Source organism: Sneathiella sp., assembly GCF_041689005.1.
In the GTDB taxonomy this organism is placed as follows: domain Bacteria; phylum Pseudomonadota; class Alphaproteobacteria; order Sneathiellales; family Sneathiellaceae; genus Sneathiella.
This window is the reverse complement of the sequence record NZ_JBDNHC010000039.1, coordinates 1-57,671: the sequence shown is the minus strand read 5'-3', so window position 1 is coordinate 57,671 and position 57,671 is coordinate 1. Positions and strand designations below refer to the sequence as shown.

At 51.4% G+C, this 57,671-nt stretch carries 55 protein-coding genes and 2 pseudogenes (1 of these 57 running past the window's edge); 11 read left to right on the top strand and 46 right to left on the bottom strand.

Features of this window, described 5'->3' with window-relative positions; translation table 11 throughout:
- The 8 genes and pseudogenes from ACESNI_RS05185 to ACESNI_RS05150 all read right to left on the bottom strand — a co-directional run.
- Positions 1-775, bottom strand: the 5' portion of a protein-coding gene (locus tag ACESNI_RS05185) for an NAD(P)(+) transhydrogenase (Re/Si-specific) subunit beta (protein ID WP_373085425.1). Its footprint begins 614 nt before the window's first position; the window shows 775 of its 1,389 coding nt (coding positions 1-775); the start codon lies at positions 773-775; its stop codon lies off the left edge, out of view.
- Positions 776-786: 11 nt separating this feature from the next.
- Positions 787-1,071 (bottom strand): annotated as a pseudogene (locus ACESNI_RS05180) (NAD(P) transhydrogenase subunit alpha); the annotation flags it as partial.
- 11 nt (positions 1,072-1,082) lie between these two features.
- A complete protein-coding gene (locus tag ACESNI_RS05175; RefSeq protein WP_373085424.1) occupies positions 1,083-2,237 on the bottom strand; it encodes a Re/Si-specific NAD(P)(+) transhydrogenase subunit alpha in 1,155 nt (384 codons plus the stop codon).
- Between the two features lie 90 nt (positions 2,238-2,327).
- Positions 2,328-2,459 (bottom strand): aa3-type cytochrome c oxidase subunit IV, encoded by a 132-nt coding sequence (locus tag ACESNI_RS05170; RefSeq protein WP_373085423.1) that lies wholly within the window; start codon positions 2,457-2,459, stop codon positions 2,328-2,330.
- A 129-nt stretch (positions 2,460-2,588) separates the two neighbouring features.
- Positions 2,589-4,361, bottom strand: a complete 1,773-nt coding sequence (locus ACESNI_RS05165; protein ID WP_373085422.1) for a M3 family oligoendopeptidase — start codon at positions 4,359-4,361, stop codon at positions 2,589-2,591.
- Positions 4,362-4,414: 53 nt separating this feature from the next.
- A complete protein-coding gene (locus ACESNI_RS05160) occupies positions 4,415-4,867 on the bottom strand; it encodes a PaaI family thioesterase (RefSeq protein WP_373085421.1) in 453 nt (150 codons plus the stop codon).
- Complete coding sequence (locus ACESNI_RS05155; protein ID WP_373085420.1) at positions 4,864-5,340, bottom strand: PaaI family thioesterase; 477 nt, start codon at positions 5,338-5,340, stop codon at positions 4,864-4,866. The genes ACESNI_RS05160 and ACESNI_RS05155 overlap by 4 nt, the downstream gene beginning before the upstream one ends.
- 7 nt (positions 5,341-5,347) lie before the next feature.
- Positions 5,348-6,346: an NAD-dependent epimerase/dehydratase family protein gene (locus ACESNI_RS05150; RefSeq protein ID WP_373085419.1), complete on the bottom strand. Its 999-nt coding sequence runs from the start codon at positions 6,344-6,346 to the stop codon at positions 5,348-5,350.
- Positions 6,347-6,479: 133 nt separating this feature from the next.
- Here ACESNI_RS05150 and ACESNI_RS05145 point away from each other — a divergent pair, with 133 nt between their 5' ends.
- The 3 genes from ACESNI_RS05145 (at position 6,480) to ACESNI_RS05135 (ending at position 10,992) form a co-directional block, all read left to right on the top strand.
- Positions 6,480-9,950, top strand: coding sequence for an indolepyruvate ferredoxin oxidoreductase family protein (locus ACESNI_RS05145; RefSeq protein ID WP_373085418.1), 3,471 nt, complete (start codon positions 6,480-6,482; stop codon positions 9,948-9,950).
- Positions 9,951-10,041: 91 nt separating this feature from the next.
- Positions 10,042-10,608: a T4SS efffector SepA family protein gene (locus tag ACESNI_RS05140; RefSeq protein WP_373085417.1), complete on the top strand. Its 567-nt coding sequence runs from the start codon at positions 10,042-10,044 to the stop codon at positions 10,606-10,608.
- Positions 10,609-10,761: 153 nt separating this feature from the next.
- Positions 10,762-10,992, top strand: a complete 231-nt coding sequence (locus ACESNI_RS05135; protein ID WP_373085416.1) for a DUF1272 domain-containing protein — start codon at positions 10,762-10,764, stop codon at positions 10,990-10,992.
- Between the two features lie 14 nt (positions 10,993-11,006).
- Here the strand turns inward: ACESNI_RS05135 and ACESNI_RS05130 are convergent, their stop codons facing one another.
- From ACESNI_RS05130 to ACESNI_RS05110, 5 genes are all read right to left on the bottom strand, one after another.
- Entirely contained in the window at positions 11,007-11,327 is a 321-nt protein-coding gene (locus ACESNI_RS05130; protein ID WP_373085415.1) for a hypothetical protein, read from the bottom strand.
- A gap of 214 nt (positions 11,328-11,541) precedes the next feature.
- The gene (locus ACESNI_RS05125; RefSeq protein WP_373085414.1) at positions 11,542-11,832 is read right to left on the bottom strand and encodes a DUF2312 domain-containing protein; all 291 of its coding nucleotides are present in this window, start codon (positions 11,830-11,832) and stop codon (positions 11,542-11,544) included.
- A gap of 136 nt (positions 11,833-11,968) precedes the next feature.
- Complete coding sequence (locus ACESNI_RS05120) at positions 11,969-12,265, bottom strand: DUF1244 domain-containing protein (protein WP_373085413.1); 297 nt, start codon at positions 12,263-12,265, stop codon at positions 11,969-11,971.
- Between the two features lie 30 nt (positions 12,266-12,295).
- Positions 12,296-13,438, bottom strand: a complete 1,143-nt coding sequence (locus ACESNI_RS05115; protein WP_373085412.1) for a carboxylate-amine ligase — start codon at positions 13,436-13,438, stop codon at positions 12,296-12,298.
- Positions 13,439-13,474: 36 nt separating this feature from the next.
- A complete protein-coding gene (locus ACESNI_RS05110; RefSeq protein ID WP_373085411.1) occupies positions 13,475-14,248 on the bottom strand; it encodes an N-formylglutamate amidohydrolase in 774 nt (257 codons plus the stop codon).
- A gap of 215 nt (positions 14,249-14,463) precedes the next feature.
- Between ACESNI_RS05110 and pyk the strand changes: the two genes are divergently transcribed.
- Positions 14,464-15,885, top strand: coding sequence for a pyruvate kinase (gene pyk, locus ACESNI_RS05105; protein ID WP_373085410.1), 1,422 nt, complete (start codon positions 14,464-14,466; stop codon positions 15,883-15,885).
- Positions 15,886-15,907: 22 nt separating this feature from the next.
- On the opposite strand, the gene ACESNI_RS05100 is transcribed toward pyk, so the two are convergent.
- The 8 genes from ACESNI_RS05100 to ACESNI_RS05065 all read right to left on the bottom strand — a co-directional run bounded on the left by ACESNI_RS05100 (position 15,908) and on the right by ACESNI_RS05065 (position 25,294).
- Entirely contained in the window at positions 15,908-16,453 is a 546-nt protein-coding gene (locus ACESNI_RS05100) for a tetratricopeptide repeat protein (protein WP_373085409.1), read from the bottom strand.
- 82 nt (positions 16,454-16,535) lie between these two features.
- The gene (gene glcF / locus ACESNI_RS05095; RefSeq protein WP_373085408.1) at positions 16,536-17,828 is read right to left on the bottom strand and encodes a glycolate oxidase subunit GlcF; all 1,293 of its coding nucleotides are present in this window, start codon (positions 17,826-17,828) and stop codon (positions 16,536-16,538) included.
- A gap of 1 nt (position 17,829) precedes the next feature.
- Complete coding sequence (locus ACESNI_RS05090; RefSeq protein ID WP_373085407.1) at positions 17,830-19,068, bottom strand: FAD-binding protein; 1,239 nt, start codon at positions 19,066-19,068, stop codon at positions 17,830-17,832.
- Positions 19,069-19,073: 5 nt separating this feature from the next.
- Positions 19,074-20,564, bottom strand: coding sequence for an FAD-linked oxidase C-terminal domain-containing protein (locus ACESNI_RS05085; protein WP_373085406.1), 1,491 nt, complete (start codon positions 20,562-20,564; stop codon positions 19,074-19,076).
- 136 nt (positions 20,565-20,700) lie between these two features.
- A complete protein-coding gene (ykgO, locus tag ACESNI_RS05080) occupies positions 20,701-20,826 on the bottom strand; it encodes a type B 50S ribosomal protein L36 (RefSeq protein WP_251937045.1) in 126 nt (41 codons plus the stop codon).
- A gap of 121 nt (positions 20,827-20,947) precedes the next feature.
- Entirely contained in the window at positions 20,948-21,883 is a 936-nt protein-coding gene (locus tag ACESNI_RS05075) for a cyclopropane-fatty-acyl-phospholipid synthase family protein (RefSeq protein ID WP_373085405.1), read from the bottom strand.
- Between the two features lie 166 nt (positions 21,884-22,049).
- On the bottom strand, positions 22,050-23,630 hold the full coding sequence (locus ACESNI_RS05070) for a class I adenylate-forming enzyme family protein (RefSeq protein WP_373085404.1): 1,581 nt from the start codon (positions 23,628-23,630) through the stop codon (positions 22,050-22,052).
- 146 nt (positions 23,631-23,776) lie between these two features.
- Positions 23,777-25,294 carry a bifunctional UDP-sugar hydrolase/5'-nucleotidase gene (locus tag ACESNI_RS05065; RefSeq protein WP_373085403.1) on the bottom strand — a complete coding sequence of 506 codons (1,518 nt, stop codon included), beginning with the start codon at positions 25,292-25,294 and terminating at the stop codon, positions 23,777-23,779.
- A 62-nt stretch (positions 25,295-25,356) separates the two neighbouring features.
- Between ACESNI_RS05065 and ACESNI_RS05060 the strand changes: the two genes are divergently transcribed.
- Positions 25,357-25,764: an HIT domain-containing protein gene (locus tag ACESNI_RS05060; protein ID WP_373085402.1), complete on the top strand. Its 408-nt coding sequence runs from the start codon at positions 25,357-25,359 to the stop codon at positions 25,762-25,764.
- On the opposite strand, the gene ACESNI_RS05055 is transcribed toward ACESNI_RS05060, so the two are convergent.
- The 4 genes from ACESNI_RS05055 to ACESNI_RS05040 are packed head-to-tail and all read right to left on the bottom strand — an operon-like array spanning position 25,759 to position 30,869.
- Positions 25,759-26,343, bottom strand: coding sequence for a sarcosine oxidase subunit gamma (locus tag ACESNI_RS05055; RefSeq protein WP_373085401.1), 585 nt, complete (start codon positions 26,341-26,343; stop codon positions 25,759-25,761). The genes ACESNI_RS05060 and ACESNI_RS05055 overlap by 6 nt on opposite strands.
- Positions 26,336-29,314, bottom strand: a complete 2,979-nt coding sequence (locus ACESNI_RS05050; RefSeq protein ID WP_373085400.1) for a sarcosine oxidase subunit alpha family protein — start codon at positions 29,312-29,314, stop codon at positions 26,336-26,338. Before ACESNI_RS05050 ends, ACESNI_RS05055 begins: the two co-directional genes overlap by 8 nt.
- Entirely contained in the window at positions 29,311-29,580 is a 270-nt protein-coding gene (locus ACESNI_RS05045) for a sarcosine oxidase subunit delta (protein ID WP_373085399.1), read from the bottom strand. The genes ACESNI_RS05050 and ACESNI_RS05045 overlap by 4 nt, the downstream gene beginning before the upstream one ends.
- Positions 29,581-29,615: 35 nt before the next feature.
- Positions 29,616-30,869, bottom strand: a complete 1,254-nt coding sequence (locus ACESNI_RS05040) for a sarcosine oxidase subunit beta family protein (protein WP_373085432.1) — start codon at positions 30,867-30,869, stop codon at positions 29,616-29,618.
- Between the two features lie 187 nt (positions 30,870-31,056).
- On the opposite strand from ACESNI_RS05040, the gene ACESNI_RS05035 reads away from it, so the two are divergent.
- Positions 31,057-31,797, top strand: coding sequence for an SDR family oxidoreductase (locus ACESNI_RS05035; RefSeq protein ID WP_373085398.1), 741 nt, complete (start codon positions 31,057-31,059; stop codon positions 31,795-31,797).
- Here ACESNI_RS05035 and ACESNI_RS05030 read toward each other — a convergent pair.
- The 13 genes from ACESNI_RS05030 to ACESNI_RS04970 form a co-directional block, all read right to left on the bottom strand.
- Entirely contained in the window at positions 31,794-32,852 is a 1,059-nt protein-coding gene (locus ACESNI_RS05030) for a DUF2332 domain-containing protein (protein ID WP_373085397.1), read from the bottom strand. The genes ACESNI_RS05035 and ACESNI_RS05030 overlap by 4 nt on opposite strands.
- A 17-nt stretch (positions 32,853-32,869) precedes the next feature.
- Positions 32,870-34,048, bottom strand: coding sequence for an MFS transporter (locus tag ACESNI_RS05025; protein ID WP_373085396.1), 1,179 nt, complete (start codon positions 34,046-34,048; stop codon positions 32,870-32,872).
- Positions 34,049-34,144: 96 nt separating this feature from the next.
- Positions 34,145-35,053 (bottom strand): 2-dehydropantoate 2-reductase, encoded by a 909-nt coding sequence (locus ACESNI_RS05020; protein WP_373085395.1) that lies wholly within the window; start codon positions 35,051-35,053, stop codon positions 34,145-34,147.
- Positions 35,054-35,145: 92 nt separating this feature from the next.
- Complete coding sequence (locus ACESNI_RS05015; RefSeq protein ID WP_373085394.1) at positions 35,146-35,508, bottom strand: diacylglycerol kinase; 363 nt, start codon at positions 35,506-35,508, stop codon at positions 35,146-35,148.
- Between the two features lie 38 nt (positions 35,509-35,546).
- Positions 35,547-37,433: an LTA synthase family protein gene (locus ACESNI_RS05010; protein WP_373085393.1), complete on the bottom strand. Its 1,887-nt coding sequence runs from the start codon at positions 37,431-37,433 to the stop codon at positions 35,547-35,549.
- Between the two features lie 409 nt (positions 37,434-37,842).
- Positions 37,843-38,409, bottom strand: coding sequence for a DUF1003 domain-containing protein (locus tag ACESNI_RS05005; RefSeq protein WP_373085392.1), 567 nt, complete (start codon positions 38,407-38,409; stop codon positions 37,843-37,845).
- A 39-nt stretch (positions 38,410-38,448) separates the two neighbouring features.
- Positions 38,449-41,094, bottom strand: a complete 2,646-nt coding sequence (gene mprF / locus ACESNI_RS05000; RefSeq protein WP_373085391.1) for a bifunctional lysylphosphatidylglycerol flippase/synthetase MprF — start codon at positions 41,092-41,094, stop codon at positions 38,449-38,451.
- A gap of 239 nt (positions 41,095-41,333) precedes the next feature.
- Positions 41,334-41,699, bottom strand: coding sequence for a PepSY domain-containing protein (locus tag ACESNI_RS04995; RefSeq protein WP_373085390.1), 366 nt, complete (start codon positions 41,697-41,699; stop codon positions 41,334-41,336).
- Between the two features lie 183 nt (positions 41,700-41,882).
- On the bottom strand, positions 41,883-42,494 hold the full coding sequence (locus tag ACESNI_RS04990; RefSeq protein ID WP_373085389.1) for a phosphatase PAP2 family protein: 612 nt from the start codon (positions 42,492-42,494) through the stop codon (positions 41,883-41,885).
- A 75-nt stretch (positions 42,495-42,569) separates the two neighbouring features.
- Positions 42,570-43,928, bottom strand: a complete 1,359-nt coding sequence (locus ACESNI_RS04985; protein WP_373085388.1) for an ATP-binding protein — start codon at positions 43,926-43,928, stop codon at positions 42,570-42,572.
- Positions 43,915-44,592: a response regulator transcription factor gene (locus ACESNI_RS04980; RefSeq protein WP_373085387.1), complete on the bottom strand. Its 678-nt coding sequence runs from the start codon at positions 44,590-44,592 to the stop codon at positions 43,915-43,917. The genes ACESNI_RS04985 and ACESNI_RS04980 overlap by 14 nt, the downstream gene beginning before the upstream one ends.
- A 117-nt stretch (positions 44,593-44,709) precedes the next feature.
- A complete protein-coding gene (locus ACESNI_RS04975) occupies positions 44,710-45,495 on the bottom strand; it encodes a hypothetical protein (protein ID WP_373085386.1) in 786 nt (261 codons plus the stop codon).
- Positions 45,496-45,772: 277 nt separating this feature from the next.
- Entirely contained in the window at positions 45,773-45,859 is an 87-nt protein-coding gene (locus tag ACESNI_RS04970; RefSeq protein WP_373085430.1) for a diacylglycerol kinase, read from the bottom strand.
- Between the two features lie 38 nt (positions 45,860-45,897).
- Between ACESNI_RS04970 and ACESNI_RS04965 the strand changes: the two genes are divergently transcribed.
- The 4 genes from ACESNI_RS04965 to ACESNI_RS04950 all read left to right on the top strand — a co-directional run bounded on the left by ACESNI_RS04965 (position 45,898) and on the right by ACESNI_RS04950 (position 50,627).
- A complete protein-coding gene (locus tag ACESNI_RS04965) occupies positions 45,898-46,191 on the top strand; it encodes an Arm DNA-binding domain-containing protein (RefSeq protein ID WP_373085385.1) in 294 nt (97 codons plus the stop codon).
- A gap of 661 nt (positions 46,192-46,852) precedes the next feature.
- Positions 46,853-47,668, top strand: coding sequence for a phytanoyl-CoA dioxygenase family protein (locus ACESNI_RS04960; protein WP_373085384.1), 816 nt, complete (start codon positions 46,853-46,855; stop codon positions 47,666-47,668).
- A 79-nt stretch (positions 47,669-47,747) separates the two neighbouring features.
- Complete coding sequence (locus ACESNI_RS04955; protein ID WP_373085382.1) at positions 47,748-48,536, top strand: class I SAM-dependent methyltransferase; 789 nt, start codon at positions 47,748-47,750, stop codon at positions 48,534-48,536.
- 630 nt (positions 48,537-49,166) lie between these two features.
- A complete protein-coding gene (locus ACESNI_RS04950) occupies positions 49,167-50,627 on the top strand; it encodes a hypothetical protein (protein WP_373085380.1) in 1,461 nt (486 codons plus the stop codon).
- A 98-nt stretch (positions 50,628-50,725) separates the two neighbouring features.
- Here ACESNI_RS04950 and rffA read toward each other — a convergent pair whose 3' ends face one another.
- The 8 genes from rffA to ACESNI_RS04910 all read right to left on the bottom strand — a co-directional run bounded on the left by rffA (position 50,726) and on the right by ACESNI_RS04910 (position 57,103).
- Positions 50,726-51,871, bottom strand: coding sequence for a dTDP-4-amino-4,6-dideoxygalactose transaminase (gene rffA / locus ACESNI_RS04945; protein ID WP_373085429.1), 1,146 nt, complete (start codon positions 51,869-51,871; stop codon positions 50,726-50,728).
- Between the two features lie 167 nt (positions 51,872-52,038).
- Complete coding sequence (locus ACESNI_RS04940; protein WP_373085379.1) at positions 52,039-52,848, bottom strand: class I SAM-dependent methyltransferase; 810 nt, start codon at positions 52,846-52,848, stop codon at positions 52,039-52,041.
- Positions 52,849-52,859: 11 nt separating this feature from the next.
- Positions 52,860-53,264, bottom strand: a complete 405-nt coding sequence (locus ACESNI_RS04935; RefSeq protein ID WP_373085378.1) for a GtrA family protein — start codon at positions 53,262-53,264, stop codon at positions 52,860-52,862.
- Positions 53,261-54,181, bottom strand: a complete 921-nt coding sequence (locus ACESNI_RS04930) for a hypothetical protein (RefSeq protein WP_373085377.1) — start codon at positions 54,179-54,181, stop codon at positions 53,261-53,263. Before ACESNI_RS04930 ends, ACESNI_RS04935 begins: the two co-directional genes overlap by 4 nt.
- Positions 54,178-54,843, bottom strand: coding sequence for an acetyltransferase (locus tag ACESNI_RS04925; RefSeq protein ID WP_373085376.1), 666 nt, complete (start codon positions 54,841-54,843; stop codon positions 54,178-54,180). Before ACESNI_RS04925 ends, ACESNI_RS04930 begins: the two co-directional genes overlap by 4 nt.
- Positions 54,840-55,493, bottom strand: a complete 654-nt coding sequence (locus tag ACESNI_RS04920; protein ID WP_373085375.1) for a trans-aconitate 2-methyltransferase — start codon at positions 55,491-55,493, stop codon at positions 54,840-54,842. The genes ACESNI_RS04925 and ACESNI_RS04920 overlap by 4 nt, the downstream gene beginning before the upstream one ends.
- Positions 55,486-56,412 carry a glycosyltransferase family 2 protein gene (locus tag ACESNI_RS04915; protein ID WP_373085374.1) on the bottom strand — a complete coding sequence of 309 codons (927 nt, stop codon included), beginning with the start codon at positions 56,410-56,412 and terminating at the stop codon, positions 55,486-55,488. Before ACESNI_RS04915 ends, ACESNI_RS04920 begins: the two co-directional genes overlap by 8 nt.
- Positions 56,413-56,416: 4 nt before the next feature.
- Positions 56,417-57,103: a WbqC family protein gene (locus tag ACESNI_RS04910; RefSeq protein ID WP_373085373.1), complete on the bottom strand. Its 687-nt coding sequence runs from the start codon at positions 57,101-57,103 to the stop codon at positions 56,417-56,419.
- 140 nt (positions 57,104-57,243) lie between these two features.
- Between ACESNI_RS04910 and ACESNI_RS04905 the strand changes: the two are divergent.
- Positions 57,244-57,429: pseudogene (locus ACESNI_RS04905) on the top strand (IS6 family transposase); the annotation flags it as partial.
- Positions 57,430-57,671 lie beyond the last annotated feature (242 nt).

The window sequence follows — 57,671 nt, the reverse complement described above, 5'->3', positions numbered from 1 at the left end:
TTATATAGGACAGAATGGCACCGGAGGAACCGACCAGGGCCCCAACGATGATCAGTGCCGTATTCTCAAGCGTGAAGCCGATACCGGCCGCCGCCCAGCCAGAATAGGAATTAAGCATCGACACCACGACCGGCATATCGGCGCCGCCGATGGGAATAATGATCAGGAATCCGATAAGGAAGGCGAGCACCGTCATGGCCCAGAAGATACGCGGATCCTGATCCACACAGAACCAGATAATCAGCCCGACAATACCAAGCCCGATCACCAGGTTAACCAGATGCTGTCCGGCGAAGGTAACAGGATTACCCGAGACCAGCCCCTGCAATTTAGTAAACGCAATAATGGAGCCAGAGAAGGTAATTGCGCCGATAACGATCCCAATCGCCATTTCAATGCGGCTTGCAACTTTGATCTCATCGCCGATACCCAGAATGCCGTAAGCATCCGGGTTATAGAAGGCCGCGGCAGCGACCAGGACGGCGGCAAGACCGACGAGACTGTGAAAGGCCGCCACAAGCTGTGGCATGGCCGTCATGGCAATCCGCCGCGCGATCAGGGCACCGATACCGCCGCCAATCACGATCCCGCCGATAATCCAGCCATAGGAAACGACGTCGGGACTGAGGATCGTGACGATGATGGCAATGGCCATCCCCGCCATGCCCATGAAATTTCCACGCCGTGAGCTTGCCGGTGATGACAGGCCGCGAAGTGCAAGGATAAACAGAATGGCGGAGACCAGATAGGCGAGCGCCGTAAAATTTGCTGACACGGACGGTCCCCCTATTTAAGTTTTTTCTTGTACATGGACAACATGCGATGCGTAACAAGGAACCCGCCGAAGATGTTGACCGAGGCGAGAATAATCGCCACAAATCCGAATACCTTGGCAAGTGTCATGTCGATCGGGCCCGCCGCGATCAGGGCCCCGACAATAATGACGGAGGAGATAGCATTGGTCACCGCCATCAGCGGCGTATGCAGGGCGGGCGTCACGCTCCAGACCACATAGTAGCCGACAAAGATAGCGAGCACAAAAACAGCCAGTCGAAAAACGGTTGGATCAACCATATCCATTATCAGTTCCCTCCCTCAATCAATTGCGGATGAACGATCTTGCCATCCCGGGTGAGCGCACTCCCCTGTATAATCTCGTCATCCCAATTCACGGCCAGCGCACCGGTCTCCTTGTCGATTTGCGGTGTCAGGAAATTGAACAAGTTTTTAGCAAACAGGGACGAGGCATCGCTGGCAAGACGGCTTGGCACATTGCGATGGCCAATGATGGTAACACCGTTCGCTGTTTTCACGACCTCACCAGGTTTCGACTGGGTTACATTGCCCCCTGCCTCTACCGCGAGATCGACAATGACCGCGCCCGGCTTCATCACCGCCAGCATCTCGTCGGTGACGAGTATCGGGGCTTCCCGGCCGGGAATAAGCGCGGTCGTAATAACGATATCCTGCTTCTTGATATGCTCGAAGACAAGTGCTGCCTGACGCTTTTTGTAGTCGTCACTCATTTCCTTGGCATAGCCGCCGGCATCTTCACCGGCTTCATCGGTTTCAACCATGATAAATTTAGCGCCGAGACTTTCAACCTGTTCTTTGGTCGCGGCGCGGACATCTGTCGCCGTCACGATCGCGCCAAGACGGCGGGTCGTCGCGATGGCCTGAAGTCCGGCAACGCCAACGCCCATGATAAAGGCCTTGGCCGGTGCAAGGGTGCCGGCGGCGGTCATCATCATCGGCATGGCGCGGCCATATTCCGACGCGGCATCAAGAGCGGCCTTGTAGCCTGATAGATTAGACTGCGACGACAGGACGTCCATGGACTGGGCCCGGCTGATCCGCGGCACCAGTTCCATGGCAACTGCATTGACCCCGGCGGCGGCATAGGCCGCAACCTGCTCCCGGTTTTGCAGTGGCGCCAGCTGAGCGATCAACGTTGCGCCGGATTTCATCAGGGCAAGTTCATCCGGCCCGCCTTCGGCATCCGTCAGCGGCCGCTGAATTTTGAGAATGACATCTGCGTCTTTCAGGGCGGCTGCTTCATCGGCGGCGATGCTCGCGCCCGCATCCTGATAATCCTGATCCTGAAAGGAACTCAGAGTACCTGCGCCGGTCTCGATAATGACCTCGGCACCCAATCCCACAAATTTCTTTACCGTGTCTGGGGACGCGGCCACGCGTTTTTCGTTTTCGCGGCGTTCCCTGGGGATAGCGATTTTCATAATCGGCCCTCTATGATGTGTTGTTGTGGGTAAAGCTGGCGCCCTGCAACGCGCTTTCGACAAAACCGGAACGATATCCGGTTCTATCCTTTAATAGGCCACAAGTATCGCCAAAAAAATCAATATGGCAGCAGCCGCCAACGTTCCAAACGTAAACAGCCTGGTAAAAACTGCAAAGGATTGCTTATGCGCTTCGATATCCATGTTGCCGTGTTCGCTCATGACTAGGTCCCCTACTTCTTGTATATCATCAAAGGTGCGGTTGCACCGCAATATACCGAAATCTGTTTTCGGGGCAACAGAATGTCGCCTGACACCCCAAAAAACTGCTTATTCTACGTAATCTGACCCTTAGATGGCCTCAAGTTCATCAATGAACCCCTCGATCACGCTGAGCCCCTTTGACCAGAACGCTGGATCAGAGGCATCAAGATTGAACGGGGCCAGCAATTCCTTGTGACGCAGGGTTCCACCTGCTTTCAGCATATTGAAATATTTCTCCTGAAACCCCGTTGCGGCGTCCTGATAGACCGCATAGAGCGCATTGACAAGGCAATCGCCGAAGGCATAGGCATAGACGTAAAAGGGTGAATGGATGAAATGCGGGATGTAGCACCAGAAATACTGGTACTCATCATGCAGACGAATTGCCGGACCGAGGCTTTCGGTCTGCACATCCATCCAGATCTTGCCAATCTGGTCCGGCGAAAGTTCCTCGATTTTTCGGGCCTCATGTACGCGTTTTTCAAATTCATAAAAAGCGATCTGGCGAACGACAGTATTGAGCATATCCTCAACCTTGCCCGCGAGCATGATCCGCCGCTTCGACGGATCGGTTTCCTTTTCAAGCAAGGCGCGGAACGTCAGCTGTTCGCCGAAAACACTCGCCGTTTCCGCGAGGGTCAGGGGCGTATCGGCAAGCAGCCCGCCCTGCGGCGCCGCCAGAACCTGATGCACACCGTGACCAAGTTCATGGGCGAGCGTCATGACATCGCGGACATTCCCCTGATAATTCAGCAGCAGATAGGGATGAGCGCTTGGCACTGTTGGATGGGCGAATGCCCCCGGTGACTTGCCGGGCCGCATGGCCGCATCGATCCAGGGCTTGTCAAAGAATGTCTTGCCAAGTGCGGAAAGCTCCGGCGAGAACCGTCCATAGGCGTCGAGCACCGTGTCGCGGGCCTCGTTCCACGGAATAATCCGGTCATCCTGATCGGGGAGCGGCGCGTTGCGATCCCAGTAATCAAGCTTGTCCAGCCCCATCCATTTCGCCTTGAACTTATAATAGCGATGGGACAGCCGCGGATAGGCCGCCTGCACGGCATCGGACAAAGCATCAACCACTTCCGGCTCCACCTGATTGGATAGATGCCGCATATCCGCAGGGTTTTTGGCGCCACGCCAGTCATCCTCGATCGCCTTGTCCTTTGCCAGGGTATTGGTGATCAGGGAAAACAGGCGAACATTCTGCCCGAAAACCTTACCGAGGCTTTTCGCGGCTTTCTTGCGAAGCTCACCGTTAGAATTAGAGAGCAAATGTAAGACCTGTTGCGACGCCATTTCCTCGCCATCAACCTCGAACCGCAATCCGGCAACGGTTTCATCAAACAAACGGACCCAGGCGCTGCGCCCGGAAATATCCATTTCATGCAGGAGTTTTTCAATATCATCAGAAAGCTGGTACGGCTGCAAGGCCCGCACATTGCGGATCCAGGGTTCGTATTTCTTGAGGCTGGAAGCCTGATACATTTCCGCAAGGCGCGGCTCGTCCAGCTTGTTAAGCTCCAGCGTCAGGAACAACAGATCCGTCGAAATCGCACTGATCTTTTCCTGCATGGTCTGGAAAAATTTGCCGATTTCAGGATCCGACATATTCCCGGCATAGACAAGATAGGCGTAGGACATAATCCGGCCCTCGATTTCGCCGATATCCTCGTAGGCGGAAATCGCCAGATACAGCCCTTGCCCGTCCAGTTCCGCGAGCTTCCCCTTGTAGGATTTTGCGAATGACTTCGCATTCTGCGCCGCCGTCTCCAGATCCTCGGATAGCTCGGGCGAGGTTCGCGACGGATATAAATCCGTCAGATCCCATTCGGGTAGATTGGCAAGGGCGATTTCATTCATAGATAACAAACTCCGTAGGTGAACAGCGTTACGCGTTACTTAGTCAGTAATTATCAACTAACAAGAAAATTGGCATGGGCCGCTGCGACCGGCTTGTCCCGATTTCCCTGCCAGGCCTCAATCCGCATATTCGCAATGCGTCGGCCGGGTTTTGTGATGATCGCCTCGGCGTAGGTTTCAACCGGCTTGGCAGAGCGCAGATACTCGATCGTGATATTGATGATTTTCGGCAATCGTGTCACTTCCTGCGTCTTCAGCAGATGAACAAGCGCGGTGCTTTCCATGAAGGCACCGACCACGCCACCATGGAGCGCAGGAAGCGTTGGATTGCCGATGAATTTCTTATCCGCCGGCAAGACGCAGATCATCTGCTCGCCGCGCATTTCCAGCTTTAAGCCAAGAAAGGTAAAATAGGGAATAATGCCGAATATATGGTTCCAGTCCGCCGTTGCCTTGGCCTGCTCAATCGTGGCAACGAATTCCTCTGCCGTCAGTATCTGTGTCATTTCGTCTCCTTACTGGCCGCGGAGAAGCGATTGATCGACGGGGTCGGGCTGGATTGCAGCATGAAGGTACCAACGCTATTGGCAACCGGATCCTCCCTCTCTGTATGATAGGCAATGGTGCGGACGAAAGCGATACTCCGGGTGAGCCGGTAGCAATTGGCAAAAGCAAACAACTCCTCGCCCGGCGTTGCGGGTTTCAGGTAGTCGATGCGCAAATCGAGCGTTGCAATGGGCATATATTTCTCCAGCTTAGCATAGATGCACATACCTGCTGTTGTATCGATCAACGTAGTGATAATGCCACCGTGGAGCACACCATCAACCGGATTTCCCGCAAAGCGTTCCTGATAGGGCAAGCTAAAAACCGCACCGTCCACATTCATTTCATGCACCCGGACGCCAATTTCCGCGCAATGCGGGACGCCGTTGTCAATCATCGCCTGTATCTGTTTAATATCGAATACTATCGACATTTATACCTCAGTCCTGTTTTATGTCATTACGGCCCTGATACTGCAGGAACCAGTCCACGAATTTCGGCAGACCCTCCCGGAGCGGTGTTGTCGGTTCATATCCCATATCCCGACGCATCGGGTCAATATCGGCGAAGGTTTCTTTTACGTCCCCCGCCTGCATCGGCTGCAAATCCCGGATCGCGGGCTGCCCCAGGGCCTGTTCAAGGATATCGACAAAATCGAGCAGGGACTCTGCCCGATTATTGCCGATATTGTAGATGCGGTATGGTGCCGTCTCTGCCTTTGCGACCGGCGGATTGGCAAGCACGGCAATGATACCACTGACAATGTCATCAATATAGGTAAAATCCCGCTTCATGTCCCCATGGTTAAAAATTGGGATGGCCTCGCCCTTCCGGATTTTTTCCGAAAAGGTCCAATAGGCCATGTCCGGCCTGCCCCAGGGGCCATAAACCGTGAAAAACCGAAGCCCGGTGAGCGGGATGCCATAAAGATGTGCATAGGAATGGGCCATCAGCTCATTGGCCTTCTTGGTTGCCGCATAAAGTGAGACCGGGTGATCGACAGCCTGATCAACTGAATAGGGCAACGTCTTGTTGCCCCCATATACCGAACTGGAACTGGCAAAGACAAGATGCTCCAGTCCCGGCAAGTTCCGGCAATATTCAAGAATGGCAAGAAACCCCGTAATATTTGCATCTGTATAGTCGAAAGGATGGGTAAGGCTATGGCGCACCCCGGCCTGGGCAGCCAAATGCACAACCTTCGTTATCCCCGGAATTTTACCCAGTTTTGAAAAAAACTCCTCGCAGTTCGCCAAGTCGAGTTTTATGAAGGTGAAATCATCTGATTTTCCCAGCCTTTCCAGTCGCGCCTGTTTTAGCCCGACATCGTAATAATCATTCAGATTATCAATTCCGACAACTTTTTCCCCTTTGGCTAATAAACCCTCTGACACATGCATACCAATAAAACCCGCCGCACCCGTAACCAAAACCGTCATTTTAACCCCTTCAAAGGCCTTCCCCGGCCTTCCTAATTATCATTTATGTCAGTATTATTGACCTTTATTGCATTAGCTGTTATAACCATTATATATAACACATAAGATAACTAATCGTTACGGGAGCAGCTCAATGCAATTGGCAAACGTATCTCTGAATGACAAATATGAATTAAAGGAAGGGCGCGTCTTCCTGACAGGCATTCAGGCGCTCGTCCGCTTGCCCCTTATGCAGAAAGAGCGCGACCGGGCGGCTGGCCTCAATACCGCTGGATTTATTTCAGGATATCGGGGGTCACCGCTTGGCGGGTACGACCAGTCCTTATGGAAAGCCGCCAAACTCCTGAAACAAAATGATATTCATTTTGAACCGGGCGTGAATGAAGACCTTGCTGCCACCGCCGTCTGGGGCAGCCAGCAACTCAACATGTTCAAGGGCGCGAAATATGACGGCGTCTTCGGGCTCTGGTATGGCAAGGGTCCGGGCGTTGACAGGAGTGGTGACGTCTTTCGCCATGCCAACATGGCCGGGACCTCAAAATATGGTGGCGTTCTGGCGCTTGCGGGGGATGACCATGGAATTGTCTCCTCCTCCGTCGCGCATCAGAGTGAACACGGGTTTATCGGCTGGATGATGCCGGTCCTGCATCCGGCGAATGTGCAGGAAATCCTCGACTATGGATTGCTCGGGATCGAGATGTCGCGTTTCTCCGGTCTTTGGGTGGGCTTTAAATGTATTTCGGAAACCGTCGAGGGCGGCGCCTCCGTCTATGTCTCGCCGGAGCGCGGCCAGTTCATTCACCCCAATATCGAGATTCCCGATGATGGCCTCAATATTCGTGGCAACGATAACCGCTTCGATCAGGAAATCCGTCTCAACCAGCACAAGATCTACGCCGCCCGCGCCTTTGCCCGCGCCAATCATATCGACCGCGTGGTCATGGATAGCCCGAAGCGGCGTTTCGGCATCGTCACCGTCGGTAAATCCTATTTCGATGTCCGCCAGGCATTGCGGGACCTCGGGATTGATGATGACCTTGCCGCCGAAATCGGCCTTACCGTGTATAAGGTCGGCATGCCGTGGCCGCTGGAACCGGACGGGATCCGCCAGTTTGCCGAAGGCCTTGAGGAAGTTCTGGTGGTCGAAGAAAAGCGCGCCCTGATCGAAAACCAGATGAAGGAGCAGCTGTATAACTGGGACACGACGGTTCGCCCCCGCATTCTTGGGAAGTTTGACGAGGAGAAAAATCTTATTCTGCCGTCAACGGGGGAAATGACCCCGGCCCTCGTCGCCCGGGTGATCGCCGCCCGTATTCGTCGTTTCTACACCTCGGAATCGATCGAGAAGCGCCTCGCCTTCCTTGACAAGAAGGAACGACAGCTCAACGCTGCCCCCGCAAAACTGGTCCGCACGCCATTTTATTGCTCCGGCTGTCCGCATAACACCTCGACTGTCGTGCCGGAGGGAAGTCGGGCCGTTGCCGGCATTGGCTGTCATTTCATGGTCACCTGGATGGACCGTAATACCGATACCTTCACCCAGATGGGCGGCGAAGGGGTTCCGTGGGTTGGCCAGCAGCATTTCACCGACGAAAAACATATTTTCGCTAATCTTGGCGATGGGACCTACCATCACTCCGGTCTTCTTGCCATTCGTCAGGCCGTCGCCGCCAAGGCAACTATGACCTATAAAATTCTCTATAATGATGCGGTTGCCATGACCGGTGGCCAGCCACTTGATGAGCAACTCACCCCCTGGCAAATTGCCCAACAGCTTGAGGGCGAAGGGATTACCACCATTCGCGTCGTCACGGACGAACCCGACAAATACCCGGGCGATATCCGCTGGCCCAAGGGGACGACCATTCATCATCGGGACGACCTCGATAAAATCCAGAAACAGCTTCGCGAGACCAAAGGCGTCACCATCCTGATCTATGATCAGACCTGTGCCGCCGAAAAGCGCCGCCGCCGCAAGCGGGGAACATTCCCCGACCCGGCGAAACGGGTGATTATCAACGATCTTGTCTGTGAAGGCTGTGGCGATTGCTCAGTGAAATCTAACTGCCTGTCGGTCGAGCCGATCGAGACGGAATTTGGCCGCAAGCGGACGATCAACCAGTCAACCTGTAACAAGGATTATTCCTGCGTCAATGGCTTCTGTCCAAGCTTTGTCACGGTTGAAGGCGGTTATCTTCGTAAAGCCGCGCCTCACGCCGCGGAAAACCCCGCAGAGGGAATTCCGCTCCCCGCAATCACTGACCTGCAACATCCTTACCGCATCCTGATCACCGGCATTGGCGGGACCGGCGTCGTCACCATCGGTGCCCTACTCGCCATGGCCGCGCATCTGGAAGGCAAAGGCATTTCAGTGCTCGATCAGGCCGGGCTGGCCCAGAAGGGCGGCGCCGTCAGCAGTCATATCCATATCGCACCAAAACCCGAAGATATTAACGCCGTTCGTATCCCTGCGGGCCGTGCCGATCTGTTGATCGGGTGCGACCTTGTCGTGTCCGGATCCTACGACAGTCTCGCAAAATTTGATGTCGGTGTCGCTCACGCCGTCATAAATTCACATCCTTCCCCCACCATGGATTTTACTCTCAATCCGGACGCCCCCTTCCCGGTCAAGGACACACTGGATCATATCCGGGAGGCGGTTGGGGCGGATGCCTGTTCGCTGATCAACGCCAGTGAAATTGCGACTGCCCTGCTTGGTGATTCCATTGCAACCAACCTGTTTATGCTCGGATTTTCTTTCCAGAAAGGTCTGATCCCACTCACGGAAGACGCGCTGCTGAAGGCGATCGAATTGAACGGTGTCGCCATCGATGCCAATAAAAAGGCCTTCGCCTGGGGCCGCGTCATGGCACAGGATCCCGACCGGGTTCTGGCGGAAGTTGAGGAACTGAAGGGACCGGTCACTATTCAGGAACCGGCCACTGACCTCGATGAAATCATCAGCCGACGGGCGGACTTCCTGACCGGATATCAGAACGCCCGCTACGCGAAACGCTATAGCGATCTTATCGCTGCTGTCCGCGTCCGCGAAAGCGATGTCAATCCGGGTGTGACGACACTCTCAGAGGCCATTGCCCGCAGCTATTTCAAGGTTCTTGCCTACAAGGACGAATATGAAGTGGCCAGGCTCTATACGGACCCGAAATTCATGCGCAAGGTCGAGACGATGATGGACGGAGACTATCATCTCAAATTCCATCTCGCCCCGCCGTTGTTCTCGAAAAAGGATCCGGATACCGGCGAGCTTAAAAAGAAGGAATATGGGCAGTATATGCTGAAGTCTTTCGGATTTTTAAGCAAATTCAAGTCCTTACGCGGCACGCCCCTCGATATCTTCGGCTATCAGGCGGAACGGAAACATGAACGCAAGCTGATCACGGATTTTGAACAGACGGTTTCTGAATTGCTGGCGGGACTGAAGCGGGATAATCACCTTCTCGCGGTCGAAATTTCCGCCTTGCCTATGCAAATACGCGGTTATGGTCATATCAAGGAGAAAGCTCTCACAATATATGAGGGCGAACGTACCCATCTTCTTGAGCAATTCCACAACCCCGAGCCCCATAAGCAAGCGGCGGAATAGGCTTAGAAATTATGTAACATATACTCTTTTCTTTTTATAGGAATTATGTTACATATTATCTCCTACTTAACTTTAACTGAAGGAGATAACAATGATGCCGGTTATTCGTATTAATGATCCAGCCCTTAGAAGTTTGAAAAACATCGCGAAATGGCACGATATAGATACACCTGCTCAGACTATAGATCGCCTAATTCGTAACGAAATGGAGCGACTCGGCTTTGAGAGCGAAGGTGCTGAAGAGAGAATTAGTGGGAATAAGTCAAACAATGACGTGTTGATATTTGAAAAAACCCCGAGTTTGACGTTCACTCGTATTCGGTCCGCAAAAGTAAATAATATTATAGTAGAAAAGCCGTATTGGGCGACAGTTTTGATCGAAACAATCAGAAACATGAAGCATAAGGGCTATGCCGGACTTGACCTCATTAATAAACTTCAAATCCCAGCCAAATTTGGCGAGTACGAGCAAGAAGGTTATAAATTTTATCCTAGTCTAGGAATTTCTATTCAAGGACAATCCGCTTCCGCCGCATGGCAAGAAATTTCAAAAATTGCAGAGAAATATGACATTCCGGTCGAAGTAGAGTTTCAATGGTATGATGATATCAAAGCATACTATCCTGGTCGTATTGGCAAAATTGCTGCTGGATACTGATGCTTCATTGGTTTCTATGTAACTTGGACAATGTGGGAGAGCAAGACATATAGCAACACAACACTCAATTGGTCCCGTCTGTTGAAGCAGATTGGGCCTGTTGTTGTGTGACTTTTCAGCAATAATATTTCGTAGATATATGGAGGAAGTGTCATGCTGGAACTCAGACCCAACTGCGAAACCTGTGATACCGATTTACCCAATGGGAAAGCCGATGCCTATATCTGCACGTTCGAATGTACTTTTTGCGCTGATTGCATGGAAAATACCCACAAGGGCGTCTGTCCCAACTGCGGCGGCAATTTTACGTTGCGCCCGGTGCGCCCTGCAGCACTGATGGATAAATACCCGCAAAGCACCAAACGTGTGTTGAAGCAGAAATGATACGCGACGAGACATCACTTGGGGAAAGCGACCCAACTCGGCCGGGAGGGCTTGGCAGGCTTGGATGCGGGCGACCGGATGTCCCGCTCCCGATGTTCCCGGAACAACGGCTCAAGCCCGGAGCCAAGAGTACACAGCAAGTGCGCCGCCTCCATATTAAGGGCAATTTTATCGTCCGTTCCTTCCGCCGCCTCCTGATGACGACGCGCCGCCATTTTCAGCAAATGCGTGGCGTTCTCCGGAGTAAACAGGCCACTGATGACACATTGCTGCACAATGAGCTCGCACAGGGTGAGAGCCGCAAACCCCGCAGCATCCGTTGAAAATTTCTTCATGTCCTCAAATTCGGCAATGAACCAACCATCAGGTTATTGACATCTGCTTTCTACACTTAATTATTGCAGATCCGAATACAAGAACTATCGCCGGGACAAAATATCCTGCCCTTGCCTACCCGACAATCGTGCCCAAACGCCGGGTGTAGGGGTTCCTGCCAGAGGGTAACAGGGGCGCTCCCTTTGCAGGGAGTTTCCCTGTACAAGCAATAGGTTAAAAGGCAGCGGCTTCCTTTTCGTCTTCTTCCGGGGCCATTTCCTCAATCATCCCGAGGGCCTGTTTATAGAGGTCGATCATATATTCCTGTTCCTGGTAATCGGCCTTGTCCATCTTGCGCAGGCGCATAACCGCGCGCATGGCCTTCACATCGAACCCTGTTCCCTTGGCTTCAGCAAAGATTTCCTTGATATCATCGGCGAGGCCTTTTTTCTCCTCCTCCAGACGTTCAATTCTTTCAATATAGGACCGCAAATGATCCGCTGCGACACCACCAACCTCAGCCATAGTTCATCTCTCTCTTGAATTCGTCATGCAAATCAGCCGGAATGATCTCCGGGAGGGTTTTCTAGCATTTTTGTCGCGCGCACGTATACGACTTTACGTAATTTTTTTAAGCCTACCCAATGATCTGAAATCCTGTCTAGGATTTGGGGTTGTTTTCGGCAAAAGCCGCCTTTTGTTCTGGCGTTGCTTCGCGCTGGTATTTGCCTTTCCATTCATCGAAGGGCATTCCATAGACAATTTCACGCGCCTGGGCCTTATCCATCGCAATCCCTTTTCCCGTGGCCGCCTCCTTGTACCAGTCGGACAGGCAGTTACGACAAAAACCGCCAAGGATCATGAGATCGATATTCTGCACATCGGTCCGGGTCCGCAAATGATCGCGCAATCGGCGATAGGTTGCCGCCTCCAGTTCGAGTGTTTCCTGATCCGTCATCGTCGCCACCTTTCTTGAATAGTATCCCTATTACTGTATGCCGGAAATTGTCTCATTCAAGACCTGATCAACAACTTTTACCAGCGCTTCCTTTTTACTGTCTCCCCGTTCAATCGACTGGTGATACAGCGCCAGTTGCCGATCCGCCGAGGTGCCGCGTCGCACGATTTCACGGGCGTGCTGAACTTCCTTCTCGCAGCCAAGATAGGCCGCATCCTCCTCCGTCAGGCTGATAATTTCCTCAATAAGGTCGGCGGCCGGTACCGGTGCCGGGATGCCGAAATCAATCAGCTTTCCGGCGACGCCAAACCGTTGGGCAATCCAGCGGTTCTCTTCGACCAACGTCTGCGGGTAAATTCTCCAGCGCTGGTTATTCCGGCGCAGGCGGTACAGCATTCGCAGGATGCAGGAATACAGCGCCGCGATGGTGAGGCTGTCCTCAACCAACGGGCAGACATCGGTCAGGCGCATCTCCAGTGTCGGAAACTTGGCCGAGGGGCGCACATCCCACCAGAGCTTCGATCCATCCTCAAGCGCTCCGGCTTCGACCAGCGTATCTACCAGTCGTTCAAATTCGCCGTAACTCTCGAACTTGTCGGGCAGACCGGTGCGCGGAACGCCATCAAACACACTGACACGATAGGATTTAAGGCCGCTCTCCTCCCCGCGCCAGAACGGCGAAGAGGTGCTGAGGGCCAGAAGATGCGGCAAAAAATAAGTCGCCTGATTCATTAGATCGATCCGCAACTCCTTGTCCTCAATCGCGCAATGAACATGCATGCCGCAAATCATCATCCGCCGCACTGTCGCCTGCATATCGCGGGCAATGGCTTCATAGCGTTCCTTCGGCGTATGCTTGAGCTGGTGCCAATCCGCGAAAGGATGAACTGAGGACGCCATCAGGCCGAGGCCATGGCCGCGTGCCACCTCCGAAACCGTGCCGCGAAGTTCATGAAGCGCGTTTCTCGCCTCCGTAATATTGCGGCAAATGCAGGTCCCGACTTCAAGCTGGGAGCGCAGGAACTCCGGCGTGACCAGATGGCCCGGCAGGCGCCGCTCGCATTCGGTCAGAATATCCTCCGTCGGCTCGATCGCCAGATCGCGGCTTTCGAGATCGACGAGAAGATATTCCTCCTCAATACCGATTGTGAATGATGGCTCCGTTGTACTCATTTCCGTTCTTTCCCTGATGACCACCCGTCGGACCGTTCATCCACTCCCCGATTTATGGGCCAGCCTCTTACATAATTGCCCAACCGCGTCCGCCATAATGTTCGCCCATTTCTCTGCCCCCTGATGCGTATCGATCAAGTCCTGACGAATTTCGATGGCAACATTGGGAATATGGCGATCCGTGCCGTGAACCGACATGGTGTAGCCCATGGGATCGCGCGCGGAATAAGGCTCGTTATCGCCCACGGTAAGTGTGCTGTTTTGTTTCAGGATATCCAGCAGCGGTTTGGCAATCCGGGCATCGCTGTCCCACAGCACGCCAATATGCCAGGGCCGCTCAAAATCGTTCATCACCGGCGTGAAACTATGCATGGAAATCAGAAGCGGACTATCATGCGCCGCCGATTTCACGTCCAGCAGGGATTGAATGGCGCCATGATAGGGCCGGAAGTAGGTATCGATGCGCTGCTTTTTCTCTTCCACCGCCAAGGCGCGGTTCGCTGGAATCTCGACGCCGTCACTGCTGCCGGGCGTGCTCGCCGGATCATCGGGAAAGCGGTTTGCGTCCAGCAACAACCGGGAAAACCGAGCATAAATTGCTGTTGCCTGCAACTTGTCGGCAAGCCGCCGGGTAACATCCTCAATACCGATATCCCAGGCGATATGGCGATACAGCACCGCCTGATCCTCAAGACCGAGATTATCATAAGCATCCGGAATATACCGGCTGGCATGATCGACGGTGAACAACAGCCGCGACGGGCTGTTTTCATGCTGGATCTCAAAAACCCGGGAATCGATAGTATTCATGGCCTCAGTGAAAGTGAGTTGCGGGAGGGAAATACTATCCTGATTTCACTCTATTTTACAATGTCCTGATTGCGCTGATCTTCAGACAGGCATTTCGCGGAGTAAGAACGACTTGCTTTGCCGCCCTTAAAAATTAACTCTCACAACAATGTCATAAAACCGTTAGTATGAATTTGTACTATCGACGACATAAAAGCCGAGAGAGTAAGAAATTTATGCGACGCTTACGGAATACAAAGATAATTGCCACCCTCGGTCCTGCGAGTTCCAGTCCAGACATTATAGAGGCTCTGTATCGTGCGGGGGCTGACGTCTTCCGTCTCAATTTCAGCCACGGCAGCCACGAAGACCATCAGGAACGCTACGACACGATTCGACAGCTGGAAGTTACCTGCGGTCGGCCGATCGGTATTCTTGCCGATCTTCAGGGACCAAAAATCCGCATAGGAACTTTCGAAAACGGCCCGGTTATCCTGGAAAATGGGGCCGACTTTCGCCTTGACCTCGACACGACGCCGGGGGATGCGAGCCGCGTCTGCCTCCCGCATCCGCAGGTACTGGACTCGCTGGAAGCAGGCAGCATATTGCTGCTTGACGACGGCAAGCTGAAGTTGGTGGTGAAGGATGCCGGGTCCGAAGTCGCGAATTGCACCGTTGTCGTCGGCGGCAAAATCTCGGATCGCAAAGGCGTCAACATCCCGAATGCCGTCGTCCGGATGAGCCCCCTTACCGACAAGGACCGCCGGGATCTCGATTTTGCCCTATCCATGGGCGTTGACTGGATCGCGCTGTCCTTTGTCCAACGAGCGGAGGATATCGCTGAGGTCAAGAAAATCGTCGCTGGACGCGCCGCCGTTATGGCGAAAATTGAAAAGCCGGCCGCTGTCGAGGCACTGGACGAGATTATTGTTCTCGCTGACGCCATCATGGTCGCCCGCGGTGATCTTGGTGTAGAGATGCCGATCCAGCGGGTCCCGTCCATCCAGAAATACATCATCGCCCGCGCCCGTGAAGCCGGCAAGCCGGTTGTCGTTGCCACCCAGATGCTGGAAAGCATGATCAGTGCCCCCGTCCCGACCCGTGCCGAGGTAACCGACGTTGCCAACGCCATCTATGACGGTACCGACGCAGTGATGTTGTCAGCGGAGAGTGCTGCGGGTGATTTCCCTCTGGAAGCGGTGTCAATGATGAGTGATATAGCCGAGGTCACTGAAAAGGATCCGGCGTACCGCAAGGTTATAGACGCCAAGCACGGACATCTTGAGGCGACAACAGCGGATGCCATCAGCGCGGCCGCCTCGCAGGTTGCCCACACCATCGGCGCCACGACAATCGTTACCTATACGACATCAGGATCCACCGCTCTCCGCGCTGCGCGCGAACGGGGGGAAACCTCCGTGCTGGTGCTGACGCCAGCCCTGAAAACCGCGCGCACGCTGGCGCTTGTCTGGGGCCTGCATTGCGTACACACGAAGGATGCGGAGAATTTTGCCGATATGGTCAACAAGGCCTGCAAGATGTCATTTGCCGAAGGCTTTTCCCGTCCCGGTGACAGGGTTGTCATCACGGCTGGCGTCCCGTTTGGAACGCCAGGGTCAACAAACATCCTGCGGATTGCCTGGGTCGGCGAACAGTAGAATTATAGCGGCGGTTTCGGCCCTAGATGTTCTTCTTGTCGCGTTCGGTCTGCAATTGCTTTAACCGGATTTTCACTCCCGGCAGATGCGGGTTAATTGCCATTGCCTTCTCATAGGCCAAGAGCGCGTTCCTCTGGTTATGCTGAAGGTCATATATCTGACCGAGCCCTGCAAGCGCACCGAAATGCCGTGGCTCAAGTTCCAGAGTATGGCCGATATCCTCAATCGATTTGTCAAAATCACCCAGAAGGAACAGAACCGTTGCCCGCTTATTCCAGGCCTCCGAAAATTCCGGGTCGATCTTGATGACCGTTGAGAAAAGGATGAGGGCTTTGTCGAAGCGTCCCTCACTCATATAATTGATGCCCTGAAGCATCATGAAATCAACTGTGTCGCTACCCGACGTCAGCCAGATTTTCCAGATGCTTCCCTCAATGACTTTGGCTTCGGGAGTGTCATTGGTATCCGTGAGAGCAGAAAACAGCTCGTCAAGGCGCGGGTCATCCTGACGCGCATAACCGGGATTGCCCCAGAAAAGGCACAAAAAAAGGACACCAATGCTCACCATCCGGTTCTTCATATTTTTAATATAGTTTAATTTTCCGATATTGGTAATGGGGCGACCGGACACGAATTTGTGAGCAACGGGCTTACCCTAGAGCTGCCGGTTTCGGCCCACCCGTCGCCCAGTCCAGCAGTTCAACCGTATGGACGACCGGCAAATTCATGCCGGAGGCAATCTGGGCAATACAGCCGATATTTCCTGCCGCTACAAGATCGGCACCGGTCTTGGCGATATTAGCGGTTTTACGGTCTTTCAATTTTGCGGCCAGTTCCGGCTGCAACAGGTTATAGGTTCCTGCCGAGCCGCAACAGATATGGGGCTCCGGTATATCAACCACATCGAACTCCATGGCTTTTAACACCTGTTTCGGCTCGTCCTTTATTTGCTGGCCATGCTGAAGCGAGCAGGCCGAGTGATAGGCGACCTTTCCAGGCTGGATATCCGCACTTTTACGAAGCTCCAACGTGCCCGCAAATTCACTGATATCAAGGGCGAGAGCCGCCACGGCAGCGGCCTTTTCAGCAAAAGCCTGATCGCCGCAGTTCGCGAATAATCCACCATAGTCCTTGACCGTTGTACCACAGCCCGACGTGTTGATAATGATCGCATCCAGCCCCTCACCTGCCATCTCCTCCGACCAGGCAAGAATATTATTGCGGGCAAGGTCAAGGGCGGTGGTCTCTTTTCCCATATGCAACGGCAACGCCCCGCAACAGCCCGCCGACGGCGGGATGATCACCTCAACCCCGTGACGGGTCAAAAGACGGATTGTTGCCGCGTTGATTTCCGGGGCGAGGACGGTCTGGGCGCAGCCGGTCATCAGCACGACACGCTTTTTGCGGTCTCCCTTTGCCGCATGTGTTGGCTGTTTCTCAAGTCTGGATACCGGCGGCAAGGAAACCGGTGCCATATCTAGCATGGCCCGAAGACGACCTCGAAACAGGCCTCTTAACGGTCGCGCCAGCATCGCCCCGCGCAAGGCCAGTCGAAATAACCCGGGCCGCGGCAGGATCACTGCAAGTGTCGTCCGCAACAGCCGATCAAGGAACGGGCGATCATAGGTCTCCTCGATATATTCGCGGCCATGCTCGACCAGATGCATGTAATCCACACCCGACGGGCAGGTCGTCATGCATGAGAGACAGGAAAGACACCGATCAATATGAAGAACCGTCGAGGCGGGCGCCGGTTTTCCGCTTTCCAGCATTTGCTGCATCAGATAGATACGTCCGCGCGGACTGTCACGCTCATCCCCGAGCTCCAAGTATGTCGGGCAGGTCGCCGTGCAGAACCCGCAATGCACACAGGCCCGAAGGATATCATTGGACTGGGCGAATTTCGGGTCGGCAAGCTGCAGCAGGGAAAATTCTGTTTTCATGTTACGTTTTCCCCTCAGACGTCGAAAATGGATACATCCGGCCCGGGTTGAGAATATTCTCCGGATCAAACGCGTCCTTGATCCGTTCGGTGAGCTTGCGGATGGCGGGCGGTTGAGGATGGAAAGGCTCAATGTTCCCGCGCAATTCCACACTCCCGCGAATGAGGGTTGCATGACCTGCGCCATCAAGGGCCGCACGGATTTGCGCCGCGCCGCCATCCGTATGATCCTCCGCCATTTGCAGCCAGATCAGACCCCCTGCCCAGTCGAGATAAAAATCAGCTTCTCCTGTCTCCGCCTCAAGGCGGGAAAGTATCTGAACAGCATTCGCAGGCGGCACGGAAAGCTTCCACACCGGCGTCGTCACCCCGGAAAAAGCTGTTACATTGCCAACGAACTGCCAGAACTCCGCCGAATTATGGCTGTGTAATTCCTCAACCTTCCCATAGGCCGCCAGCATCTGCCGGATCGCGTCGCAGCGGAATTCAACGGAGGGGCCCGGCCCCTCGATTTTGAGCGCGAGTACGGAGGCGCCGGGGGTCGATACATATTCGATGGCCGACTTGGCAGCAATCCTGCTCGGCAGCCAGGTCGCGGCGGCGACATCATGCATCGACGACAGCCCATCGCGCAGGATCGGGACCGCCGCCTCAAGCGTGGTACCATAGAGCAAGAGGGTGCGGATTTTTTCAGGCCGGGGCAGAACCTTGAACGTCAGGCTGGTGGCGATCACCAGTGTTCCGTAGCTCCCCGCCACAAGTTTGCAAAGATCATATCCAGTCACATTTTTCATCACCCGGCTGCCGGTCTGGAACGTCTGCCCACGGCCGGTAAAGCCGCTCACCCCGAGAAGATGGTCGCGGGCGCTCCCCGCCTTGATGCGGGACGGGCCGGAAAGATTACAGGAAAAAATCCCGCCCAATGTCCCTAGCCCGGCTTCGCCCCCCAGTAGAGGGCCATAGTCCGGCGGATCGAACGCCAACCGCTGCCCGCCGTCGTCAAGCAGCGCTTTTATGTCGGAAATCGGGGTGCCCGCCTTTGCCTTCATCACCAGCTCCGCGTGCTCGTAAAGCTCGACCCCGGTGAGACCGGACAGGTCCAGAGTTGCGTCGGCGGTCACGGGCCGGCCGATACCAGCCTTCGAGCCATTCCCCTGTAGTGAGAGACTATGCCCCCCGGCAAGCGCCCAGTCGAGAATCTCCTGAATTTGGTCGTCTGAGCTTATTCTAGCAATATCCATCGATGCTAAAACCTCGGGAGGTTCGGAAAGGGTAACTCTCCGTTATGTACATGCATCTTGCCGAGTTCGGCGCAACGATGCAGGATGGGGAAGACTTTTCCGGGATTAAGCCGCCCTTCGGGATCAAAGGCACATTTTAATCGCTGCTGCTGTTTCAAATCATCTTCCGAGAACATTTCCCCCATCAGGTCCCGCTTTTCGATGCCAACGCCATGCTCGCCGGTCAGCACACCGCCGACCTCGACACAGAGCCTGAGGATATCAGCGCCGAACGCCTCGCAGGCTTCAAGCTCACCGGGTTTATTGGCATCGAACAGGATCAACGGATGCAAATTGCCGTCGCCCGCATGAAATACATTAGCGACGCGCAAGCCATATTGCTTCGACAATTTTGTCATCCGGGCGAGAACAAGGGGGAGTTGGCCGCGCGGTATGGTCCCGTCCATGCACATATAATCAGGCGAGATGCGGCCAACCGCCGGAAACGCTGCTTTGCGTCCGGCCCAAAAGGCATGACGTTCCTCGTCATTTTGGCTCCGCCGGTTAACAGTGGCGCCGCATCTCGTCGCAATTTTCTCAATCTCGGCGGAGTAATACTCGATCTCCACCGACGGGCCGTCAAGCTCGACAATCAGCAAAGCCGCGACATCAAGCGGATAGCCCGCATGACAGAATTCCTCGGCGGCATGAATGGCATAGCGATCCATCATCTCCATGCCAGCAGGAATGATCCCGGCCGCGATAATCTGCCCGACACATTCCCCGGCCTGTTCACTGGAGGGAAAGCCGATCAGCTGCGCGGAAATATGCTCTGCGCTGCGCAGGATTCGCACTGTCACCTCGGTAATAACCCCAAGCAACCCTTCCGACCCGGTTATCACCCCGAGCAGGTCATATCCCTCCGCGTCCAGATGCTTGCCGCCAAGGCGAATGATTTCTCCCTCCATGGTTACCATTTCCACCCCAAGGAGATTGTGGGTCGTGAGGCCATATTTCAAGCAATGCACCCCGCCCGAATTTTCCGCGACGTTGCCGCCAATGGTGCAGGCAATCTGGCTGGATGGATCCGGCGCGTAGTAAAACCCATCCGCCCGCACCGCATCAGTGATGGCGAGGTTGGTCACGCCGGGCTGGGCAACGATGCAGCGATTGTCATAATCGATTTCAAGGATTTTGTTGAACTTGCCAAGCCCGAGCAAGACACCGTCGGCGAGCGGCAGGGCGCCGCCGGAAAGCGAGGTCCCGGCCCCGCGCGGCACGACATTCACCTGCTCTGCGGCGCAGAATTTGAGGACTTCGGAGATTTCGGCAACCGTTGACGGCAAAACTGCAATCATCGGTAACTGACGATACGCACTCAGACCATCACATTCAAACGCCCGCAAATCCGCTGCGTCATCTATGACCGCTTCGGGGCCACGCAGAATTTTACGAAGCTCACCGACCAGATAATCACGCTTGGCGAGAACATCCTGGTTTGGTTTTGGCATAAGCATGACGGCTCCCGTCGGGTTTGTGAGGTATGCCGTTGACATAAGGCGCAAACCGAGCCTGATGCAAATAAAAAAACCGCCAGAACCTGGGTTCTACGGTTTTTTTCACATTACAGAAACAGGAGCCTTGCCCGGAGGATCAGCCCTGACGCGCTTTAAAGCGGGGATTTGTTTTGTTGATAACATATACGCGGCCCTTGCGACGGACAACGCGGCAATCGCGATGGCGTTTCTTCGCCGACTTGAGCGAGTTCAAGACTTTCATTGTCCAGATCCTAACAACTGAATTAATTTGAAGGCCGGAACATAATTGCCTCTGCCCTCCCTGTCAATGGCGAATAACTCCCTTTTCAGGAAGAAATGCAGGAATTCGAGGGCCCGGAATTTCAGAATATCTCCACTCGGGAGCGCGCATAGATACGAAAGACTTTCAAATGCCCTTCGTCCATCATCTGGATGCGCCGGGTCCAGAGTTCGCCTTCCTTTAATATCCAGCCATGCAAATGTCCGCTTTTTTCTCCGTTACCGGTCCGTTTGGCATAGTCGGAAAAGGCCCTCAGAACATTTGCCTTGTAAGTATCGGTCACATTTTCGGCGATGCTGACCTCGAAGCCAATATCCGTGAGCAACTTCCGGGTCTCCTGCACATCCAGCAAATGAGGGGTCAGCGGCTCAGCTTTTTGCCAGTCGGCAAGGACAGGATCGTCCGCCGCCACGCCATCGAGCATGTAATCAGACATCATGAACTGTCCGGGAGGTTTCAGCATCCGCCGTATCGTCGTGAAGCAGTCCCGCTTGTTTTTGACGCAGAATAGCGCCTCGGCGGCATACACGATATTGGCCGAGCGTTCTTTCGGGGCGAAATTCTCAAAATCACCATGAAAGAAATTTACTTTGCGATTGAGTCCCGCCATGGTTGTCATTTCAATGGCAGCGTCCTGAAGCGTCGGATCTTCATCATAGCCGGTCACGTAAGCATTATACTCAGAGGCTACCCAGCGCGCGAAACCACCAAGGCCGCTACCGAGTTCGCTGACACTCAGCGTTTTATTGATACCGAGCGGCTGCGTCATCCGCGATTTGACATCATCGGGAATGCAACGGGTCATTCCTTCTCCAAACAGGGTGACAACCGACTGTTGGCGGCTCAAGCTCCAGCCGTTGACAGTTGGCGGACCGTCATTTTCAACCGACCCACCAATTTTCGTCATCTTTTTCGCAAACGCCACATCGGGCCGTGGAGACTCGTCCCCGTTCCACCAGGACTTCAATCGCTTTTTAAAAGCCTTATCGGGCTTTATATTGGCTTCTGGTCGCTCCATGTCCCCGTTCATTCAGTCTATTTCAACATCCACTTTACTCTATCTCCACAAAGGAGAAAAGTCTTTGGCCGATTTCCAAACAAGGATAATCGCAAAAATAGATTAACTCTCCGTAAATCAACGGATGCTTATAAAGTTTGAGAGACAGGCGACACCCGAATGTTGGCTATACATTTTCCCAGTAGGGCAACCGCAGTTCACGTTTCATAACCTTGCCGATTGTATTTCGGGGAAGAGCATCACGGAACTCAATGAAGGCCACCCGCTGGGTTTTGCCAAGCCGCGCATTCACCCAATCTTTCAGGGCCGCTTCCGCGATGCCGGAGCCGGGCGACCTCACCACAAGGGCAAGCGGGGTTTCGCCCCATACATCACTTGGAATACCAATCACGGCAACATCGGCGACGGCCTCATGGCGCGCCAGTTCGACCTCGATATCAGCCGCATAAATATTGAAGCCACCGGAAATAATCATGTCCTTCTTACGATCGAGCAGAAACAGGAACCCGTCTTCATCGAAGCGACCCATATCGCCGCTTTTATGGAAGGCCTGGCCCTCCGGCGAGTGCCAGATCATGTCATCGGTCAAATCCTGACGGCCATGATATCCAGTCATCATCGCATCGGAACGGCCGACAATTTCGCCGATCTCACCCTGATTGAGCTCAACCCCTTTTTCATTGATAACCCGAAGGTCGACCCCCTCCCCGGCGCGCCCAACAGAGGCTAGCTTGTTGGGGAATTCTGTGGCCGACAGGGACGTGCTGATGCCGCCCTCGGTAAGACCGTAAATCTCGATCATCTTGCCAGGCCATCGGGTTATGATATCCTGCTTTATCTTCTCGCGCAGTGGCGCACTGGTTGACAACTTGACCTCGAAATGACGGAGATCATATTTGTCAAACTCCGGATGGGCGAGAATGCGCTGATACTGCACGGGCACCAGCATGGCATGGGTCACTTTTTCCTTCTCGGCGAGGATCAGAAAACCCTCAACATCGAACTTCGGCATGACAACGATCCGGCCACCGAGAGCGAGGGTTGGCAACAGGGCAACCAGCGTTGTGTTGGAGTAAAGGGCCGTCGAGACGAGCGTAACTGCGTCTTTGGTGATTCCCATGCCGAGAAAGCGGAATATATGCTGGCTGCGCATTTTCTGGCTCTGCACGATCCCCTTTGGCACCCCGGTCGTGCCGGAGCTATAGATCAAGTTGAAGGCATCTGTCGGCTGCACATCCACATAGAGCGGATCCGTGGACGCGCCTTCTATGAATAGTTCATACCCAGTCCATCCCGGACCGCTAAAATCAAAGGCGACATAGCCATCCGCTGGAACGGCGGCGATATTCCCCTTGAACGGTTCAATCAGGGATTTCGTCGTCTCCGAGACGAAAACAAGCTTGGCGCCAGAATCGCGGATCATCACCTCCAACTGGTCGGAAGAGGCCATGCCCGAGAGTGGGACAATGCACAGTCCCGCCTCCAGCGCGCCCAGAAAGACCTCGAGATACTCGATACTGCTTTTGGCAAGGACTGCCACCATGTCCCCCCTGCCGAGCCCCCGCGCCGCCAACATGTTGGCAATCTGGTTGATACGGGGCAGGAATTCCGACCAGGTCCGTACCTCGTCCCCGCATTTCACAACCTCAAGCTCCGGGTTGGCCGCCGCGGCGCGTCTCATGCGTTCCGCATAGTGGACGAACCCAAACTCATCCTTACCGGTTTCAACGGCGCTTGACTGACCCATGATCTCTCCCGTTATTGTCCTTCAGGTACCGTGACGGCTTAGGAGCCCCGTCATCCGTGATTAATCTGTCCGAAGAATACTACCCGCTTCTTTTGATGAAAAGCAAAGAAGCGGATAGAAAAAATTTTGGCGTGAAAAGTTAAAAGCTATTTTTCCGAGATCCGGCCGTCAATTGCCGGGCTCACTTCGCCGCGCGCCTTGATATAATTCATGACGGTCGTGGCCATCAACGTCCCGCCCGAGGCATCGATCAGTTGCTTCTTGCCTTTCAGGACCGCATAGCCATCCCCGCCCCCGGCCACATAATCATTTGTCGCCACCGTATAGGTTTTTTCCAAGTCGAGAGTCTTTCCACCAACCTTGATCTCAACGACCCGCTCCCCAACTGGTTTCGTCTTGTCATAGGTGAACGCGAGGCCGGAATACTGGCCGAACCGCCCGGCCGCATCTTCCACTTCGGAAACACCTGTTTCCACCATTTCCTTCACATCCTTGCCGGTAAGCTCAAGAAGTACCGTGACATTACCAAAGGGCAATTCCGTCAGGATGTCTTTGCGGGTCAGCACGGTGCCGGGGTCATAAACCTTGTCGCCGCGAATCCCGCCGCCATTTGTGAAACCGATATCAGCCTTGACATCCTCGCGTATCGCATCGGCGATCAGATCACCAATGACGGCTTCCCGGGTGCGAACGGTCCCCCGGCGACTATCGAGCTGTACCATTGTTCGGCCGATGGCGTTACCAAGCTGCTTATCGAGATCAGCTTCATATTTGGCGACCGTCGCGGCAATTTCCGGATCCTGCGTGACGCCGCGCGTTGCCACCATTTTCCAGCTTGGCAACACCGACAAGCGCTTCTTGCCCCGGCTCTCGATCCATTCAACATCAAGATCCAGAACCCCCAAATAGGCCCCGTCGGAGCCGGACTGCATCACCACAACCCCGTTGCGCATGAAGGTCGCCGGGACATGATCATGACCGGCCAGAATGGCAGTCAGCCCCTTTACCTCTGCCGTCAGGTCAACATCGTCCGACATATTCATATGGGTGAGCGCCACGATAATTTCCGCGCCCTCATCCTGCAGCGATTTGACCGCTTTGTTGGCGGTCTCGACAACATTCCCAAAAACGATATCCTTACCGGGTGCGGATAGACTGACGGTTTGCGGGGTCAGGATGCCGAAAAACCCGACCTTGAAGCTGCCAACATCCATTATCAGTGTCGACTTACCGCCGACGGCGACTTCGCCGGTCTCGTCGAAAACATTGGTTGCGAGCCAGGGAAAGGTCGATTCGGATACCCGCTCCGCTGTCACGTCGGGGCCAAAATCAAATTCATGGTTCCCAAGCACCGCAACATCCGTTTCAATCATATTCACGAGCGCGATCATTTCCTTCCCCTTGCTCAGGCCGGACATGATTGAGGGCGAAATCAGGTCGCCGCCGAAGGTCGTTACGATGTTGGGAGATCGTTCGCGTTCCGCTTTCATCAGGGTCGCAAGCTCCGCGAATCCACCATTTCCGTTGATCCCGGAGGTGTGGTAAATATCATTCGTATGCAGGAAAGTAATCTTTGTCGGATCGGCCGATGCCGACGCGGCAAGCAGCAGGAAAGCCGAGGCCAGTGCCACAAAGAACGTTTTGGAAAACATCTGTATTTTCATGAGTATCTCCCTACCCGCTATGTCCCTATAATTTGCCCATCATTATTTCAGGAAAATCAGCAATGTTCCAGCTTCATCCGCAACTCGCCAAGGACAGTTTCGATATCCTGCCCCTGACATTATCGCGCGTTCTACTGATCAACGATGCACGCTATCCTTGGATCGTTCTGGTTCCAGCGCGCCCGAACCTTGTCGAGCTCCATGATCTTGATGAAGCTGATTACCAGATATTGATGACAGAAATTAGGCAAGCCTCGACCCTGATTGCGGACATTTTTGATGCCCATAAGGTCAATGTGGCGGCGCTCGGCAATATGGTTCCGCAACTGCATATTCACGTTATCGCCCGATCTCCCAACGACCATGCCTGGCCCGCGCCGGTTTGGGGGAAGGGTGATGCGGTTGCCTATGGCGACGGAGACTTTCAGCAGACGGTCGGCCTGATCCGCGATGGCTTCCTGAAATCATGAAACCTCGTAGCCGAATTGAGCTGCCGTTATGGTGAGCCAGTGCCAAACATTCTGCGCCGTCGTCCGCATGAAAATAAGGTCGAACTGATCGGTTTCACGCCGGATCAACAGCACGCCAAGTCCGTGCAGTTCCGTGAAAGCGGTATCACCAACGGCGAAGCTTTCCTCGTTCAGATCAATACGCAGCCCGCGTCGCAGCAGGTTTCGTACCCTGGGACCGCCAAGCCGCAGGTAGCAACGGCTATGGCTGAGAAGAACGACACTGCCTTCCTCGACGGCAACCGCCGCTTCCAGTATTGCCGCCGGACCGTCCTCGCCGAGATAGGCAATACGGTCTGGCCCCACCCGGAGCAGTACCCCACCCTTCAGGGGCAGCGATTTTCCCGTCCGGGGAAGGTCGCGGATCGTCAGAAGCTCAGAGAGTTTCGATCGAAGGCTCATCGAGTCCGGATCCCATACCGCCATCTCGAGATAGGAGAAATCCTTTATTTCCTTTATCGTTACACCGATTTCCTGAGATGGATTTCCAAATTTTCCGAAAACGCGTTTGCGGCTGAGGGGAGATTTTCGTTCAAGCATGAAGCCGCTCCCCCTTTGGATCGAAAAAATGCGGCGAGCAGACCTTAACATCAATGGAGCTTTGACTTAAATCATCCACAGCCCGGATCAACGTCCCTTCCCGTGCCCGGCCTTCAGCAAGCAAGGCAAGCGCAATATGTTTTCCGAGTACGGGGCTATAAGTGACGGAGGTGACATGACCGATGCCATGACCGAACGGCGTCCGGCCGTCCCCCTCGAACAGAATATACCCCGCTTTGAGCGCGATAGATCCGTCGACCGGGGCCAGCCCCACAAGCTGACGCCGGTCGTCGCGGGTGAGGCCCTCACGGTTTTTGAGTACGCTGCCCACATAGGCTTTCTTCGTGCTTTGCATGCCGCCAAGGCCAAGATCGTCAGCTGTGGTGCGCCCGTCCAGTTCTGGCCCCGCTACATGCCCCTTTTCGATACGGAGCGCGCCAAGAGCCTCCGAGCCATAAAGCTTCAACTCGTGGGTTCTGCCGCCCTCAATCAGGATCTGCCAAAGAAGTTCCGCATATCCCGAGCGGGTATAAACCTCATAGGCTAGCTCGCCCGAAAAACTCAAACGGCAGATGCGGACCGGCAGGCCGTCCTGCTGGAACTCTGCCACACCCATGTGCGGAATGGCCTCCGTGCTCACGTCAGTCCCCGGAAAACTGGAGGCCAGCACCGCCCGGCTTCGGGGTCCGGCAATCGCCACCCCGGCCCATTCATCACTGACCGAAGTCACATGCACCTTCAACTCCGGCCAGTCGACTTGCAGCAGATATTCCAGATGCCGCATGACGGTGCCGGCTCCCGTAGTCGTCGTTGTCATGAAGTAATGATTTTCATCCAGCCGCCAGGTCGTGCCATCATCCATGACCATGCCATCATCGCGCAGCATCAGGCCATAACGTGCCTTGCCGACGGGAAGCGTTTTCCAGCCATTTATATAAATCCGGTTGAGAAATTCCGCGACATCCGGCCCCTGCATGTCGATTTTGCCAAGGCTTGAAACATCGACCATTCCAGCGGTTTCGCGCACCTCTCTCGCTTCGCGAATATAGGCTGCTGTGGCATCCTCCCCGGGTTTCGGATAGTACCAGCTGCGTAGCCAGTCTCCGGCGGTGATAAACTCTGCCCCCGCCCGGATATGGCATTCATGAAACGGGCTTAACCGGGTCGGGCGCAACTCGCCGCCGATGGCGCGCCCGGCCACCGCGCCGATGGTCAAGGGTGTAAAGGGCGGCCGAAAGGTTGTCGTGCCAAGCGTGACATGATCCTGAGATCCCGCTTCGGACATTACTTTCAAAGCATTGATATTGCCTGTTTTTCCCTGATCAGCGGCCATCCCCTGTGTCGTGTAGCGCTTGACATGCTCAGGCGAGCGGAACCCCTCGCGCATGCCCTGCTCGATATCACTTCGCGTGACATCATGCTGTAAATCAACGAAGCATTTTGCTTTCGTTCTTTTCGCAAGATAGGAAATGGCTTTTCTGTCAGCAAGGTCCGGCTGAAGGTTACAGCGGGGTGCCTTTTTAAGCTGGCCGAGCAGGTATCGCGTGACCTTATGGGCGTGAACAGCTGCACTTTCGGCGGTATCATAGCCGGCGACGGCCCCGGCGCACCCATGATCAGTATCCGCGCATTTCCCCGGCAGATAGGTATCAAGTGCCGCATTATAAACCGGCTTGATCCCACGCTGGCTTTGCAAATGAACAACGGGCGTCCAGCCCGCCGACTGAATCAGGCAATCGCAGTCGAGAAGAATGTCGCGGGCGCGGGCGTCTTTGCCGTGCTTATGGATCACTAACCGGTTAATATGAAGATGCCCACGAGCCTCCACCACCGCATGCCCGGGATAAAGGGCGATACCTGCCGCCCGGGCGAACCGGTGGTTATGGGCGGGAACATCGATCCGTTGATCGACAATCGCCGTGAGCGTCACCCCGGATGCAAGTAGGGAGGCCGCGACGCGGTAGGCGCTGTCGCCGTTGGTGTATAGCACCATCTTCTGTCCGGGCAGCACCCCGTACCGGTTGACATAGGTTTCCGCTGAGTTAGCAAGAAGAATACCCGGCAAGTCATTGTTTCTGAATAGAAAAGGCCTCTCCAACGCCCCCGTAGCCAAGATTACTTTCTGTGCCCGAATATGACGCAATCGCTGTCGTGGCAGGTGGAGGTCCGGCGTTGTCAGATGGTCCTGAACCCGTTCAACACAGCCGATCAGATTATTCTCATAATAACCGAAGGCGGTGGTTCGGGTCAGGATTTTGACATTTTCCGCCGCCGCCAGTTTCGCGGCTACCTCGGCAAGCCAGTCCGGTCCCTCACGGCCAGCAATCATCTCCCGCTCCTGAAGGAGTGAACCACCAAGAGTAAAATCCTGCTCGACCAGCACTACCCGGCGTCCCGCCTCCGCTGCCGTCAGCGCCGCACTCAGTCCCGCGGGGCCGCTGCCAATGACAAGGATATCCGCGTGGTCATGGACATGCTCGTAGCTGTCCGGATCGGCGAGATGGGTTCCCTTGCCCATTCCGGCCGCCCGGCGGATAAATTTCTCGTAAAACTCCCAGGCACCCGCCGGCCACATAAAGGTCTTGTAATAGAACCCGGCGGACAGAAATCGCGAGAACAGGCTATTCACCGCCATCGCATCAAAGCGAAGCGACGGCCAGCGGTTCTGGCTTTTAGCGACCAGACCGTCATAAAGCTCCTGCGTTGTCGCCTGTACATTGGGGGTCAGGCGGTCTTTCTGGCCGAGCTCGACCAGTGCATTCGGCTCCTCCACCCCGGCGGCCAATATACCACGCGGGCGATGATATTTAAAGCTGCGCCCGACCAGATGCTGACCGTTCGCCAGCAAGGCCGAGGCCAGTGTATCCCCCGAAAAACCTTGATACTCGCGACCGTCAAAGCGGAATTTTACCAGCTTATTGCGATCAATCAGGCCCCCTTCCAGGCGCATTTTTTGGCCGGTCGTGCTCATGTGCTCTTATCTTTTCTCGCAAAAACAACCTCGGAGATGGCATGGCTGACCATATCTCGTGTCACTTTCAACCAGGCGCGGCAGCCATGCTGATGAAACCAGTATTCTTCATGCAGCCCTCTCTCGTTGGGGCGGAGGAAGACATAGGTATTCCAAACCTCCTCGGAAGTTTCATCGAGCGGCGGGCGGGCGCGGCTTGCATCGCCGCCATAGGTGAATTCGGTCTCATCGCGGGGGCCGCAGAACGGGCAGTCAATCCGGATCATGGCTGCCCTCCGGGGGTAAGGAAATATCGGTTCTGTTAATGGGCATGAGGGGTTGGTCCTGCGCCGCGCTCATCAAGGGCAAAACCGCGGGAAAAGCGGTCGAGACCGAATTTTGCATTGAATTCATGGGGCTCGTCCCGGGCGATGGTATGGGCGAAGCACCAGCCCGATGCCGGTGTCGCCTTGAAGCCGCCATAGCACCAACCGCCATTGATATAGAGCCCGTCAATAGGCGACTTACAGATGATCGGGCTTCCATCCATGGTCATGTCCATCACCCCGCCCCATTGGCGCAAAATCTTGAGCCGCGACAGATAGGGCATGAAGGAAACGCCTGCGGCAAAAACATGTTCCATGGTTGGCATCCCGCCCCGCTGGGCATAGGAATTATAACCGTCGATATCGCCGCCCATGACAAGGCCACCCTTGTCCGACTGGCTGATATAGAAATGCGCAGCACCGAATGAAATGACCGTATCGAATATTGGCTTTAACGGCTCGGAGACGAAGGCCTGCAACACATGGGTCTCGATCGGCAGCGTCAACCCTGCCTTGGCCGCAACATGTGACGTATGCCCGGCGACCGCCATCCCGACCTTGTCCGCCCGGATATCCCCTCGGTTAGTGCGGACACCGGTGATCCGACCCTGATCCCGTATGAATTCCCCAACCTCGCAGTTCTGAATGATATCAACCCCAAAGCTGTCGGCACCGCGCGCGTAGCCCCAGGCAACCGCGTCGTGGCGGGCAGTTCCGGCACGTTTCTGATACATCGCTCCCAGTATGGGAAAGCGGGCGTTCGCGGAATAATCAAGGCCCGGAACCTCTGCCGCCATCTGCTTTGCGTCGATCAATTCCGCCTCTATCCCGTTAAGACGCAAGGTATTTGCGCGCCGCCGGGCGACATCGCGCTGCCCGGGGTTATGGAAGGTGTTATACTGGCCACGCTGCGAGAACATGACATTATAGTTAAGGTCCTGCGACAAACCCTCCCAGAGCTTGAGGGAATGCTCGTAAAATTCCGTATTGCCCTCTATCATGTAATTTGAGCGGACAATCGTCGTGTTGCGTCCGGTATTACCCCCGCCCAGCCAGCCCTTCTCCAGCACGGCGACATTGGTAATGCCATGCTCCTTCGCGAGATAATAGGCAGTTGCGAGGCCATGCCCGCCGCCGCCGATGATGATGACATCATAGCGTTCCTTTGGCACCGGATCGCGCCAAAGGGCCGGCCAGTTCCGATGTCCGGTTAGGCCCTGCTTAAATATTTCAAACGCCGAGTAGCGCACCATTCGCCTTTTCCCTCGTCTATCCCGATAACAGTTGTAACAGAAGCGGCAAGCCCATAGCTACACAGGATTTTGTTTCTTTTTTGTCTGGGCGCGCCATTGATTTTCGACAGAGCGCCATGATTGACATTATCCAGTCGCAGGGCTAGCTTTTCCCGGCGCAGCAATCACTTTCAAGGATCTATACATGAGCAATCAATCCTGTCTCGTCATCGGTGCCGGGGATGCCACGGGCGGCGCTATCGCGAAACGATTTGCAAAAGAGGGGTTCGAGACCTGCGTTGTCCGGCGGGCCCGCAACGTCGACGATCTGCAACAGTTAGCCGCAGAAATCGAGAAGGACGGCGGCTCAGCCCACGCCCTTCCTGCCGATGCCCGCGACGAGGAGCAAATGATCGAGCTGTTCGCAAAAATCGAGAAGGATATCGCACCGATCGGTGTCGCCGTCTTCAATATTGGTGGCAATGTCAATTTCCCGATCACCGAGATGACCAGCCGCGTCTACCGCAAGGTCTGGGAGATGAGTTGTTTTGCCGGATTCCTGATGGGGAGAGAGGCAGCTAAGGTCATGATCCCAAGGGAAAAAGGTACCATTCTTTTCACCGGTGCGACCGCCTCAATTCGCGGCGGGCCCGGTTTCTCGGCCTTTGCCGGGGCCAAGCACGGATTGCGCGCCCTCGCCCGCAGCATGGCCAATGAACTTGGCCCGAAAGGCATTCATGTCGCTCATACGATTATCGATGGGGCGATCGACACGCAGTTTATTGCGGAAAAATTTCCGGAACGCTATGCGCTCCGCGAAAAGGACGGGATTTTGCAGCCTGCGGATATTGCTGAGAATTACTGGCATCTGCATTGCCAGCCCCGGAGTGCCTGGACGTTTGAAATGGATTTGCGCCCATGGATGGAAAAACTGGCCCAAGGTTAGGACGGCCAGCCGAACCAGTCGACCCAACGGCCATGAAAATCGGCCCGGCCCACCAGATGTTGCTCGCCGCCGGGCCAGAGAGTGAGGGTCAAGCCCGCCCCGGGTGAGTTTCCGTCAACCTCCATTCGGGCCCAGGCAAGCGGTGCGGTATCGCTCGCTCGGGCGCCCGCCGCCGCAATAATTTCCTCTCCTCTCGCCCGTGCCGCCTCCGGCAAATACTGCCAGGCAATGGTGCTGTAGATGACGTGGGCCACTCCGGCTTGAGCGGTCGCGGTACGCTGCTCAAGCCAGTCAAGCGCGTCCGCCTTCACCACCCTGATGTCACTTTTCGCGGCGATCTGAAGCGCCGCCCGGGTGCGCGCGATCCGCTCCACCTGATCCGGCCAGAGAAAAGATATCAATCGTTCCCGGTCCGCCTCCAGCCCAGGATCGGCGGGACGTAAATCACATCCGGCGCGCGACTGGATATCAAGGGCGACAGACGCTACTGCTTTCCCGCGCCATTTCGGAGCCAGCCGAACCGGCGAGCCCGCATCACCCCAACTTTGCGCCCCGAGCTGAACATGATACTGGTCAAGAAACAGGTTAAGGCCGGCACTCGCGCCGACTTCTGACAGCACCAGCGGCAGGCCTGTCCGACGGTTCACTTCAAGGAACATCGGCAAGGTCGCGCCTGCGCGCCGGACCTCATTGGTCTGGGGAGGACCTTTAAGACGGTCGAGAATAAAGGCTTCCTCTGAGCCAAGGGTTTCCACCACAGCGGCCCAAAGATCAGCGTCGGAGACATCGTCATTTTTCGGTGGATACAGCGCGGCAAGCTGCGAGTTCCGTTGTTGCAAGACCAGAGCATGCAGGGCTCCCGCCAACCGCAACGGCACAGAATCCCCCTGTGCCGATGCATCCCCCGGCCAGCTTAAAATATGCCTGGATACCGCTCCGTCCGCCCGCAAACGGTTCCCCGCCAATCGGCAAAGGCGAGCTGTAAAAGGTGAACCGAGCACCTCACAGGCATCCGCCTGCCGAACAAAACTTTGCCGTACCGCCTTTTCAGTCAATTCGTATCTCCGGAAGATCAAGTTGTCTTGCGGCCAGGATATACCGACAGCGAAAAGATCACGAGACATAAAACAAGAACGGAGAGTGACACAGCCGGCAATATCTCGAACCCAAAACGAACGAAGACAAAATGGGATATCCATGACCCCACCGAAATACCAAGATAGAGCGCCGCCGCATTGAGTGCCAGAAGCAGGCTCCGGCGTTCCGGCGCGATATTAGCTATTCTCTGCTGTTGCGGTGAGTGGAACATCATACCGAACAGGGACCAGCAGGCAATACCGACAAAGGCAAGCGGCAGCGAGGCCCCAATGACCCAGAGAATAAAAAATGCGGTACCAAGGCCGGACAGGCTTAGCAGGATAACCCGGGTCGATCCGAAACGGTCGCTCAGGCGGCCTGCAATGATATTGCCAAGGACCCCGTTCACCCCGTAGACCAACATGACAACGGCGATCAACTGTTCAGCAAGCCCGAATTTATGGGTCATGAAGGGCGCAATAAGGGCGTAGGTACAGAATATCGACGTCATTTGCAGGAAGGTCGTCAAAATCGTCATGGAAGACCTTTTATCGGTAAAGGCCTCTAGCAGGTTGCCGAAACTAATATGCGCCCCAATCTGCCGGTCCCGGACCAGTATCAGGACAGCCGCCATCGATAAAATTGCGCAGAGAGCAAGCAACAGAAACACCATCCGCCAATCAATGAGGGTACCGAGATAGGCCGACAGCGGCACGCCAAGGACGGAAGCAAATGTTAGTCCGGCGAAAACAATCCCCATGGCCCGTCCCTGTTTATCCGGCGGTGCAAGGCCCGCGCCGATGGCGGAGCACATCGGACTGATCGACGCAGCTCCCAGACCCATAAGTCCGCGCGACAGAAACAGCATTTCATAACTTGTGGAGACGGCCCCAAAAACCAGGCCGATCGCCAGAACCAGAAGCCCCGCGCAGAGGATCTTGATGCGCGCCACCTGACTGAAGACAACCTGCGTCAGCGGGGCGGCAATGGCAAATGTCAGCGCGAAAACAGTCACCAGAAAGGCAATATCCGCCGGCGCCACATCAAGGCCAGCGGAAATCTGCCAGGTCAGGCCAATGACCGAGAGGCTGGACGTTCCAGCGATGAAATAGGCGGAGCTGAGAGAAATAAGCGCCCAGATCGGAAACGGCTTTTTTATTATTGTTTTTTCCATTTCCGGGAGAATAGCAAATGTCTTACCCGTCACCTAGCTAAGAATTGACGGGCAAGACGACAAATCGGCGCCCCTGTTTTGGCGTCTCGCCCGACATTATGGTGCCTTGACCACGGCCATATGAGTGTAGGCAATTTTCATCAGATCGCAGTCCGTATCGGTCGCCGTTCCCTTCCTGATCAGATCGCCGAGGACATGTTCATGCTCTGTCCTCTGGCCGGAGGTGAGGTCGCGCATCATCGACGCCGTGAAGATGGAGCCCTCCTTGGTCAGCAGAGAGAGCGCCTTGGACTGGACAGTGGCATTAATGGGAAAGCCATTAGCCGCCGCGATAGCACAGCATTCGCTGTACATCTTCTGCGACAACTCTGCGCCATAGGGGGTAGCGACGATATCTCCGACTGACCCGAGGCACAGCGTCGTCATCCCGGCGAGCGTCGCCAGAAACACCCATTTTTCCCAAAGGGCGAGCTCGATCGTCTCGCTATAGACAAAATTGAAGGACGACTTCTCACAGAGATCAGCGAATTCTCGCGCCAGCGTTTCATGCTCCGGACTGCGCGGCCCGGCAATCAAGCCCTGGACATCCGTCATTCGTCGCACCGCACCGGTCTCGGTAATCATGGCCGCGATCTGGGCCACACCGCCCATCACCCGCGCCTTGCCGAATTTGTCATCAAGCACTTCAAGATGGTTGAAGCCGTTCAGAAAAGGTAGAAAGGTGCCATTTGCACTTGCCTTTTCAAGCGACGCCAGTGAATCCTCAAGATCAAACGCCTTGGGAGCGAGAATAATCAGGTCATACTCCGGTTTGAGCTGGTCTGCGGTGACAGATTTTGGCGTGATCGTGAAGTTGCCTTCCGGCGTTTCAACCGTGAGTCCGTTTTCCTGAATGAGACGATGACGCTTTTCCCGCAACAGAAAAGTAATGTCCGCCGCGGCCTTGATCAGCCCGGCCCCAAAATAACCGCCAACCCCGCCTGCGCCAACAATCAGTATTTTCATTATTTTATTATCCTTTGGAAACTCTATTCACGGCAATGAAAGAGACATAACAGTTCGAGAAGCGCAAATTATCGGATAAATCTCAATATTATTCAAACGAAGAAGATTATTATCCAGACTATCAGGCAATAGAATAACGACAAAAGAACAGCGGCACTCGCGATGTCCTTGCTCGCCTTGGATAAATCGTGAAAGTCTTCCGAGATACGGTCGATGGCGCATTCGATCGCGGAATTCAACATCTCTGTTATCAGGACCGCGAATAGACCCGACAACAGCAGCGCTATTTCCACAGGCTGTTTGCCCGAAAATAAAGCAACGGGAACCAGCAAAATTGCAAGATAGACTTCCTGCCGAAAAGCTTCTTCGCTTTTGAAGGCAAGGCGGAAGCCGCTCCAGGAATTTCCCAAAGCCGCAATGAGGCGTTTTACGCCCCTATTCCTTGTTCGCTCCATAGGTTATTATGTACCACTTCTGGCCAACGGGGCCAGAATTAATGGAGATCCTTCGTTAATTGGGCTCCTGTTGCCAGCGTCGACGGGAGCTTTTTGTGATTTATGTTCCATAGGGATGCGCGTTCGTAATTCGTGACAACTGACAGCAACGACCCCGATGCCCCCTTAGGCTTGGTTTCTAAAGTACCTTGTTTATCTTCTACGCCATATGACTTTACCGGCTCGACAAATGTCACCCGGTCATCCTGATAAATTCCGAGTTTTTGATAAGTTGCGATGAAAGCTCGCTCCTTAAACGAACTTTGAAGTATATCACCCCCCGCGAACAGACTTTTATAGTCGAATCCCAGGACTGACAGAAGCGTTACCGGAAGATCAATTTGGCTAGCGACTTTGCTTACATCCCGAGGTTTAATGAGGGCGGGCGCGTAAAACATCGCCGGAATATGATACCGACTGGGGGGTAATGAGGATTTCCCTGCCGCGCCAGCTGTATGGTCGGCAACGAAAATGAATACAGTGTCCTCGAACCACGGTTCTTTCTTTGCTTCCTCCAGAAAGCGGCCGATTGCAAAGTCGGCATATCTGACACCAGCAATTCTTCCGCCCCCCTCAACGGGAATATTGGCAGCATTTTCCGGAAAGGTATAAGGTCTGTGGTTTGACGTTGTCATAACCATATACATGAAGGGTTTGCCCTCGTCATAATCCTTGCGGGCTTCCTTTATTGTCTTTTTGAACAAATCTTCATCGGCAACTCCCCAGGTGTTGGAGAAAGTAATCTCATCATCTGCAAGGTCCGTGCGATCCACAATGTCGAAGCCGTTATTCTCATAAAAGTAATTCATGTTATCGAAGTAGCCATAGCCGCCATAAATGAACTTCGTCCGATACCCGCGGTCCTTGAATATATATCCCAGTGAAAAGAGGTTTTCATTATTTGGGCGCTTGAGAATGGACCGCCCGGGGGATGGCGGTATGGAAAGCGTCAATGCTTCCAGGCCACGCACCGTTCTTGTTCCTGTTGCGTACAGATTGCTGAAATTAAGAGAGTTGAGTGCGAGGAAGTCTAAATTTGGCGTAAAATCGCCTTTTGCGCCATAGCGCTTCATAAATTCCGCGCTCATGGATTCCATCGTTACAAAAACGACGTTTTTGAGCTGCTGGGGATTATTTGACCTGACTTCCGCTACCTCTACCGCCGGTAACGGCGTTTTTTCCAGATCTTCATACGTAATGTAGAATTTCTCGTATGAAAGCTCATTGTTTTTAAAGGCCGAAAACAGACTGTAAATCCCGTTTGCAGCTATTTCATTTGCGTAAGTATTATCGGAAATAATTTTATTTCTAAGCGATAAGGCCTGATATCCGATAAAAGTGAGCAGAAGAAAACCTCCGATGAAACCGATTTTCGACGAAAAGCTGACCGAACCGAAACTGCTCGGGATTAACCTTCCGCGCATGACAACATAAACAACGCCAATGACGACAAGTATCCCCAGAGAAATTGGAATTACCGGGTAGGACTCCCAGATATTTCCGAGGACTTCCCTTGCATAGACCAGATAGTCCACCGCAATAAAATTGAACCGGACAGAGAATTCCTGCCAAAACGCATACTCAGACGCGATGTCAAATATAACAAGGCCCGCGAATAAAATGAATGCAACATGGGTCGCGATGCGGTCAAATCTTGTGTTGTACCATCGGGCGGGCAGTAGGAGCAGGTAAAAGACATACGGCAAAATGAACAACGAGTATGTTGCAACATCAAACACCAACCCGAAGGAAAGCGACTTGAGAATGTCGTATGCCCCCAAGGCTTGAAATTTCCAAATTGTGAATATCATGCGAATGATAAATTGCACGATCATGAAAAGCGTAAAGCTCGGGGCTAGCCGCTTAATAAAATACAACAGGGGCATTAGAACTCTCTGCTAAAAAATAATGCGGTGAGAATAACCACTGCCTATTTCGTGAACTGTTCTGAAAATATACAATTTCGTAATGTTTGCGATTCATTGTCGTAAGATGCATTTCAGATGCGACCCCTATGCGCGGGGTCCCAATCAGTTTCGGCGTCTAAAAAACCGATTGTACAATCATGGGTGCCAGGCAAGGGAATACGGGTGAAGCTTCAGGTGTAAAAAGTTCGGGCGTTCAGTTATAACGTCTGCAGCATTGACAACTACCGCATCCCTGAAAAGCATCGCAAGCGGTATGAGTTTAGCGATTGCGGGCCGTTTACTCGGCCACACAACCCCGGTGACCACCCACTTAGGGAGCCCGCTGAAATTATGGCGCAAAAGATGAAGTAATCGGTGCAAGCAGCGGTTATTTTTTCCGGTTATCCTCATCCAGTTTTTGCGAGAGTTGTCTAAGTTCCTCTAATTGCTCGTTTTGTTTTTGTAATATAGCTTCCAGCTGATGCTGTTGAAGTTCATCAAATTTTTCGTGTAAGCTCATGATCTCGAGTTCTGCCTTCAGGTTCACTTCATAATCATGATTTACCTCCACGCGATCCTTGGCGGCTTGCCGGTTCTGCGACATCATAATGATTGGCGCCTGAATTGCGGCCAACATTGATAGGATCAAGTTAAGAAAAATAAAGGGATAGGGATCAAAAGCATCGACGCGCGCTAGGAACCATGCGTTCATTGATACCCACACTAAAAGAACGACGGCAAACAGGATGATAAAAGACCATGATCCGCCAAAGGCTGCCACGCGATCTGCCATACGTTGCCCGAACGTCAGGTTATCGTTAAACCGAGTGTTGATATTTTCCGAGATTGCAATTCGTTTCGCAATTCTACGTAAAACTCTTTGCTCATGAGGTGGCAGGTCGTCATAACCTGTGTTGAGCAGGCGTATTGCCATCTCCTTAATCGTATCGTCCATTACTTCCCCCAAAAGAAATTGGCGTTCAGATTTGCCCGTTCATTCTTCATGCGGATGACGCCCACGAAAACCCATCGCACCAATGATACCCCCGCTCACAATCGCATTTACATCGGTCGCAATCAAAAGCGGATCTACACCGCCCCAAGTTGCCATATAGCGAGGTTGCCAGATCGGGTGGAACTTGTCTTTATAGGCGCGCAACCCCTCGAAGTTGTATAAATGCCCTCCCAGATGGTAGAGGGCAATGCCAAGATGATCCCAGAGGCGCTTGTGTCTCGTTTGTTCCAAGCCCGACAGTGGCGCCATCCCCAGTGAAAACTCACGATATCCCTCATTCTTTAGCTGGAGCATCAAGCTGATAAATAGATAGTCCATTGTTGCCGCGGGAGCTGCCGCGATATGACGCATTAAATCGATGGTGACGTTTCCACCCGCTCTTGATTTCATAATATTGGCAAACGCAATTACTTCATCATCTTTCTTAACTAATGCCAGTGCAAAATGCTGAAGGTAAGTCTGTTCGAAACGGCCAAGGGAAAATGATTTTTCCTGCGCATGTTTTGACGATAACCAATCATCAGACACGACCTTCAAATTATATAGCAAATTTTCTCCATGGGGGGGCGCGGAAATTTCAAAACTGAGCCCTTCACGTGTGGCGCGGTTGCTGGTTTGCCGAAAATATCGGTTTCTTGGCCCTTCCAGGCCAAATTCCGCAAGTGAAACGAGCGCCTCCTCACCAAGTTTGCTCATTGTAAAGCCAATATCGATGTATAACGGAAGAAGTACAGCTCCCGCCTGATAAAACGCTGCCCGGCAATTCTCACGGTCTGCAAGATCGACGAAGTCATCGATCAAGTCAGGAAAGGACGCCGGATTTCCGACCGGATCACCTAGCGAAATAAAACTACGTCCTCGTTTCGCAAACATGATAAAGGCATCTTTTTTCTCTGACAGTAGAGTTTGCTTGTCCCCGGTAAATACGAAATTTGCATCCGGATTGTCTTGTTGATTAATGACAGCTTTAATAATGGAGTAGTCCAACTCATCCGCCTGCCCGCTTGCGCCTTGAGCCGGACGCAGCGCCATTGTCAGCAAGATCAGCAAGCTGCCGATGGCGGCCGCGCCAAAGGTCCGCATGGCGCGAGGAGTGTTGTGGTCAAAGGCGAAATCCCACCAATTCTGATGCTGATAGCTCACATCACCATGCGCGAACAGAAACAATAGGAAGGCAGATAAAAACAAGCCCCCAATCAACACCAGCCACTGGTTCGAAAATGTTTTTGTCGTCAGTCTCGACTTGCGATAAAAACTATGCCGCGCAACCCACATAAGTATCATGATCAAAAGCAAAAATGCCGCAAGGTCGTAATCCAAACGCTGAACCAACAAGGACAGGAGTGCGACCAGAAGCAATGCCAGTGTAAGCCATAGAGCGGCTCGGACTCGTCGTCGCAAGGCGTTCGCTAGAATTACCAGCACTCCTCCTGTTACCCCGACAATGACATTTGATACTTCAAAAAACGACGTTGAGATAATCGGCTGCAATTCTTGGAGTAGTTCTTTCGGCACGGGCAGAATCCCGTTCAGGATAAGGATTGCGCCAGTGATGAATATCAATACAGACAACCCTGTGATCATTACCGGTTGCATGGTGTGGATAAGGTTTCCTGCCGCGCCTTCGAAAAGAAATTTTGCAGTGAATAAACGGCTATGTTGAACGGCTTCCAGCCCAGCCAAAATCATCAGAGATAATATAAAAGGAAATAAGTAGTAAATTACTCGATACGCCAAAAGTCCGGCGGCCACGCCCGGTATTAAATCAGGCGACGTTGATAGACCTGTAATCATGACACCTTCGAAAACACCAATACCGCCGGGAATATGGCTCAAAACACCCGCCACTGATGCCGCGGCAAACAAAGCAACAAAAATTGTAAATGGAATGGCCAACGCATCGGGCAGCAGAATGTAGAGCGTCATTGCAGCGAACAGGATATCGGCAAGCGAGAACAGGATCTGCGCACCCAAATTTAACGGCTCTGGTAGGCCTATTCTATACCGCCCGAGCATAAAAAAGTGTTTTGAAATCGAGCTCCACAGTCCAAGGGTAATTATCAAAAATAGTAAAACTAAACTTCCCCCCCGGATCACTTCTGGTGAAAGAGGGAGTAAAGAACTCAGCGCTGTAGGGTGATAAATTAAAGCGGAAAAACCAACAATTGTGACACCAATACCGAAGGACATCGCGCAAAACGACGAAACCACGGCTACATCAGAGGTATCAAGGCCAAGCCCCCGGTAAAAACGATAGCGAACCGCGCCACCCGAAAAAACAGCCAGTCCAACAGTATTACCCATAGCATAGGCGGTAAAAGATCCTAGAATAAGAACCGGTAACGGTGCGGATCTTCCGATGAATCGAAGGGCCGACCAATCATAGCCCACAAGTGCAAGATAGCCGAAGAAAGTGGTAAGCACTGCAAGAGCGATACTAACTAATGCAATCTGATGAAGTTGCGTGACAACGTCGTGAAAATTGACGGAGGTCAATATCTTGTAAACAGAAAAAGAACCAAATCCAAACAACAAAAACGATATTACTATTGAACCGTGCATTCGCAGAAATACAACAGGGGAATATCCCAATATAGCTTTTCTGAATGTCTTGCCAGGCCCCATTCACAAACTCCAAATCGTATATCGTTTTATTTCGAGAACGAGTTTTAACCTGCCTTACAATCACTTAAAATTCAAGAAGGGCAATTAATACTAGGCATGTCAAAAAATACTAATTGGGGCCATTGTCCCTCGTTTCAAAATACGTGAACACAGCAGGACCGATACCGCCCGATGAATTCCAGTCTCACCGGGCGGCTTTGTTCATCGACTAGAACAGCTTTGATAATTCCATTAAAAACCTAGTCGCGGTCTTCGTCACCCTCATGCTCCTCACCGTCTCCGTCATTGACGGCTCCAATTTTAAGAACGTCACCCGACATCGCATCAATCTTGACTTCATGCTCAGAACCATCGGCGGAAACGACCGTTACTTCATAGGCTGGCAGCCCTTTTTCATTATCAAACGATACTTCTGATGCCGTTCCCTTTTGTGTCGCCGTTGCCACTTTGATTGCGTCAATGATCGTTAGTTTCGCAGACTGTTGAGCCTTTATTTCGGCAACGCCCTTATTATTCAAACCACTGGCAGCAAGGGCTGAGCTACTTATTCCGGCACCAAGCCCGGTGGCAATAATCGCGGCTGTGATGATCATGTGTTTTTTCATGTCTCGCTCCTTATATTGCGGGAACACATTTTGCGCTCCTTCATAATGAATATGGGAACGGGGCATTGCAGAAGTTTTTCACTGATTATACAATTTTGTATGATCAATTGCAGGCGTTTATGAAGCTTCAACTTGGGACATTGAATAAAGATCTGTTGTCATATGGTCTATTTTTGAGGCCCATTACTCGCTGCGATTTCTTTTAAATATACTTCCGAAATTCCGTAACAAGTGAGAGTTGATCCGCTCTATAGGCTGAAATAAAAAGCTGTCTAGTTTTTCCGCCAAGGCTCGGGCGAAAACTGTCGATAGAACCGAGATTATAAACGAAGCGGCCATATCTAACGGAAAATGCACTCCTAAATAAATTCGAGCCCAGGCCGTCAGAAATCCAAGTATAGAGATTACAAATCCGAGAAAGCGCAACTGACGAGTGGCCACCAAACCAAACCCCAAAGCCCATAAAAAAGTTGCATGATTACTCGGGAATGCGGTTGTTGCTGCATGATTTAATAGTATCTGCCCAACGCCAAGTTCAAAAGGGCGCGGCACATACATCACCGTCACGAAGAATAAATTCACGATTAGTGCCAAGCCTAGAGAAGTGCTCGCAATCATCAAAGATCGCCGTTGGCAGGAAGTCCCGAATAGCCAGAATAAGATCGCAAGAAACGTCGCTACCCAGGGAGAAAGAATGGCGAAGCCTCTGGCAACAGTAACACTGAGGACGGCCGGTGTTTCAGACGCATTAATGAGATGAAACAATGTCATGTTCAACGAGAAGTAAGTTTCCATTTTTTCTTTTCAGCTAAGTATTTTCCCTACGAAACAGAGCAGTTCAATTGCGAATATCAATTAGGTTAATGCAATCTATTCCTCGGGATTTATTTTGGGGAAATTTATGGTTATCATCAGGCCCGGCTGGTTGTCATCAAGACGCATTTCTGCATCATGAAGATCAGCGATTGCTTTGACGGTGCTAAGCCCGAGGCCAGAACCGGATGTCGTGCGGCTTTTCTCAAGCCGGTAAAGACGCCGCAACACTTTCTTTTGCTCTGCTTCCGGTATGCCGGGTCCATCGTCCGTAATGCGGACGGCGACAGTCTTTCCAACAACGGTCATGGAATATTCTATCCGCGTATTTACCGGACAGTGTCGTATGGCATTCTCGAACAGGTTCGCAAATAATTGGGTTAACAGCTCCCGATCTCCAAATATTTCGGCCTTCTCTGTTTGGGTTGATATGCACTGTAATTTCATGCCCGCATCACTTGCGACATCTACATAGATATCGGCGGTTTTTTCTAAAATTGCCGCAACATTGACCGAAGAAAAGCGGGATTTTCTTGCACCTGATTCAATTTGGGCAATTCGCAGCAAGGCTGAAAAGGTTTCATTGATCTGGTCACTCTCGCGAGCAGCTGCCTCTAATTCAACGTCAACATTTATTCCCTTTTCGCTTTTGTCGAGGGCCGTCTCAATAATTATTTTCAGGCGATTAAGGGGCGTTTTAAGGTCATGGGCGATATCAGAGCTGACTTGTCTAAGTCCTTCGACTGCCACTGAAAGATGCTCAAGGGCTGCATTCACTTTTGCGGAGATTAAATCAATGTCATCATTTTTTCCGAGCAGAGGGATCCTCGCAGTCAAGTCCCCTCTGGAAACCTGCTCCATTGTCTCGTTGAGCATATTTAATCTTCGTTTTGCTCGAATAGCGACTGATATGGCGCCCGACGCTGCCAGAGCAGTCGCAACGAATAAAGCCCAGCCGAAACTATTTAACAATACTTCACCGAGTTCATCGATTTCGGCGTTGCTGACACCCACCACCAGCCTGTTACCGTTTACAATTCCTTCCAGTACACGGTACTGATAATCTTTGTTATAACCGAGTGCTGCGCCGGATATATCCGACAAGCCAATCTTGCTGCGGATTACGGGCATATTGCCGACAATCGATTTCCCCGTCGGCGTCGCAAGTAGATAAATAGTGTCATGACCCCGATCAACCGAGATGCGTTGTCTGATACCCTCTATGAAGTCTCGCTCATCATTGTTAGAGAGCACTTTGAACATTTGTGCGAGACGTTGATCATAGATTTTTGCAATTTCCCTTTTTGAGGAATCATAAACGATGAAACCAGCGATCAGATAAGTAACCGATGACAAAACAACAAAGGAAAGCGCCAACCTGAAAGGAGTGCTTAAATTTATCCTACCGAGGGGCATGCAGGGAATATCCGATACTGCGGACCGTGTGCAATAAAGTTACATTAAAAGGTTTGTCGATTTTGGCTCGCAGGCGGCTGATATGTGTCTCAACCACGCTGGTCTTTGGATCAAAATGAAAGTCCCATACCTGCTCCAGCAGCATGGTTCGGGTGACAACTCGACCCGCGTTTCTCATTAGCACTTCCAAAAGGCTGAATTCCTTCGGTTGCAGGTCCAGCTCCTCCCCGGCTCTCGTTACCCGCCTGCTAATCCAATCTATTTCCAGGTCATGGACCCGCATATTTGTTATCTGCTTCTGCGCGGGAGGGCGCCGCGCGAGCGCATTTACCCGGGCAAGAAGCTCGGAAAATGAATAGGGCTTTACCAGATAGTCATCACCTCCGGCCTCAAGACCTTCAACACGGTCATCCACGCCACCCACGGATGTCAGGAATATAACAGGCGTCTTCACCCCTGCTGCGCGCGCGGCCTTGACCAGAGATAGCCCGTCCAGCCCCGGCAACATGCGGTCAACGACAATCACATCATAGTTTTCCCGTGTCGCCTGAAAAAGACCATCATGCCCGTTCTCCAGGAGATCACACATATGACCACTTTCCTGAAAGCCCTTGCGGGCGTATTCTGCATTTTTCAGATCATCTTCAACTAATAAAATGCGCATCTTTTATGCGATGCCCCTTGAAATAAATGCGGTTACCGCTCCTATCCTATCATTTGCAGCCAATTCCGCCCAAAAAATTAAGACCGTGCAAGCTGCAATTGATGTTTTGGCGTGCGGCTAGGTTCTTTCTTCTCTTTTCTCCATGCCCTGATGAGTTACAGTCATGTAACTAATTATCACAACAATGGCAGTCAAAAACAGGGCGCTGGTAATGACGGTTCCAAATCCAAGCCCACCGTCCGCCTTTGATTGCGATAGAAGGTCGCCAAAGGATGCCCCCATCGGCCTGGTGAGGATATAGGCCAACCAGAAAGCAAGAATACCATTCATTCCAAGAATATAATAAGCGGCGGTAATGATAAAAATAACGGCCCCATACATCAGTCCGGCGGTAAGGTAGCCGAGTCCCAGACCTTCGGCTGCAAGGTCGCCAGCGGCGGTTCCAAGAGCAAAGGTAAAAAGGATTGCCAGCCAGTAAAAGCCTTCGCGCCTGCCGGTAAAAATGGTGTGAATAGAAAGGGTCTTCTCGAAGGCGTACCAGACGGCAAATGTGGCCGCGAGAGCGATTGAAAAAACGATTGTTGTCGTTTGCAGGCTTACTCCCATATTGTCCACCAGATTGTCAGTTACCAGGGTTCCAACAACGCTAATCAAAACGACGGCCAGCCAGTAAATCGATGGTACATATTTTTTCTGTGAGAATTGCAGTATTAATGCCGCAATCAGGAGGCCGCTCATAATCCAGGAGGTTGCAGAAAGGCCCAGGCCCAGATTTTGACTGAGAAAATCAGCCGCAGTTTCACCAACTGTAACGGCCATAAGCTTAATCAACCAGAAATCGACAGTGACTTTTGGTACGCGGTTATATACTGGAGCAACGGAGACGAGCGAAAAGTCGGACATTCTATTTTCCAAAATTGGCCTATATGGAATTCAAACTGTTAATGGTGGTGCGATTTTCGGGAGCGACTGCTTACTTTCACCTTTGCGCCCGAATTCTGGAACCATTAGTTTGGCTCCATAACCTTAGATAATACGATGAATTCACAGTCGCATTTCGCCGGATATACAAATATGTAAGATTCAGCTGTTCCACACCGTCAAGCGACCGATTTAAAATGTCATGAGAGGGGCGCAGCAATAAGCGGCGCGCAAACAGCTCCATAAATCTCAATATTATTCAAACGAAGAAGATTATTATCCAGACTATCAGGCAATAGAATAACGACAAAAGAACCGCAGCACTCGCGATGTCCTTGCTCGCCAAAATCAAGAAGTTGAGCCGTCTGAAAGGGCACGTTCCGCGTGACGGTGAAACCGTCAGGCGTGAAGAGTTACGTCGTTCAATATCGCAATCGGCCGGCCGGCCGATCAAGGCGCAAAACTCTGGGCAAGCACGGTCCCCACATGTCGCTCCATCAGGCTAGAGAATTAGCAAAAGGCTATCTGTCTGACGTCGTTCGTGGCGGAGATCCCGTAGCAGAATCTAAAGCCATACGGTCGTCGCCATCAATTCGGATACTTGCAGATCAGTACTTAGAGCTTCACGCAATTCCCAAAAGCGCCCTAAGAATATCGCTAATGACCGGTCCATATTGAATAAACTTGTTCTGCCTTGTATTGGAAACCACAAGGTATTTGAGGTTGGATACGGCGACATACAATCACTACATAATTCGCTTAAGTCTACACCTCATCAGGCCAATAGCGCATTATCCCTCATTTCGAAAATGTTTGAACTCTCCATCAAATGAAAATGGCGTCGCAACAATCCCGCCAAAGGGATCGAAAAGTTTCTTGAGTAGAAAAGACATCGTTGGCTTTCAGACGATGATTTAAAGAAACTAACGAGCGCTCTCAACAATCACCCAAATCAAATAGCAGCCAATGCTATACGGCTTCAGCTTTTAACCGGCGCGAGAATTGGAGAAATACTGTCCGCGAAATGGACTGATTTCAATCTTAACGGCGTGTCTAGACAAAACCATACCATCACCCCAAACAAAAGCGGACCGAGTGTCCGTCGTCAGAACATAATAGAGGCACTTTTGTGCCATTTTTACACCACACCGTGACGAGGTCGATTTAGTCTGCCAGACCACGGCGCTTGCAATACTGCAAGGCTGTCGCATAATATCAACAGCCTGATGAGTTAAATCCTCTCTTAACTCAAGCCAACGCTAAGCCCACTTTAAATGATGACACACTCTTTGTTAAGTTCCGTCGAAATGCTAGATTTTTATCTCAAGGAAGTTCTAAAGTGAATAATATCCCTTCCAAATCCTACGGCATCCTTCAACAAAAAAAAACAAAGTCCGTTATTAATGAAATCGCCGAACAGGTTGTAAATGTCGGGTATTCCATATTGGATGCAGGTTACACAGCGGCTGAACTACAGAGCCTATCGGAGGAGTTTGATCAGATACATCGCCGTTATGTAAAGACATACGGCGAGAGCAATTTGAGAAACGCGAATGAGTTCCATACCATCCGGTCCCCCCTCACCCAGGGGAAGCCATTTCTCGACCTCGCGCTAAATGAAAAATTGTTGTCACTGATTAAAAAGCTGATTCCCGGAAAATTTATTCTCAATCAGCAAAATGGCATCACGAATCCGCCACAAGAAGCCTATAATCAAGACGCATGGCATCGAGATCTTCCCTATCAGCATTTTGTGTCGACGAAACCTCTCGCCGTAAATGCCCTTTTCTGCCTCGATGATTTTACGTATGAAAATGGGGCGACTTTTGTTTTGCCTGCCAGTCACAAATCCGAAGCTTTCCCCTCCGAAAGATATATTTTAAATAATGCGATCCAGGTGGAAGCGAGGGCGGGCTCTTTTATAGTCCTTGATTGCATGATGTTTCACGCGGGCGGATATAATAAAACAAAATCCGCTCGCCGTGCCGTCAATCACCTGTTCAATATTCCCTACTTTAAACAACAAATTAACATTCCTAAAAACATGGAAAGCGCTGATCTTTCCGACGAAGCAAAAGATGTATTAGGATTTAACTATATGGAGCCCGCTTCTGTTTCCGAGTATCTCTCTAAGCGGGCCGGAAAGGCATTATGATGAGCATAGACCTATATGAGGATCCGTTTGATCAAACGACAGCAATTCCAGTTCACCTCTTTTCCATAAGTGAGGGAAGATGAAAGTCCTACCGCCGGGAACACTGCTCCAACTTATGTATCTCAAAGAACGGTTGAACCGAATTCCTTCAGGAAAATTTATTGAAATTGGGCCGGGAAGTGGGGAAATCACGCGTCTCCTCCTGGATAGCGGTTGGTCTGGGTATTCATACGATCTTGACGGCAAAACAATTACAGCCCTAAAAGAACGTTTCTCACAGGAAATTACCGAGAACCGACTTGCCCCAACGAATGCTGATTTTGTTTTATCGCCGCCTCCGAGCGAGAAAGTTGACCTGGTGATTTCCTGTATGGTCATGGAGCATCTGGAGGAGGAAACACAAACAGCTTATATGCGTACGGCCGCAGAATGCTTGAAAAATAATGGCATCATGATTGCCTTGGTTCCGTCGTCCCCCGCTCACTGGGGAATTGAGGATGATATTGCGGGGCATTGCCGACGTTACACGAGGGCTAGTGTGACGGCATTGACTGAAAGTAGCGGATATATCTTACGACATGCAGCGGGATTAACTTTTCCCGTTTCGAATTTGCTGCTGCCCATTTCAAATTTCCTGGTAAATAGAAGTGAACGTTCCAAACTAAAGTTGTCTGCCTTGGATCGAACCAAGCTTTCCGGACGGCGCCAGGTGATGTTCAAGACATATTTTCCAGTCTTACTTGGTGTTGTTCTGAATAAATATGCTTTGTTTCCCTTACATATTATCCAGAAATTATTTTCGAATTCCGAACGCAGTCTAGTTCTCTATTTCGAAGCGCAACCTGGTCATTTCACACAAAAAAAATAGCTACTTTTAAAAGAACCGCTTCATAATGATGATTGAAATACCGACTAAATACAAAAAAGATATTTCAAAAGGTTATTCATATTTCAATGACAATACAGTGTATCTCATTGATCGAATTTTCCAGATGCTGGACCTTAAAATACTTTCAATATTATTTTTTTTGCGGCAATAACGCTTGGTATCACCTTTATATGGATTCAGAACTCTCCTCAAACTGTAATATTTACTCCCGAGCAGATAGCTTATCTGACGCTACCGGACACCCGAATACAGTCCAAATTCTATAATTTATTTGTCATCTCAATATTTGGTTTTTTCCTTACGGCTGGACTGTTCGCACCATCCTGGTTCCAGCGCCGCAATAATCCAGAACGGAAAATCTCATCGGTAATACCTGATCGGCTTCGGCCATGGTTGGGCATCATCTTTTGGGTCGCCGTTATACTTACATATGAGCTAAAAATACGTGATTACCTGTTGGCACTCGCGGCCGCTTATTTGATAAAGGAAACCATACAAGGCCGGTTCAAGACAAGAACCATCGCGATTGCCCTTATTTCGGCGGTTATACTAGTTTACATTCTCCCTCTGGGTTTCCAGTACCAATTGAATGAGAGTCGCTTATTCAGTATGGATATACACTGGTCTGCCGTCATCGGGGATGGACTATATCAGGACTCGCTTGTGGGATTGGAGTTCGCGGCATTCTCTAATTATGGTGTGTTACTCAACGAACTCATAACAAGTTCCCGCAATATTCCGCTATTTGAAACATTGGGCGGGACGGTGACGTTCCTGAAATTCATTAGTCTGGTTTTCTCAGGCCTGGTTGTCGTCATTATTTTTCAGCGCATCGGGATGAAGAATAAAAGAATGGTATGGGCAACGGCCCTTCTTATCTTGATTGTTTTTTCCGGAAGAATTTCCGGAGTTGCCGAAACATTTGACACTCCCAATCAGTTGCCTATTCGTATCCTCATGGTTCCGATAACGATTATTCTTGCCTATCTTCTCGCAGGGCTCAGAGGGTACGGCGGCCCGTTGATTTTCGGGCTGATTGCGCCTGTGATAGTTTTTTATAATTTTGAAACCAGTTTTTATTGCATTCTTGCAATGGGGTTTGCGTTCTTTATCGAAAGTGCAAGGAAGGGAGCGCTGAGCGTAATCACGTCGGGAGCTGCTTTTACGCTGAGTTTTCTGCTGTCAGGTGCTGTCCTGATGCTCGTATTATTTGACGGCTCACTCGGTACGATTTTCGCGGAATTAACCCAGATTATGGAACAAAAAATACAAAGTGGGACAAGTGGCTTTGCTGGTCTGGCTGTATATTTTTTTCCACCATTTATGTGGATTATGTTGCATACAATAGTCCTATTCGCAAGATACCTGCTTTCTATAAAGGATCGAAGCCCACTAACACCTATTGAGTTTCAAAGTATTGTCATCATCGGCATAATTATTGGTATCGGTCCCTATGTCATGAACCGCTACTCTATTGCGAATATGCTGATACCTTTCCTGTTATATACCCTTCTGGTCATGCCAAAACTCATGGTGGGGCCGAGAGTGGACCGTGTCCTTTGGTCCTTTATTCTTACCGTGCTGATCATTCCCTTTATTTTCGGGAACCCGATAAAGCGTTTGCAGGCTGAACATTTTATTGAAACCTTCTCTGCCAAGCTCGGAGATCGATTGGCACCTTGCCTGGATGGCATTACCGCCTCCGACGCGCTTTGTGACTATACGGTGCAAAAAGCAGAAGAATTAAAAATTTTAGTGAGCGAAAACCCTGGCCTGAAGTGGCTGAGCGGGCTGTCGCTTAACATGTCGCGCTTAACAGGGTTGCAACCGGCCCTAACGCAAAGGGCTCCCTTTTTCTTTGCCCATCGCGAGGAGACACGAAATATTGTGCTAGCCTCGCTGCGAGATCTTCATGCGCCCTTTATTGCCCTCGATAAGGCCGTCATTGGGAACGTCGCCGGTGTCCCGCCGATTGTCGAGCAATTTCAAAAGAACCTGGTCTTGGACGCAGGATATCAAATGATAAAAGAAACCAAATACTGGATTATAGCGCGTAAACCGAATCCATGATCATATCAGAAGATATCTACCTACTTCATTTCCGAGAGATAAATGAATCAGGTTTAGGGCAATCCGGTAATTGTATTTCGATACCTCAAAGTTGTTGTTCAGGCAAAGGCATCCGTCTTCGATAGTATTTTTAACGCCAGATCAGCAATCATATCGACGCTACTTTCAATACCGCAATACATTGGAAACCTCACAAGTCTGGCAGAACATGAATCCGTATGCCCCATTGATCCTGAGACGCGACAATATCGCGATCCTGCCGGGGACGAATGCAAAGGCACATAGTGACTTAAAGTTTGCACGCCCCCATTTCGCATGCCGTCAATGAACGCCTTGCGCTTCGAGGCATCGTTCACCAGACCAAAATACATATGACCATTGATACCAATATCGTTGCCATATGACGGCAATTGTAGAAATTTTGACCCCCGAAATCGCAGATCATATCGCGCCCAGGCATCCCGGCGCCGTTTCGTTATTTCTTCACCGTTTTCCAGTTGGGCTAATAGAAATGCAGCCGACATATCAGAGGGCAAATAGCTGGACCCGACATCTCGCCAGGTATATTTGTTAGAATCCCCCCTTAGAAAGGCGCTTCTGTCTGTGCCTTTTTCTCGGATGATTTCAGCGCGTGCCGCAAATTCATCGTTATTTATAAAGAGGGCGCCACCTTCGCCACAGACAATATTTTTAGTTTCATGAAAACTCAAGCATCCCAGATCCCCAATGGTTCCAAGAGAGCGACCTTTATAGGTCGAAAAAATAGCTTGTGCCGCGTCCTCTATTACTAACAGGCCGTGCCGCGTCGCTATTTCCATAATTGTATCCATTTCGCAGGCAGCGCCGGCATAATGGACGGGGACGATCGCCTTGGTTTTATCCGTGATCGCCGCTTCAATAAGGGTTTCATCCATATTGAGACTATGGGGCTTCACATCAATGAAAACGGGCACACCGCCTCGCAGGACAAAGGCATTTGCTGTCGAAACGAAGGTGTAGGACGGCATAATGACTTCATCGCCAGGCTGTATATCCGCCAGGATAGCCGCCATTTCCAGGGCGCCTGTGCAGGAATGTGTCAGCAGAACCTGGTTTACGTTAAATCTTGTCTCAAGAAGGGAGTTAACGCGCCGGGTAAAGCTTCCATCGCCGGACAACATGCCACCGGACTGAGACCCCTCGATAGCTTGTTTCATATAAGCCGCTTCTTGGCCGCTCACAAAAACCTTATTTAAAAATAGCATTTCTGGCATTTAATCTGCTTTTTCTTTCCGCTGGAAAAATATATTAACACTAACTTCCAATAATCATGTTTTGTACTGATTGCAATTGCAATGGGTTCAATCAAATATATAGACGACAAACACATTCGGTTTTCAATAGCTTTTCGCAGCGCCGAGACTGAATTTTGTCAATGTTTTTCTTGAACAGTTACCTTTATATAGGCACTGCATCGCGCGGGTAAAATACCAAGTAAAAATCCCGCGCCAAGCCGATTAGCGAGACTAGCGACCCTAGCCAGACCGCTCTGCCGTTTCTTGAACTCTGGGTCGTCATCCAACCGATCAAGCATGCGGGCCATGATCGCCCTATCAAAATTCAGATCATACCCTTTTGTTTCACAATAATGTTGTATCTGAGGCGCTGTAATAAAATTCAATGATTTCCAAAGTCCTTCCGCCCCGAAACCTTCCTCCATCTGCGCTATTTTTTTAGAAAATATTTTATATGTCAGAGATTTAGTCCCGATTATAGGGAGTGAAAAATGGGATTCATATGGAATCCAGTAGTTCGGACATAAAATAACCAATTGGCCATTCGGATTTAACAAGGACACGCATATGTCGATAGCGTCACGCCAGTCTTCCAGATGCTCAAACACATTAATCGAATAAATTAGGTCATATCTTTTTTCGCTTTTGATATCCTCAATGCGCCTACGAATAAAAGTTATATTTGCGTACTGTTTCTCAATCGCATTTAAGGTACTTTCAAATTGCATGAAGCCAGAACCAATAGGTTCAACACCCGTAAATGAAATATCATTAAATTTTTGAGCCAATCGCGCTAGTAGAAACCCGGTGCCACAGCCCACTTCCAAAACCGTGTCTGAGTTTTGCAATCTTTCAAAATAAGGCTTCATCTCGCGCCAGCCGAATTCCGCTTCGGCGCGAAGACGCGCTCCTTGTTGTTCATCCTTGAAAATCTCAACGTGGTCCAAGCCAAAATCCTTTAAGTTATGGTTTTGGGGGAGCGATAGACGAGTTTGTCAAGCAGCATAAAAAGTGGAATTGTTAAACAGACGAATGAAATCAACGCCGCCAAAGCGGGAGAAAAAGCCTGAAATTTTACAAGATAGGATACAAAACCAAGATGGCAAACATAGACAATTCCGTAAATCAGAATATAGACTCCCGCCGATCTGAAAACAGGACTTTTATCCTTCCAGGACCAGTATTTATTCACGAGATATCCAAAAATCATTCCCAATATATATATAACGGTAAGCGCAATCTGATACGGAACAGATAACCAGAGCAATACAAGGAAAAGGCAGTAGAACAGGACGTTAGACAAAATTCCTGTCACAATGAAGCGCCAGCCTTTCCCCCATAATGTTGCAATTCGTGAATTCATCTTTGCAGTTCCGCCAAACCAATACCTGTCTCGCCGTAGCCGTTTCCATTATATAACATGAATATTTTGTCCTGATACTCAAACACATAGGGGTATTCGATCATTTCGCTGTCCCAGCCTGTTTGCGATACATCTATTCCGGGACGCCCAGGAGTTTGTGACCAAATTCCATCTGAAAACCGGCTATGCCCTATTCTGTAAGAAGTGCCAGAGCCCGAACGGTACGAAAACCACATGTTCTGGGTGCCGTCCTGCCCTTTTAAAATAGCCGGCCGCGAGAACGCTTGGGCGGATCCTAATGCAAAAGGAAGGACATCATCGGTCTGTTCCCAGACCTGTCCATCAGAGGAGATCGCACGGCGGAGAACGTGAAGCATTTCATTGTTTCCAGCGTTCCAGGTCTCGGTCGTGCCGTACCACATTTCGAATCCTCCCTGATCGGCAGGTTGTACCCAGGGATAGGAGAGGCTGATCGAATTGAACGCTTGGCACGATATAAATGGCTCGTCCTGATCTAGTGACAATGTCATGTCGTCATTTACGATAAACCGGCCAATCTCGCCATACCAATGAGCATTTTTCGGGACCTGCCAAGCCATAAATGACATGTAAGTCTTCGTTCCGACACGATAGCAATTGCCAATGCTCACGCCGCTTTCACAAAAGCTGCCCGGACGTCCCGTAGAAAAAATGGGCTCTTCATAATCCTCGATCACTCGTCCCGTCTTCATATCGTAGTCAAAGGCACCGACGGACGATCGCTTCTTCGCATCGCGCCCACAATAGTAAATTCGAAAAACGTCCTTGGACAATGGCATTGCCAGCGGATTCGCCGCGTGGCTAAACAATTTAGGATGACGTCCCTTGGGGACGAAAATTCGTCCTTTCTTTATCCAGCTATACTCAGAAGCAGTCATATACCGCGCAGTTTACTGCTTGGAAGCCGAGAACGTTCCGTTTTTCCGGCAATATATACGCCGTTTGGGTCAACATTTCCGAGAATAACGGCGCCAGCGCCTATGACGCTTTTTTCCCCTAGGGTGATCCCGTCGCGTAAGGTCGAATTAACGCCTAAAAAGCATTGTTCCTCTATTGTAACCCCCCCGGAAACGACGACATGGGAGGAAATAAAGCAATGACTTTTAATCGTAGAGTGATGCCCGATGTGGTTGCCGCTCCATAGGGTGACGTTGTCTCCGATAGAGACAAAGGGCTGAATGGTATTGTCCTCTAATATGAAACAATTCTCCCCTATTCTTCCGTCATTTAAAACGGTGGCGTGTGGGCTGACATAACTGACAAGTTCATATCCGAGGGCCTTGGCCGCTTCAAATTTTTCACGCCGTAATGTATTTAGCTTGGTGTAGCTCAAGGCGACAAAAAAAGAATGGCCCTGCGGAGGGAAAATCGAGTGCACTTCCTCAAAAGATACAATCGGTAAATCACAAAAACTATTATCCTTAATAAATTCAGGATCCACACAAAAGCCCGCAATCTCGTAGTTCGTGTCCTTTTCGAAATAGTATTTAGCCAACTCCGCTATTTCGCTATTTCCGAAAATAATCAGTTTTTTGGTCATTTATGCCGCACCAAGATTGTGAATTCGTACAAATCGTAATCATGCAGCAACGCCACATTTCGAGAGAAGTTGGATTTGCAATAGTCAAAAATAAAGCACGGGTCGGTGTAAAAAAGATGATCTGCCTTCCTGTCTTCATCAGAATAGGAAGTCAGGCAATTGAAAGCAAAGCCCTTATTCGAAAACTCAGCCATGGTTCTCAATGTCTCCAGAATATAGTTCAGCCAGTCGCCATGGTCCGCCCCCAAGGAAACATTGAATATCCCACTGGCCACAGCAAAATCTGTCTTCTTGTCGGGCTGATTGCCAACAAGAAACCGCGATTTATTATCGTCCTGCCAGCGTTGACGGCTCGCCTCGATCATGTCTGCTGAGACATCGAGTCCTAAAAATTCATAATCGATGTCCTTGGGAAAACTTCCACGGATATAGTCTAGAAATGCCCCGTACCCACATCCATAATCGGCAATCGAGATGACGTCTGCATGCGATTTAGAGTTCAGCCACAGTTTCCCCAATTGTTCAAAACGTAAAAACTGCCCTTTCGGGTCATTCCAATCAACCCCCTTGGCTGTTGCCCCGAACTTTTTAAGCCGCTCACTATAGTATTCCGCAACATCACCAAGTATTTTAGATTTTTGATCAACCATATATCTGCCGATAAATAACATTTGGGCGCTGTTTCACTTCTGAAAAAATCTTTCCAAGATACAGCCCCAAAACACCAATACCGAAAAGATTCAGCCCGCCGAAAAAGCAAATAGCGACAACGATCGACGGCCACCCCTCGGCGAACGTTCCAAAAATATACTGAAAGACAACCCAGACTGCAAAAATTGCGGAAATGCCCGCGATAGAAAGACCAAAAAGGCATATCAGCTTGAGCGGTGTCGTACTGAAGCAAATGACGTGATGAAGCGCTAACGCCAGTTTTTTCCCAAAACTGTAATTTGATTCACTTGTCGAGAGTTTATTCACTTTAATCGATTTTTGATTAAATCCAGTAATCGCCCATAAGCCCGCGATAAAAAACTCGCGTTCATTGTATAAAAGAAGTGCATCGACATATCGTTTACGCATCAGGCGCGTCGTAACCAGATTCGCGGGAATATCAGCTTCTGACAAATAACTGAATATCTTGAAAAATACCGCGCCACTGACCTTTTCAAACCAGCCGCCTTTACGAGTATCCTGTACCCCGTAAACGACATCTACCGCATCGATACCACTCTCCTGCGTCAAGGTATCGTAGAACATTTTCAACCATTCGGGTTGCTCTTCCAAATCGGCATCAATTAGATAGACGAATTCGCCACAGGCAAAATGCAGTCCCGCCATCATCGCCTTATGATGGCCAAAGTTTCTGGAAAGATCCACTACTTTTACGCGCTTATCTTTTTCATGCAAAGCAACTGCGTGCGATAAACTATCATCCGGGGAGCCGTCATTCACTAAAATGATTTCAAAATCACCGTCGAAAAGAGCGTCCGCTGCGGCGACACACCGCTGGTAGAACTCTCCAATATGCGGGGCGCTCCTATAGAGAGTCGCGACGATAGACAGTTTCATCTACTCACACATTCTTCATATAGTTTGGAGACTTTAACCCGGTATTTGCTATCAAATCCAAAATGCTCACTCCGTGTTCAAAATCACCCCACAGCTGATTATAAACCGGATATCCCGAGTAATCAAACCATTCAACATCAACGCCTGCCGAAGAAAAAAGTGCTGTATCAAGATAGCCCTGTGCGGAGGGACCTGAAATATACGCGTCGGCATCCACCTGCTTGCAAAGATCCAAAAGGCGTTCACTTTTCCCTTCCACCAATGCATAGTCGGCGGAGCTCTCAATGATTGTGTTAATATTCAAAAAATTGCATATTTTACGGATTAATTGAGAATTGAGGTCAGAAAGGAATTCTGGAATCTCTCCTTCATAGGTCGACCTGAAAATGTCAGCCATCATTTCGAAGTTTGGCGCCCGCGCGTAATTTGTTTCAATTGTTCTCCAGTGTTTTGCGGCCCAGGCCGAGCCATCAATTTGAGTGTCTTTAATCGACTGGAAATACTTGCTTTTTGTCAAGACTGGTACGGATAGCCAAACCAACCCCTGGGGTGTTTTGATTTTATTGCGGTTGCGCCAGTCCCGGCGCGTAAACTGCATGTCATCATAAAGTATAAAACGATCCACAGAGGCAATAATATCAAAATACCCTTTCCAGGGAATGTAATTGGACTGTGAAATCGCTACCCGCATTAAATTACGCTTCCCATGGCACTGTCAGAAGAAAAATGATCTTTGACCGTATCTCAGAAATTCCATAAAATCCATGAATGAAAAATTAGAACCCATTTCGCTATTTCAAAACATCACCTGAAATCATCCGCGTTGCTGTGATGATGTATGTCCGCTTTCCCCTTTCGCTTCGTAACGTTGAAGATGTACTTCATAAACGCGGCATAGATATTAGCCATAAAACCGTTCGCAATTGGTGGAACAAATTTGGTCAATTATTCGTGCGCGCGATCCGGCAGAAGCGGCGTTATCCTTCCCGGAATTATTCCAACTGGCGATGGCAACTGACCTGCTCCCCAATTTATCCTCATTCATAAGTTAGCCCTGTTCTTGTTGTGATCCCTATTGGATCGATTTGCAAATTCCAGTGGTGTATGCCAGTTCAGGGTGCGGTCATGTCTCCGGCCTTTAAATGCGGCTTTTATCTGACACCCGCGGGCCCTGATGTTTTTCGCTAGAACTGATCCCTCTCAGACTATCGCGCTTGAGTGGCGCAAGACAGCACCTCGGGTTTTTCGGTTCTGGCGTA

Coding starts and splice junctions, on each gene's coding strand:
- ACESNI_RS05085 (WP_373085406.1), bottom strand. CDS start 20,564: ATGCTTATGCCAAAACCAAACCAGGATGTTCTCGCCAAGCGTGATTAT.
- ACESNI_RS05065 (WP_373085403.1), bottom strand. CDS start 25,294: ATGAAAATACAGATGTTTTCCAAAACGTTCTTTGTGGCACTGGCCTCG.
- ACESNI_RS05175 (WP_373085424.1), bottom strand. CDS start 2,237: ATGAAAATCGCTATCCCCAGGGAACGCCGCGAAAACGAAAAACGCGTG.
- ACESNI_RS04915 (WP_373085374.1), bottom strand. CDS start 56,412: ATGAAACTGTCTATCGTCGCGACTCTCTATAGGAGCGCCCCGCATATT.
- glcF (WP_373085408.1), bottom strand. CDS start 17,828: ATGAAAACAGAATTTTCCCTGCTGCAGCTTGCCGACCCGAAATTCGCC.
- ACESNI_RS05100 (WP_373085409.1), bottom strand. CDS start 16,453: ATGGTGAGCATTGGTGTCCTTTTTTTGTGCCTTTTCTGGGGCAATCCC.
- ACESNI_RS04925 (WP_373085376.1), bottom strand. CDS start 54,843: ATGACCAAAAAACTGATTATTTTCGGAAATAGCGAAATAGCGGAGTTG.
- ACESNI_RS05115 (WP_373085412.1), bottom strand. CDS start 13,438: ATGAGTACAACGGAGCCATCATTCACAATCGGTATTGAGGAGGAATAT.
- ACESNI_RS05130 (WP_373085415.1), bottom strand. CDS start 11,327: ATGAAGAAATTTTCAACGGATGCTGCGGGGTTTGCGGCTCTCACCCTG.
- ACESNI_RS05050 (WP_373085400.1), bottom strand. CDS start 29,314: ATGAGCACGACCGGCCAAAAAATGCGCCTGGAAGGGGGCCTGATTGAT.
- ACESNI_RS04950 (WP_373085380.1), top strand. CDS start 49,167: ATGGATATACACTGGTCTGCCGTCATCGGGGATGGACTATATCAGGAC.
- ACESNI_RS05090 (WP_373085407.1), bottom strand. CDS start 19,068: ATGGATATTGCTAGAATAAGCTCAGACGACCAAATTCAGGAGATTCTC.
- mprF (WP_373085391.1), bottom strand. CDS start 41,094: ATGGGGCCTGGCAAGACATTCAGAAAAGCTATATTGGGATATTCCCCT.
- ACESNI_RS05150 (WP_373085419.1), bottom strand. CDS start 6,346: ATGACGGTTTTGGTTACGGGTGCGGCGGGTTTTATTGGTATGCATGTG.
- ACESNI_RS05160 (WP_373085421.1), bottom strand. CDS start 4,867: ATGACACAGATACTGACGGCAGAGGAATTCGTTGCCACGATTGAGCAG.
- ACESNI_RS04985 (WP_373085388.1), bottom strand. CDS start 43,928: ATGCCCCTCGGTAGGATAAATTTAAGCACTCCTTTCAGGTTGGCGCTT.
- ACESNI_RS05135 (WP_373085416.1), top strand. CDS start 10,762: ATGCTGGAACTCAGACCCAACTGCGAAACCTGTGATACCGATTTACCC.
- ACESNI_RS05145 (WP_373085418.1), top strand. CDS start 6,480: ATGCAATTGGCAAACGTATCTCTGAATGACAAATATGAATTAAAGGAA.
- ACESNI_RS05120 (WP_373085413.1), bottom strand. CDS start 12,265: ATGACGGATCAGGAAACACTCGAACTGGAGGCGGCAACCTATCGCCGA.
- ykgO (WP_251937045.1), bottom strand. CDS start 20,826: ATGAAAGTCTTGAACTCGCTCAAGTCGGCGAAGAAACGCCATCGCGAT.
- ACESNI_RS04930 (WP_373085377.1), bottom strand. CDS start 54,181: ATGACTGCTTCTGAGTATAGCTGGATAAAGAAAGGACGAATTTTCGTC.
- pyk (WP_373085410.1), top strand. CDS start 14,464: ATGCGACGCTTACGGAATACAAAGATAATTGCCACCCTCGGTCCTGCG.
- ACESNI_RS05125 (WP_373085414.1), bottom strand. CDS start 11,832: ATGGCTGAGGTTGGTGGTGTCGCAGCGGATCATTTGCGGTCCTATATT.
- ACESNI_RS04955 (WP_373085382.1), top strand. CDS start 47,748: ATGAAAGTCCTACCGCCGGGAACACTGCTCCAACTTATGTATCTCAAA.
- ACESNI_RS05045 (WP_373085399.1), bottom strand. CDS start 29,580: ATGATCCGGATTGACTGCCCGTTCTGCGGCCCCCGCGATGAGACCGAA.
- ACESNI_RS05055 (WP_373085401.1), bottom strand. CDS start 26,343: ATGCTTGAACGAAAATCTCCCCTCAGCCGCAAACGCGTTTTCGGAAAA.
- ACESNI_RS05015 (WP_373085394.1), bottom strand. CDS start 35,508: ATGGAGCGAACAAGGAATAGGGGCGTAAAACGCCTCATTGCGGCTTTG.
- ACESNI_RS05025 (WP_373085396.1), bottom strand. CDS start 34,048: ATGGAAAAAACAATAATAAAAAAGCCGTTTCCGATCTGGGCGCTTATT.
- ACESNI_RS05165 (WP_373085422.1), bottom strand. CDS start 4,361: ATGAATGAAATCGCCCTTGCCAATCTACCCGAATGGGATCTGACGGAT.
- ACESNI_RS04920 (WP_373085375.1), bottom strand. CDS start 55,493: ATGGTTGATCAAAAATCTAAAATACTTGGTGATGTTGCGGAATACTAT.
- ACESNI_RS04995 (WP_373085390.1), bottom strand. CDS start 41,699: ATGAAAAAACACATGATCATCACAGCCGCGATTATTGCCACCGGGCTT.
- ACESNI_RS05060 (WP_373085402.1), top strand. CDS start 25,357: ATGTTCCAGCTTCATCCGCAACTCGCCAAGGACAGTTTCGATATCCTG.
- ACESNI_RS05140 (WP_373085417.1), top strand. CDS start 10,042: ATGATGCCGGTTATTCGTATTAATGATCCAGCCCTTAGAAGTTTGAAA.
- ACESNI_RS04910 (WP_373085373.1), bottom strand. CDS start 57,103: ATGCGGGTAGCGATTTCACAGTCCAATTACATTCCCTGGAAAGGGTAT.
- ACESNI_RS05005 (WP_373085392.1), bottom strand. CDS start 38,409: ATGGACGATACGATTAAGGAGATGGCAATACGCCTGCTCAACACAGGT.
- ACESNI_RS04980 (WP_373085387.1), bottom strand. CDS start 44,592: ATGCGCATTTTATTAGTTGAAGATGATCTGAAAAATGCAGAATACGCC.
- ACESNI_RS04990 (WP_373085389.1), bottom strand. CDS start 42,494: ATGGAAACTTACTTCTCGTTGAACATGACATTGTTTCATCTCATTAAT.
- ACESNI_RS05110 (WP_373085411.1), bottom strand. CDS start 14,248: ATGAATACTATCGATTCCCGGGTTTTTGAGATCCAGCATGAAAACAGC.
- ACESNI_RS05035 (WP_373085398.1), top strand. CDS start 31,057: ATGAGCAATCAATCCTGTCTCGTCATCGGTGCCGGGGATGCCACGGGC.
- ACESNI_RS05075 (WP_373085405.1), bottom strand. CDS start 21,883: ATGGAGCGACCAGAAGCCAATATAAAGCCCGATAAGGCTTTTAAAAAG.
- ACESNI_RS05170 (WP_373085423.1), bottom strand. CDS start 2,459: ATGAGCGAACACGGCAACATGGATATCGAAGCGCATAAGCAATCCTTT.
- ACESNI_RS04975 (WP_373085386.1), bottom strand. CDS start 45,495: ATGTCCGACTTTTCGCTCGTCTCCGTTGCTCCAGTATATAACCGCGTA.
- ACESNI_RS05020 (WP_373085395.1), bottom strand. CDS start 35,053: ATGAAAATACTGATTGTTGGCGCAGGCGGGGTTGGCGGTTATTTTGGG.
- rffA (WP_373085429.1), bottom strand. CDS start 51,871: ATGCTATTTTTAAATAAGGTTTTTGTGAGCGGCCAAGAAGCGGCTTAT.
- ACESNI_RS04935 (WP_373085378.1), bottom strand. CDS start 53,264: ATGAATTCACGAATTGCAACATTATGGGGGAAAGGCTGGCGCTTCATT.
- ACESNI_RS05155 (WP_373085420.1), bottom strand. CDS start 5,340: ATGTCGATAGTATTCGATATTAAACAGATACAGGCGATGATTGACAAC.
- ACESNI_RS05010 (WP_373085393.1), bottom strand. CDS start 37,433: ATGCCCCTGTTGTATTTTATTAAGCGGCTAGCCCCGAGCTTTACGCTT.
- ACESNI_RS05070 (WP_373085404.1), bottom strand. CDS start 23,630: ATGGGTCAGTCAAGCGCCGTTGAAACCGGTAAGGATGAGTTTGGGTTC.